General features: G+C 65.5%; 60 protein-coding genes and 1 pseudogene (2 of these 61 cut by a window edge). 15 read left to right on the forward strand and 46 right to left on the reverse strand.

Annotation, left to right across the window (positions count from 1 at the left end; genetic code table 11):
* Both ACMV5O_RS03565 and metK read right to left on the reverse strand, forming a co-directional pair.
* Window positions 1–710: the 5' portion of a calcium/sodium antiporter gene (locus tag ACMV5O_RS03565; RefSeq protein ID WP_416162188.1), read on the reverse strand. Its footprint begins 367 nt before the window's first position; 710 of the gene's 1,077 nt are visible here — the first part of the coding sequence; it begins with the start codon at window positions 708–710; its stop codon lies beyond the left edge, outside the window.
* A 12-nt stretch (window positions 711–722) separates the two neighbouring features.
* Window positions 723–1,886: a methionine adenosyltransferase gene (metK, locus tag ACMV5O_RS03570; protein ID WP_416162189.1), complete on the reverse strand. Its 1,164-nt coding sequence runs from the start codon at window positions 1,884–1,886 to the stop codon at window positions 723–725.
* 235 nt (window positions 1,887–2,121) lie between these two features.
* Between metK and ACMV5O_RS03575 the strand changes: the two genes are divergently transcribed.
* The 6 genes from ACMV5O_RS03575 (at window position 2,122) to ACMV5O_RS03600 (ending at window position 7,196) form a co-directional block, all read left to right on the forward strand.
* The gene (locus ACMV5O_RS03575; RefSeq protein ID WP_416162190.1) at window positions 2,122–3,009 is read left to right on the forward strand and encodes a lysophospholipid acyltransferase family protein; all 888 of its coding nucleotides are present in this window, start codon (window positions 2,122–2,124) and stop codon (window positions 3,007–3,009) included.
* Window positions 3,006–3,878, forward strand: a complete 873-nt coding sequence (locus ACMV5O_RS03580; protein ID WP_416162191.1) for a lysophospholipid acyltransferase family protein — start codon at window positions 3,006–3,008, stop codon at window positions 3,876–3,878. Before ACMV5O_RS03575 ends, ACMV5O_RS03580 begins: the two co-directional genes overlap by 4 nt.
* A gap of 112 nt (window positions 3,879–3,990) precedes the next feature.
* Complete coding sequence (gene dapF / locus ACMV5O_RS03585) at window positions 3,991–4,824, forward strand: diaminopimelate epimerase (RefSeq protein WP_416162192.1); 834 nt, start codon at window positions 3,991–3,993, stop codon at window positions 4,822–4,824.
* Window positions 4,825–4,835: 11 nt separating this feature from the next.
* A complete protein-coding gene (locus ACMV5O_RS03590; protein ID WP_416162193.1) occupies window positions 4,836–5,480 on the forward strand; it encodes a DUF484 family protein in 645 nt (214 codons plus the stop codon).
* A gap of 28 nt (window positions 5,481–5,508) precedes the next feature.
* Window positions 5,509–6,477: a tyrosine recombinase XerC gene (locus tag ACMV5O_RS03595; protein ID WP_416162194.1), complete on the forward strand. Its 969-nt coding sequence runs from the start codon at window positions 5,509–5,511 to the stop codon at window positions 6,475–6,477.
* Window positions 6,478–6,632: 155 nt separating this feature from the next.
* Entirely contained in the window at window positions 6,633–7,196 is a 564-nt protein-coding gene (locus ACMV5O_RS03600) for a hypothetical protein (protein ID WP_416162195.1), read from the forward strand.
* Between the two features lie 3 nt (window positions 7,197–7,199).
* On the opposite strand, the gene ACMV5O_RS03605 is transcribed toward ACMV5O_RS03600, so the two are convergent.
* The 3 genes from ACMV5O_RS03605 to ruvA are packed head-to-tail and all read right to left on the reverse strand — an operon-like array spanning window position 7,200 to window position 9,244.
* Window positions 7,200–7,556 (reverse strand): hypothetical protein, encoded by a 357-nt coding sequence (locus ACMV5O_RS03605; RefSeq protein WP_416162196.1) that lies wholly within the window; start codon window positions 7,554–7,556, stop codon window positions 7,200–7,202.
* A 12-nt stretch (window positions 7,557–7,568) separates the two neighbouring features.
* On the reverse strand, window positions 7,569–8,624 hold the full coding sequence (gene ruvB / locus ACMV5O_RS03610; protein ID WP_416162197.1) for a Holliday junction branch migration DNA helicase RuvB: 1,056 nt from the start codon (window positions 8,622–8,624) through the stop codon (window positions 7,569–7,571).
* 20 nt (window positions 8,625–8,644) lie between these two features.
* Window positions 8,645–9,244, reverse strand: a complete 600-nt coding sequence (gene ruvA / locus ACMV5O_RS03615) for a Holliday junction branch migration protein RuvA (protein ID WP_416162198.1) — start codon at window positions 9,242–9,244, stop codon at window positions 8,645–8,647.
* A 209-nt stretch (window positions 9,245–9,453) separates the two neighbouring features.
* Between ruvA and ACMV5O_RS03620 the strand changes: the two genes are divergently transcribed.
* From ACMV5O_RS03620 to ACMV5O_RS03640, 5 genes are all read left to right on the forward strand, one after another.
* Window positions 9,454–10,626: an ABC transporter substrate-binding protein gene (locus ACMV5O_RS03620; protein WP_416162199.1), complete on the forward strand. Its 1,173-nt coding sequence runs from the start codon at window positions 9,454–9,456 to the stop codon at window positions 10,624–10,626.
* 20 nt (window positions 10,627–10,646) lie between these two features.
* Window positions 10,647–11,567: a branched-chain amino acid ABC transporter permease gene (locus ACMV5O_RS03625; protein ID WP_416162334.1), complete on the forward strand. Its 921-nt coding sequence runs from the start codon at window positions 10,647–10,649 to the stop codon at window positions 11,565–11,567.
* A gap of 8 nt (window positions 11,568–11,575) precedes the next feature.
* Window positions 11,576–12,529 (forward strand): branched-chain amino acid ABC transporter permease, encoded by a 954-nt coding sequence (locus ACMV5O_RS03630; protein ID WP_416162200.1) that lies wholly within the window; start codon window positions 11,576–11,578, stop codon window positions 12,527–12,529.
* Entirely contained in the window at window positions 12,526–13,275 is a 750-nt protein-coding gene (locus tag ACMV5O_RS03635; protein WP_416162201.1) for an ABC transporter ATP-binding protein, read from the forward strand. Before ACMV5O_RS03630 ends, ACMV5O_RS03635 begins: the two co-directional genes overlap by 4 nt.
* Window positions 13,276–13,345: 70 nt before the next feature.
* Window positions 13,346–14,059, forward strand: a complete 714-nt coding sequence (locus tag ACMV5O_RS03640) for an ABC transporter ATP-binding protein (RefSeq protein ID WP_416162202.1) — start codon at window positions 13,346–13,348, stop codon at window positions 14,057–14,059.
* On the opposite strand, the gene ACMV5O_RS03645 is transcribed toward ACMV5O_RS03640, so the two are convergent.
* The 14 genes from ACMV5O_RS03645 to ACMV5O_RS03710 all read right to left on the reverse strand — a co-directional run bounded on the left by ACMV5O_RS03645 (window position 14,044) and on the right by ACMV5O_RS03710 (window position 24,740).
* Window positions 14,044–15,297 carry a type II toxin-antitoxin system HipA family toxin gene (locus tag ACMV5O_RS03645; protein ID WP_416162203.1) on the reverse strand — a complete coding sequence of 418 codons (1,254 nt, stop codon included), beginning with the start codon at window positions 15,295–15,297 and terminating at the stop codon, window positions 14,044–14,046. The two genes, ACMV5O_RS03640 and ACMV5O_RS03645, sit on opposite strands and share 16 nt — an antisense overlap.
* On the reverse strand, window positions 15,294–15,668 hold the full coding sequence (locus tag ACMV5O_RS03650; protein ID WP_416162204.1) for an XRE family transcriptional regulator: 375 nt from the start codon (window positions 15,666–15,668) through the stop codon (window positions 15,294–15,296). Before ACMV5O_RS03650 ends, ACMV5O_RS03645 begins: the two co-directional genes overlap by 4 nt.
* A 104-nt stretch (window positions 15,669–15,772) precedes the next feature.
* A complete protein-coding gene (locus tag ACMV5O_RS03655; RefSeq protein WP_416162335.1) occupies window positions 15,773–16,708 on the reverse strand; it encodes a prenyltransferase in 936 nt (311 codons plus the stop codon).
* 11 nt (window positions 16,709–16,719) lie between these two features.
* Window positions 16,720–18,174 carry a ribonuclease G gene (gene rng, locus ACMV5O_RS03660; protein WP_416162205.1) on the reverse strand — a complete coding sequence of 485 codons (1,455 nt, stop codon included), beginning with the start codon at window positions 18,172–18,174 and terminating at the stop codon, window positions 16,720–16,722.
* On the reverse strand, window positions 18,171–18,788 hold the full coding sequence (locus ACMV5O_RS03665; RefSeq protein ID WP_416162206.1) for a Maf family protein: 618 nt from the start codon (window positions 18,786–18,788) through the stop codon (window positions 18,171–18,173). Before ACMV5O_RS03665 ends, rng begins: the two co-directional genes overlap by 4 nt.
* 16 nt (window positions 18,789–18,804) lie before the next feature.
* On the reverse strand, window positions 18,805–19,275 hold the full coding sequence (rlmH, locus tag ACMV5O_RS03670; protein WP_416162207.1) for a 23S rRNA (pseudouridine(1915)-N(3))-methyltransferase RlmH: 471 nt from the start codon (window positions 19,273–19,275) through the stop codon (window positions 18,805–18,807).
* Between the two features lie 18 nt (window positions 19,276–19,293).
* A complete protein-coding gene (gene rsfS / locus ACMV5O_RS03675; RefSeq protein WP_416162208.1) occupies window positions 19,294–19,647 on the reverse strand; it encodes a ribosome silencing factor in 354 nt (117 codons plus the stop codon).
* Between the two features lie 4 nt (window positions 19,648–19,651).
* Window positions 19,652–20,362: a nicotinate-nucleotide adenylyltransferase gene (nadD, locus tag ACMV5O_RS03680; protein WP_416162209.1), complete on the reverse strand. Its 711-nt coding sequence runs from the start codon at window positions 20,360–20,362 to the stop codon at window positions 19,652–19,654.
* The gene (locus tag ACMV5O_RS03685) at window positions 20,352–21,152 is read right to left on the reverse strand and encodes a BPSS1780 family membrane protein (protein WP_416162210.1); all 801 of its coding nucleotides are present in this window, start codon (window positions 21,150–21,152) and stop codon (window positions 20,352–20,354) included. Before ACMV5O_RS03685 ends, nadD begins: the two co-directional genes overlap by 11 nt.
* A gap of 27 nt (window positions 21,153–21,179) precedes the next feature.
* Window positions 21,180–22,022, reverse strand: coding sequence for a BPSS1780 family membrane protein (locus ACMV5O_RS03690; protein ID WP_324539885.1), 843 nt, complete (start codon window positions 22,020–22,022; stop codon window positions 21,180–21,182).
* 33 nt (window positions 22,023–22,055) lie between these two features.
* Entirely contained in the window at window positions 22,056–23,012 is a 957-nt protein-coding gene (locus tag ACMV5O_RS03695) for a homoserine kinase (protein WP_416162211.1), read from the reverse strand.
* A gap of 34 nt (window positions 23,013–23,046) precedes the next feature.
* A complete protein-coding gene (locus ACMV5O_RS03700) occupies window positions 23,047–23,592 on the reverse strand; it encodes a DNA-deoxyinosine glycosylase (protein ID WP_416162212.1) in 546 nt (181 codons plus the stop codon).
* Window positions 23,593–23,600: 8 nt separating this feature from the next.
* Window positions 23,601–23,924, reverse strand: coding sequence for a DUF2782 domain-containing protein (locus ACMV5O_RS03705; RefSeq protein WP_416162213.1), 324 nt, complete (start codon window positions 23,922–23,924; stop codon window positions 23,601–23,603).
* Window positions 23,925–24,014: 90 nt separating this feature from the next.
* The gene (locus ACMV5O_RS03710; protein WP_416162214.1) at window positions 24,015–24,740 is read right to left on the reverse strand and encodes a TIGR00730 family Rossman fold protein; all 726 of its coding nucleotides are present in this window, start codon (window positions 24,738–24,740) and stop codon (window positions 24,015–24,017) included.
* Between the two features lie 166 nt (window positions 24,741–24,906).
* Between ACMV5O_RS03710 and polA the strand changes: the two genes are divergently transcribed.
* Complete coding sequence (gene polA / locus ACMV5O_RS03715; protein WP_416162215.1) at window positions 24,907–27,672, forward strand: DNA polymerase I; 2,766 nt, start codon at window positions 24,907–24,909, stop codon at window positions 27,670–27,672.
* On the forward strand, window positions 27,672–29,474 hold the full coding sequence (gene msbA / locus ACMV5O_RS03720) for a lipid A export permease/ATP-binding protein MsbA (RefSeq protein WP_416162216.1): 1,803 nt from the start codon (window positions 27,672–27,674) through the stop codon (window positions 29,472–29,474). The genes polA and msbA overlap by 1 nt, the downstream gene beginning before the upstream one ends.
* Window positions 29,475–29,485: 11 nt before the next feature.
* Here msbA and ACMV5O_RS03725 read toward each other — a convergent pair whose 3' ends face one another.
* Genes ACMV5O_RS03725 through ACMV5O_RS03735 form a run of 3 tightly spaced genes read right to left on the reverse strand, consistent with a single transcriptional unit; the run spans window position 29,486 to window position 30,944 of the window.
* Complete coding sequence (locus ACMV5O_RS03725; RefSeq protein WP_416162217.1) at window positions 29,486–29,803, reverse strand: nucleotidyltransferase family protein; 318 nt, start codon at window positions 29,801–29,803, stop codon at window positions 29,486–29,488.
* The gene (locus tag ACMV5O_RS03730) at window positions 29,800–30,363 is read right to left on the reverse strand and encodes a Uma2 family endonuclease (protein ID WP_416162218.1); all 564 of its coding nucleotides are present in this window, start codon (window positions 30,361–30,363) and stop codon (window positions 29,800–29,802) included. The genes ACMV5O_RS03725 and ACMV5O_RS03730 overlap by 4 nt, the downstream gene beginning before the upstream one ends.
* The gene (locus ACMV5O_RS03735; RefSeq protein WP_416162219.1) at window positions 30,360–30,944 is read right to left on the reverse strand and encodes a Uma2 family endonuclease; all 585 of its coding nucleotides are present in this window, start codon (window positions 30,942–30,944) and stop codon (window positions 30,360–30,362) included. Before ACMV5O_RS03735 ends, ACMV5O_RS03730 begins: the two co-directional genes overlap by 4 nt.
* Window positions 30,945–31,104: 160 nt before the next feature.
* Between ACMV5O_RS03735 and ACMV5O_RS03740 the strand changes: the two genes are divergently transcribed.
* Complete coding sequence (locus ACMV5O_RS03740) at window positions 31,105–31,674, forward strand: Uma2 family endonuclease (RefSeq protein WP_416162220.1); 570 nt, start codon at window positions 31,105–31,107, stop codon at window positions 31,672–31,674.
* 109 nt (window positions 31,675–31,783) lie between these two features.
* Here ACMV5O_RS03740 and ACMV5O_RS03745 read toward each other — a convergent pair whose 3' ends face one another.
* From ACMV5O_RS03745 to ACMV5O_RS03835, 19 genes and pseudogenes are all read right to left on the reverse strand, one after another.
* The gene (locus ACMV5O_RS03745) at window positions 31,784–32,074 is read right to left on the reverse strand and encodes a CcdB family protein (RefSeq protein ID WP_039920666.1); all 291 of its coding nucleotides are present in this window, start codon (window positions 32,072–32,074) and stop codon (window positions 31,784–31,786) included.
* Window positions 32,062–32,316: a type II toxin-antitoxin system CcdA family antitoxin gene (locus ACMV5O_RS03750; RefSeq protein WP_416162221.1), complete on the reverse strand. Its 255-nt coding sequence runs from the start codon at window positions 32,314–32,316 to the stop codon at window positions 32,062–32,064. Before ACMV5O_RS03750 ends, ACMV5O_RS03745 begins: the two co-directional genes overlap by 13 nt.
* Window positions 32,317–32,394: 78 nt before the next feature.
* Window positions 32,395–32,664: a Txe/YoeB family addiction module toxin gene (locus ACMV5O_RS03755; RefSeq protein WP_416162222.1), complete on the reverse strand. Its 270-nt coding sequence runs from the start codon at window positions 32,662–32,664 to the stop codon at window positions 32,395–32,397.
* A complete protein-coding gene (locus ACMV5O_RS03760) occupies window positions 32,657–32,938 on the reverse strand; it encodes a type II toxin-antitoxin system Phd/YefM family antitoxin (protein ID WP_416162223.1) in 282 nt (93 codons plus the stop codon). Before ACMV5O_RS03760 ends, ACMV5O_RS03755 begins: the two co-directional genes overlap by 8 nt.
* 104 nt (window positions 32,939–33,042) lie before the next feature.
* A complete protein-coding gene (locus tag ACMV5O_RS03765; RefSeq protein WP_416162224.1) occupies window positions 33,043–34,428 on the reverse strand; it encodes an undecaprenyl-phosphate glucose phosphotransferase in 1,386 nt (461 codons plus the stop codon).
* Between the two features lie 49 nt (window positions 34,429–34,477).
* On the reverse strand, window positions 34,478–34,810 hold the full coding sequence (locus tag ACMV5O_RS03770; protein ID WP_416162225.1) for an H-NS family nucleoid-associated regulatory protein: 333 nt from the start codon (window positions 34,808–34,810) through the stop codon (window positions 34,478–34,480).
* Window positions 34,811–34,840: 30 nt separating this feature from the next.
* The gene (locus ACMV5O_RS03775; protein ID WP_416162226.1) at window positions 34,841–35,248 is read right to left on the reverse strand and encodes a type II toxin-antitoxin system VapC family toxin; all 408 of its coding nucleotides are present in this window, start codon (window positions 35,246–35,248) and stop codon (window positions 34,841–34,843) included.
* A gap of 18 nt (window positions 35,249–35,266) precedes the next feature.
* Window positions 35,267–35,518, reverse strand: a complete 252-nt coding sequence (locus tag ACMV5O_RS03780; protein WP_416162227.1) for an antitoxin — start codon at window positions 35,516–35,518, stop codon at window positions 35,267–35,269.
* A gap of 57 nt (window positions 35,519–35,575) precedes the next feature.
* Window positions 35,576–36,106, reverse strand: coding sequence for a dTDP-4-dehydrorhamnose 3,5-epimerase (gene rfbC / locus ACMV5O_RS03785; protein ID WP_416162228.1), 531 nt, complete (start codon window positions 36,104–36,106; stop codon window positions 35,576–35,578).
* Window positions 36,103–36,426, reverse strand: a pseudogene (locus tag ACMV5O_RS03790) (hypothetical protein); the annotation flags it as partial. The gene rfbC and the pseudogene ACMV5O_RS03790, both read right to left, overlap by 4 nt.
* Window positions 36,407–37,615: a glycosyltransferase WbuB gene (locus ACMV5O_RS03795; protein WP_416162229.1), complete on the reverse strand. Its 1,209-nt coding sequence runs from the start codon at window positions 37,613–37,615 to the stop codon at window positions 36,407–36,409. The gene ACMV5O_RS03795 and the pseudogene ACMV5O_RS03790, both read right to left, overlap by 20 nt.
* Window positions 37,616–38,587, reverse strand: coding sequence for a GDP-L-fucose synthase (gene fcl / locus ACMV5O_RS03800; protein WP_416162230.1), 972 nt, complete (start codon window positions 38,585–38,587; stop codon window positions 37,616–37,618).
* A gap of 40 nt (window positions 38,588–38,627) precedes the next feature.
* On the reverse strand, window positions 38,628–39,752 hold the full coding sequence (gene gmd, locus ACMV5O_RS03805) for a GDP-mannose 4,6-dehydratase (RefSeq protein WP_416162231.1): 1,125 nt from the start codon (window positions 39,750–39,752) through the stop codon (window positions 38,628–38,630).
* A gap of 152 nt (window positions 39,753–39,904) precedes the next feature.
* Window positions 39,905–41,128 carry a glycosyltransferase family 4 protein gene (locus tag ACMV5O_RS03810; protein ID WP_416162232.1) on the reverse strand — a complete coding sequence of 408 codons (1,224 nt, stop codon included), beginning with the start codon at window positions 41,126–41,128 and terminating at the stop codon, window positions 39,905–39,907.
* A 205-nt stretch (window positions 41,129–41,333) separates the two neighbouring features.
* Entirely contained in the window at window positions 41,334–42,710 is a 1,377-nt protein-coding gene (locus tag ACMV5O_RS03815; protein WP_416162233.1) for a hypothetical protein, read from the reverse strand.
* Between the two features lie 20 nt (window positions 42,711–42,730).
* Complete coding sequence (locus tag ACMV5O_RS03820) at window positions 42,731–43,663, reverse strand: hypothetical protein (protein ID WP_416162234.1); 933 nt, start codon at window positions 43,661–43,663, stop codon at window positions 42,731–42,733.
* 49 nt (window positions 43,664–43,712) lie between these two features.
* A complete protein-coding gene (locus tag ACMV5O_RS03825; protein WP_416162235.1) occupies window positions 43,713–45,038 on the reverse strand; it encodes a flippase in 1,326 nt (441 codons plus the stop codon).
* An 18-nt stretch (window positions 45,039–45,056) separates the two neighbouring features.
* Window positions 45,057–46,226 carry a nucleotide sugar dehydrogenase gene (locus tag ACMV5O_RS03830; RefSeq protein WP_416162236.1) on the reverse strand — a complete coding sequence of 390 codons (1,170 nt, stop codon included), beginning with the start codon at window positions 46,224–46,226 and terminating at the stop codon, window positions 45,057–45,059.
* Window positions 46,227–46,525: 299 nt separating this feature from the next.
* Window positions 46,526–47,611 (reverse strand): LPS O-antigen chain length determinant protein WzzB, encoded by a 1,086-nt coding sequence (locus ACMV5O_RS03835; protein WP_416162237.1) that lies wholly within the window; start codon window positions 47,609–47,611, stop codon window positions 46,526–46,528.
* Between the two features lie 300 nt (window positions 47,612–47,911).
* On the opposite strand from ACMV5O_RS03835, the gene ACMV5O_RS03840 reads away from it, so the two are divergent.
* Window positions 47,912–48,727, forward strand: coding sequence for a glycosyltransferase family 25 protein (locus tag ACMV5O_RS03840; RefSeq protein ID WP_416162238.1), 816 nt, complete (start codon window positions 47,912–47,914; stop codon window positions 48,725–48,727).
* A 7-nt stretch (window positions 48,728–48,734) separates the two neighbouring features.
* Here the strand turns inward: ACMV5O_RS03840 and ACMV5O_RS03845 are convergent, their stop codons facing one another.
* The 5 genes in view from ACMV5O_RS03845 to ACMV5O_RS03865 are tightly spaced (each overlapping or abutting the next) and all read right to left on the reverse strand, a layout consistent with a single transcriptional unit that may run on beyond the window.
* Window positions 48,735–49,982: an O-antigen ligase family protein gene (locus tag ACMV5O_RS03845; RefSeq protein WP_416162239.1), complete on the reverse strand. Its 1,248-nt coding sequence runs from the start codon at window positions 49,980–49,982 to the stop codon at window positions 48,735–48,737.
* The gene (locus ACMV5O_RS03850) at window positions 49,979–50,785 is read right to left on the reverse strand and encodes a glycosyltransferase family 2 protein (RefSeq protein WP_416162240.1); all 807 of its coding nucleotides are present in this window, start codon (window positions 50,783–50,785) and stop codon (window positions 49,979–49,981) included. The genes ACMV5O_RS03845 and ACMV5O_RS03850 overlap by 4 nt, the downstream gene beginning before the upstream one ends.
* Entirely contained in the window at window positions 50,785–51,879 is a 1,095-nt protein-coding gene (locus ACMV5O_RS03855) for a glycosyltransferase (RefSeq protein ID WP_416162241.1), read from the reverse strand. Before ACMV5O_RS03855 ends, ACMV5O_RS03850 begins: the two co-directional genes overlap by 1 nt.
* Entirely contained in the window at window positions 51,876–52,865 is a 990-nt protein-coding gene (locus tag ACMV5O_RS03860; RefSeq protein WP_416162242.1) for an ELM1/GtrOC1 family putative glycosyltransferase, read from the reverse strand. The genes ACMV5O_RS03855 and ACMV5O_RS03860 overlap by 4 nt, the downstream gene beginning before the upstream one ends.
* On the reverse strand, window positions 52,862–53,641 hold the 3' portion of the coding sequence (locus tag ACMV5O_RS03865; protein WP_416162243.1) for a polysaccharide deacetylase family protein. Its footprint extends 42 nt past the window's final position; the window shows 780 of its 822 coding nt (coding positions 43–822); its start codon lies off the right edge, out of view; it ends in the stop codon at window positions 52,862–52,864. Before ACMV5O_RS03865 ends, ACMV5O_RS03860 begins: the two co-directional genes overlap by 4 nt.

The raw sequence follows: 53,641 nt of genomic DNA on the forward strand, positions 1-53,641 counted from the left end.
TCGCGCTGGCCGCGCACGGCGGCGACGATCGAGGTGGCAATCTCGGGCATCGAGGTGCCTACCGCCACTACGGTGAGGCCGATCACCAGGTCGCTGACGCCGAAGGCACGCGCAAAGGCCACCGCCGCCTCCACCAGCCAGTCCGCGCCCACCACGAGCATCGCCAGGCCCACCACCACCAGCGCGATCTGCACGCTCCAGTGGCGGTCCCAGTTCGAGGTCGGGATCTCGGTCTCGAACTCGTCCTGCACCGCCTTCGAGGCGCGCCGCGACTGCACGACCAGGAAGACGGTATAGGCGATCACCAGGCCGAACATCACGATCGACTCGAGCAGCCCGATGCGGCCGTCGAGCGCCACCACCACCAGCAAGACCGAGGCCCCGATCATGATCGGGATCTCCTGGCGGATGATCTGCTCATCGACCAGCAGCGGCGTGATCAGGGCGGAGATGCCCAGGATCAGCAGGATGTTGGCGATGTTGCTGCCGACCACGTTGCCGATCGCCAGGTCCGGGCTGCCCGACAGCGCCGAGCCCACCGACACCGCCATCTCCGGCGCGCTGGTGCCGAAGGCGACCACGGTGAGGCCGACCACCAGCGGCGACACGCCGAAGGACACCGCCAGGCGCGAGGCGCCGCGCACCATCACGTCGGCACCGATGACGAGTACGGTGAGACCGGCGACGAACATCAGGACTTGCTGGAGCATGGGATTCCCCGCTTACAGCCCGGCGTCGGCGCGCAGCGCGGCGGCCTTGTCGGTCTGCTCCCAGCTGAAGTCGGGCTCGTCACGGCCGAAGTGGCCGTAGGCGGCGGTCCGGGAGTAGATCGGGCGCAGCAGGTCGAGCGTCTGGATGATGGCCTTCGGGCGCAGGTCGAAGTGCTTGCCGATCAGCGCCACGATCTGGTCGTCGGTCACCTTGCCGGTGCCGAAGGTGTTGACCATCAGCGACACCGGGCGCGCCACGCCGATCGCGTAGGCCACCTGCACCTCGCACTTGTCGGCTAGGCCGGCGGCGACGATGTTCTTCGCCACGTAGCGCCCGGCATAGGCGGCCGAGCGGTCGACCTTGGACGGGTCCTTGCCCGAGAACGCGCCGCCACCGTGGTGAGCCGCGCCGCCGTAGGTGTCGACGATGATCTTGCGCCCGGTGAGGCCGCAGTCGCCGTGCGGGCCGCCGACCACGAAGCGGCCGGTGGGGTTGACCAGGTAGCGCACGTCGCCCTGCATCAGTTCGGGCGGCAGCACCGGCTTGATGATCAGCTCGATGACGGCCTCGCGGATCTGCGCGTGGGTCACGTCCGGGTCGTGCTGGGTGGACACCACCACGGTGTCGATCGCCACCGGCTTGCCGTCCACGTACTTCACCGTGAGCTGGCTCTTGGCGTCCGGGCGCAGCCAGGGCAGGCGGCCGTCCTTGCGCACTTCGGCCTGGCGCTGCATGACGCGGTGCGCGTAGTGGATCGGCAGCGGCATCAGGCTGTCGGTCTCGTTGGTGGCGTAGCCGAACATCAGGCCCTGGTCGCCGGCGCCCTGGTCGAGCGGGTCGTCGTTGGCGTTGTCCACGCCCTGGGCGATGTCGGGCGACTGGCGGTTGATCGCCGCCAGCACCGCGCAGCTCTTGTAGTCGAAGCCGATGTCGGAGTTGTCGTAGCCGATGCGGCGGATGACGTCCTGCGCGATCTCGCGGTAGTTGGGGTGGGCGGTGGTGGTGATCTCGCCCGAGATCACGACGAGGCCGGTGGACACCAGCGTCTCGCAGGCGACGCGCGCCTTGGGGTCCTCGGCCAGGATGGCGTCGAGCACGCCGTCGGAGACCTGGTCGGCGACCTTGTCCGGATGGCCTTCGGATACCGACTCGGACGTAAACAGAAATTCAGCCATGTTGCCTTGCTCCAGAAACAGAAAATCCCCGATCAGCCAACGACTTGCGTCTGCGGCCGGCTCCGGGGATTTCGTCGAGCAGCCGACGCTTTAGCAGTATTTTGCGCCCGTTGCTGCTGGCCGCGCCGCCCTGCAAGTTGTCGAGTTAACTCGGCGGCAAGGCCCGGATTATAGACCGGGATCGCTGGCTGTGTAAGCATTCGGCCCTGTGCTGAGAACCGGTGGCTGACTCGACGTGCTGCTTTCGCTTGTGTTTCGCCTGCTTTCGCGCCTGCCGCTGCCCTGGCTTCACCGCCTCGGCGGCTGGATGGGCTGGCTGACCTACAAGGCGTCGCCGTCCTACGCCCGCCGCCTGCGCGACAACCTCGCCAATGCGCTCGGGCGCGAGGACGAGGCGGTGCTGCGGGCGGCGGTCGTCGAGGCCGGCCGCCAGGCGCTCGAGCTGCCCTTCATCTGGCTGCGCCCGGCGCACGAGGTGGTGGCGGCCGCGGTGCGCACCGAAGGCTGGGAGCTGGTCGAGCAGGCGCGCGCCGAGGGGGCCGGCATCCTCTTCATCACGCCGCACCTGGGCTGCTTCGAGATCACCGCGCAGTGCATCGCGGCCAGGATTCCGATCACCGTGCTCTATCGCCCGCCGCGCAAGGCCGAGCTGCAGCCGCTGATGGAGGCGGGCCGCGCCCGCGGCCAGATGCGCACCGCGCCGGCCGACCTGTCGGGCGTGCGCAAGCTGGTCAAGACCCTGCGCAGCCACGAGGCGGTGGGCATGCTGCCCGATCAGGTGCCGGGCGCGGGCGAGGGCGTGTGGGCGCCCTTCTTCGGCAAGCCGGCATGGACGATGACGCTCGCCGCGCGCCTGGCGGCGGTGAAGGGCGTGCGCGTGATCTACACCTGGGCCGAGCGCCTGCCGCGTGGCGAGGGCTACGTGTTCCGCCTGCAGGCGCCCACCGAGGCGCTGACCGGAGAGCTGGAAACGGACGTCGCGATCATCAACCGCGAGGTCGAGCGCATGATCCTGCAGTGCCCGCAGCAATACCTGTGGGGCTACAACCGCTACAAGGGTCCGCGCCGCGAGCGCGACGCAGGCGCGGCGGCCGCGACGGCGGAGCGGGACGGTCCGGCATGAGCCGTCTCGTGATCGCGTTGATCTGGCTGCTGCACTGGCTGCCGCTGACGCTGCAGGCGCGCATCGGCAGCGGCTTCGGCCTGCTGCTGTACGGGGTCGTGGCGCCGCGGCGCAAGGTGGCGCTGACTAACCTGCGGTTGTGCTTTCCCGAGCTGTCCGAGGGCGAGCGGCGCGCGCTGGCGCGCCGCAACTTCGCCTACATCGGGCGCAGCATGCTCGAGCGCGGGCTGGCGTGGTGGGCGAGCCCGGCGCGCCTGCGTCGCCTGGTGCGCATCGACGGCCTCGAACGCCTCAACGCTCTGCGTGCCGAGGGGCGGCCGGTGATCCTGCTCACGCCGCACTTTCTCGGCATCGACGTCGCCGGCACCCGGCTGTCGATGGAGGGCGAGTTCATCACCGTGTACTCGCCGCAGAAGGACAAGGTCTTCGACTACTGGCTCAAGCATGGCCGCAGCCGCTTCAACGACCAGGTCGTGCTGTCGCGCCACGAGGGCGTGCGCGCGACGGTGAAGGCGATGAAGTCCGGCCGCCCCTTCTACTACCTGCCCGACCTCGACTACGGCCGCAAGGAGTCGATCTTCGTGCCCTTCTTCGGCGTGCCGGCAGCCACCATCACCGGCCTGCCGCGCCTGGCACGCCTGGCCGGCGCCGCGGTGATGCCCTGCGTCAGCCGCATCCTGCCAGGCGGCGCGGGCTACGTGCTGGAGCTGGGCGCGCCGTGGGCGGACTACCCGAGCGCCGACGTCGAGGCCGACACTGTGCGCATGAACACCTGGCTCGAGGGCGTGGTGCGCAGCATGCCCGAGCAGTACTACTGGGTGCACCGCCGCTTCAAGACGCGACCGGAAGGCGAAGCGCGCATCTACTGAACCACGGCGATCGGCGCGCCGACGGTGGACGCTGCGCGCCGCGGTGGAGGACAATCGCGGCTTGCGGATCTTTTCCGTCATCTGTCATTTTTGCCTTCCGGAACGCCCCCTGATGAAACTGCGCTTCACAAAGATGCACGGCCTTGGCAACGACTTCGTCGTCATCGACGCCACGCGGACGCCGGTCGAGCTGACGCCGGCGCGGGTGAGGGCGATCGCCGACCGCCACTTCGGCGTCGGCTGCGACCAGCTCCTGGTGGTCGAGCCCGCCGCCCAGGCCGACGTCGATTTCCGCTACCGCATCTTCAACGCCGATGGCGGCGAGGTCGAGCAGTGCGGCAATGGCGCGCGCTGCTTCGTCCGTTTCGTCCATGACAAGGGCCTCACCGACAAGCGCGAGATCCGCGTCGAGACGCGCTCGGGCGTCATCGCGCCGCGTCTGGGCGAGGACGGTCTGGTCAGCGTCGACATGGGCGTGCCCGAGCTCGAGCCGGCCCGCATTCCCTTCCTGTCCGACTCCGACGCCGTGGTGCAGCCACTGGCGGTGGGCGAGCGGACCGTCGCCATCACCGCGGTGTCGATGGGCAACCCGCACGCGGTGCAGGTGGTGGCCGACGTCGATGCCGCGCCGGTGGCCGAGCAGGGCGCCTTGATCGAACGCCACGAGCGCTTTCCGGCGCGCGTCAACGCGGGTTTCATGCAGGTGCTCGACCCGCATCGGGTGCGCCTGCGCGTGTTCGAGCGTGGCGCCGGCGAAACCCTGGCCTGTGGCACTGGCGCCTGCGCGGCCGTGGTCGCTGGCATCCTGCGCGGCCTGCTGGTGTCGCCGGTGCGGGTTGAGACCCGTGGCGGCGAGCTCGAGATCGACTGGGTCGGCCCGGGCACCCCGGTACGGATGACCGGCCCCGCCGTGACCGTGTTCGAAGGCGAGATGGAACTGGCCTGAAGGAATATCGAATGAATGCCCAAGATGTCGCGCACTATCTGCGCAGCCACCCCGATTTCCTCAACGAACACCATGAGCTGTTCGCCGAGCTCACCGTGCCCCACCCCCGCCATGGCGGGCAGGCGATCTCGCTCGCCGAGCGCCAGCTTCATGCGCTGCGCGACAAGATCCGTCTGCTCGAGCTCAAGCTCGCCGAACTGATCCGTTTCGGCGAGGAGAATGACGACATCAGCAGCAAGGTCCATCGGCTGTCGGTCACCCTGTTGCAGGCGGGCAGCGCGGCCTCGGTGCGCCAGGCCGTGGTCAGCAGCCTGCAGGACGACTTTGCCGTGCCGCACGTCGGCCTCGAGCTGTGGGCGGCGGGGGCGCAGGGCGATGCCTGCGGCGTCAGCGAAGCGGCGCGCCGTCATATCGACAGCCTGCGCCATCCTTACTGCGGGGCGCCCGAGAGCATCGAGGTGGCGAGCTGGTTCGGCGAGGCCGCGCCGCATGTCCGCTCGCTGGCCCTGATGCCGCTGCGCAGCCAGGGCGTGTGCTTCGGCCTGCTCGCGCTCGGCAGCGCCGAGCCCGAGCGCTTCTATCCCGAGATGGGCACGCTCTACCTCAACCGCATTGGCGAGCTGGTGGCGGCCGCACTCGCCGCGCACGCGGCCTGAACGCACCCGCGCAAGGGGCGCCGCGAGCATGAAGCGCAGCCGGACATCCAGCCCCGGGGCCGGCAGCCGCCGCGAATCGAGCGCGCCGAAGGCGCTCGCCAGCCCCTCGGTGGCGCCCCTGCCGGCCGACGGCGAGGCCTGGCTCGACTGGCTCGCCAGCCAGCGGCGCGCGGCCGAGCTGACGCTGAAGGCCTACCGGGTGGGGCTGCATGCCCTGTTGCGGCTGGCCGACGGGCGGGCGCCGGAGACGCTCGACACGCAGGACATCCGCCGCTTTGTCGCCCGCCTGCATGGCGAGGGGCTGAGCGGGCGCTCGATCGCCCGCCACCTGTCGGCGTGGCGCGGCTTTTTCCGCTGGCTCGCGCGTCACCGCGGCCTGCGCGCCAATCCCGCGCTCGGCGTGCGGCCACCGAAGTCGCCCGCCACCTTGCCCCGGGTGCTGTCGCCCGACCAGGCCAAGGCCTTGCTCGACCCGGCGCCGGAAAGCCTGCTCGAAATACGCGATATCGCCATATTCGAGCTTTTTTACTCGTCCGGCCTGCGGGTTTCCGAGCTGGCGGCGCTCGATGTCGCGCGCGGCGTGGACCTGGACGAAGGCCTGGTCACCGTCACCGGCAAGCGCAAGCGCAGTCGCAGCGTGCCGGTCGGCGGGCCGGCCATCGAGGCGCTGAGGCGATGGCTGGCCGTGCGTGGCCAGCTCGCGCCGGCGGGCGAGGCCGCGCTCTTCGTCACCCGCAGCGGCGGCCGCCTGAGCACCGGCGGCATCGCCAGCCGGCTGGGCCATCGCGCGCAGGTGCTGGGGCTGGGCGTGCATGTGCATCCGCACATGCTGCGCCACAGCTTCGCCAGCCACCTGCTGCAGTCCAGTGGCGACCTGCGCGCGGTGCAGGAATTGCTCGGCCATGCCAGCATCCGCAGCACCCAGATCTACACCCATCTCGACTTCCAGCACCTGGCCAGGGTCTACGACGCCGCCCACCCGCGCGCGCGCAAGTAGGCTGCCGGATCTTCCCCAGCTTGGGTATTTCCGCACAGAGCGCCGCCAAGGCCTCGGTTATGCTGCGCGCCAGGAAGCATTTAATAAATATTTAATTTATGTCGGTATTGCAGGCATTCGCCTTGTGCGAATGCGCTGCGTACCGCAGAAACGCCATGTCCTCTTCACTCCAGCTCAATGGCGAGCCGCCCGCGGCGGACGTATCTCACGACGAGATCTCGCACCCTTCTTCCCAGCGCATTCTCAGGTCGGTGGCCCTGCTGCTCGCGCGCCACGAGATTCGCAACCTGCGGCGCTGGTTCGAGGAGTTCGATCGCGACATCCTGCTGCCGATCCTGCTCGGCGAGATTGCGTTGCACAATATCGGCGCCTTCGACACCGGTGGCGGACGTGGCGGCGACGGCGCGGACAAGGGCGGGCGGCCGCGCCCGACGGCGGTCGAACCGGTTCCGACCGCGGTGGACCTGGACTGTGCGATGAAACCCTGTAATGCCTACTCGATCGCCGCCGCGACCGGACTGCCGCGCGAGACCGTGCGGCGCAAGGTCGTCCGCCTCGTCGAACTGGGCTGGATCAGCCGCCAGGACAATGGCCACCTCTTCATCAGTCGCGAGGCGCTGGCACATTTCGGCCGGCTGTTGAGTTCGCGAGAGCTGTCGGAGCTGCTTGAAACGGCCGATCGCGCGCGTGCCCTGCTCGACACGCCCCCCGCAGCCTGAGCCTCAGGGCGTGCGTGTGCTGCCCGGCGCCCGGTAGTCCGGGTTGGGGCCAGGGGTGGCCTGGTACATGGCGGCGCTGATCAGCGCCAGTGCCAGCAGCACGAGCAGGAAGTAACGGCGTTGCGCCCGCGCGGCCGCCAGCTTGCGGCGACCGCTGTAATACATCTCGTGCATGTAGTGAGCGCCAAGCACAGCCAGCACCAGCAGGCCGGCGCCGAGCAGGCGCGATGCGTTGGCGTCGAACTGGCGCCCGATCGCCGGATCCCAGCGCTCGGGCAGGAAGAACACCGGTGCCTGCATGATCAGGTAGAGCCCGCCCACCAGGCACAGGGTCAGCATGACCACCTGCAGCGAACGCACGGCAGGCTCCGCTCAGGCGTCGAACAGCTCGCCGCCGGTGCGCGGTGGCGCCAGCCCGAAGTGCTGCCAGATCGAATGCGTCGCCATGCGCCCGCGCGGCGTGCGCTGCAGGTAGCCCTGCTGGATCAGGTAGGGCTCGATGACGTCCTCGATGGTGTCGGTCGATTCGCCGATCGCTGCCGCGATGTTGTCCAGGCCGACCGGGCCGCCGCCGAACTTCTCCAGCATCGCAGACAGCAGCTTGCGGTCCATCAGGTCGAGGCCGAGCGTGTCCACATCCAGCATCTTCAGCGCCGCGTCCGCCACCGCCGCCGTGATGTGGCCGCCGGCCTTGACCTCGGCGTAGTCGCGCACCCGGCGCAGCAGGCGGTTGGCGATGCGCGGCGTGCCGCGCGCGCGGCGGGCGATCTCGAGCGCGCCGGCGTCGTCGATCTCGACGTTGAGCAGGCGGGACGAGCGGCTGACGATGAAGGCGAGCTCCTCCGGCGTGTAGAACTCCAGCCGCGAGACGATACCGAAGCGGTCGCGCAGCGGATTGGTCAGCATGCCGGCGCGGGTGGTGGCGCCGACCAGGGTAAACGGCGGTAGGTCGAGCTTGACCGAGCGCGCCGCCGGCCCTTCGCCGATCATGATGTCGATCTGGAAGTCTTCCAGCGCGGGGTAGAGGATCTCCTCCACCACCGGCGACAGGCGGTGGATCTCGTCGATGAAGAGCACGTCGTGCGGCTCGAGATTGGTCAGCAGCGCGGCCAGATCGCCGGCGCGTTCGAGCACCGGGCCGGAGGTCTGGCGCAGGTTCACCCCCATCTCGGCGGCGACGATGTGGGCCAGCGTGGTCTTGCCCAACCCGGGCGGGCCGAACAGCAGCACGTGGTCGAGGGCCTCGCTGCGCTTGCGCGCGGCCTGGATGAAGATCTCGAGCTGCTCGCGGATCTTGGCCTGGCCAACGTACTCGGCCAGGCGCTTGGGCCGCAGCGCGCGCTCGATGGCGTCTTCCTGGCGGTCGGCCGGGCGGGGGGAGATCAGGCGCTCGGCGGTGCCGGCCTGCAGCTTGTCGGTTTCGATCATGGTGGCAGCTTAGCGTGTGTTCAGCCCTTCGACAGCAGCTTCAGCGCCTGGCGGATGCCGTCTGAGACGCCGACGTCCTCGCCCAGCCCCTTCATCGCGGACAGCGCCTCGCGCTCGTTGTAGCCGAGCGCGAGCAGGGCGTTGAGGATGTCGCTCTTCGCATCCGGTGGCGCCCCAGGGACGGCGGCGAGCCGGGCCCCGGTGACGCTTGGCAAGGCCTTGCCGAGCTTGTCGCGCAGCTCGAGCAGCAGGCGCTCGGCGGTCTTCTTGCCGATGCCGGGGATCTTCACCAGACGGCCGCTTTCCTGCAGCGCGACGGCCTGCGCGAGGTCGCTCACCGACAGCCCGGACAGCACGGCGAGCGCCATGCGCGCGCCGATGCCCGACACCTTGAGCAATTGGCGGAAGGTGGCGCGCTCTTCCTCGGTGGCGAAGCCGAACAGGAAGTGGCCGTCCTCGCGCACCACGTGGTGGGTGTGCAGGCTCACCACGCCGCCGGTCGCGGGCAGGTTGTAGAAGGTGCTCATCGGCACGTCGATCTCGTAGCCGATGCCGTGCACGTCGACGAGGATCTGCGGCGGGTTCTTTTCCAGCAGGGTGCCGGTGATGCGTCCGATCATGATTGCGCCTGGCCAAGCGGGGAAGATGAGGCCGGAGTCTACCAGCGCGGCGCGGGCCTGCCCGTCCTCGCGGGTGAAAATTCATACAGTCCTGACGCCGGCAGCGGCGTTCCCTGGCACGGCGCTGCGGTGCCGCGCCTGCCTCAGGCTAGAATCGTGGGCTTTCGCGCTGGCGCGCGCCGCCTGTGTCCACAATGAGGAGCCCCCCGATGCTGCCGATGAAGAAGCTGTCCGTTGCGCTCGCCCTGTGCGGTGCCGCCACCGTCAACGCCACCGCCCACGCGGCCGACATCAAGGTCGGCATCGCGCTCGACATCTCCGGCCCCTTCGCAGCGCTCGGCGCCGAGGCGCGCGACGGCTTCGAGCTGGCGATCGAGAAGCTCGGCGGGCAGCTCGGCGGCAAGCCGACGGAGTTCCTGCGCACCGACTTCGGCGGTAATCCGGAGCAGGCCAACCAGCTCGTTGCGCGCTACCTGCAGCGCGACAAGATCGACTTCTTCACCGGCCCGATCGGCTCCAACGCCGCCCTCGCCGTCGGCCCGGCGCTGTTCGCCGCCAAGGTGCCCTACCTGTCGGCCAACCCCGGCCCCAGCGCCTACGCCGGCGACAAGTGCAACGCCTACTTCTTCGCCCAGTACCAGAACGACACCTACGACGAGGCCGCGGGCAAGGTCGCCAACGAGAAGGGCTACCGGAACGTGGTGCTGATCGCGCCCAACTATCCGGCGGGCAAGGACCACCTCAACGGCTTCAAGCGCCAGTTCGCCGGCACGGTGAGGGACGAGATCTACACCCGCCTGGGTCAGATCGACTACGCCGCCGAGATCGCGCAGATTCGCGCCGCCAAGCCGGACGCGGTGTTCTTCTTCCTGCCCGGGGCGATGGGGATCAACTTCGTCAAGCAGTACGTCGGCGGCGGCCTCAAGGACATCCCGCTGATCGCGCCTGGCTTCTCCGCCGACGAGGACGTGATCCAGGCGGTGGGCGAGCCGATGATCGGCGTGCTCAACACCGCGCACTGGGCGCACGACCTCGAGCTGCCGGCCAACGCCGAGTTCGTCGCCGCCTTCCGGCACAAGTACGACGGCCGCTACCCCTCGGTGTATGCGGCGATGGCCTATGACACCCTGATGGCGATGGACGCCGCGGTGCGCGACGTCGGCGGCAACATCGAGGACCGCGAGGCCCTGCTCAAGGCGCTGAAGAACCCGAGCTTCCCGTCGGTGCGCGGCGACTTCCAGTACGGTGCCAACAACTTCCCGGTGCAGAACTACTACCTGCGCGAAGTGGGCAAGGACGCCGACGGCCGCATCACCAACAAGCTGGTGGGTGTGACCCTCGAGCAGCACCAGGACGCCTATGTCGGCGAGTGCAAGATGTAAGCGGCCGGGTCGCCGCCGCGATGGATGCCATCTTCGTCTTCGAGCAGCTGCTCAACGGCCTGGGCTACGGGCTCATGCTGTTCCTGATCGCCGCCGGGCTCACGCTCGTGTTCGGCATCATGGACACCATGAACCTCGCCCACGGCTCGCTCTACATGGCCGGCGCCTACGTCGCCGCGCGCGTGCATGAGGCGAGCGGCTCCTTCGCCGGCGCGGTGGCGCTGGCGGTGCTGGTGACGGTGGCGATCGCCGCGCTGCTCGAGTGGCTGGTGGTGCGCCGGCTGTACCGGCGCGACCACCTGGTGCAGGTGCTGGCCACCTTCGGCATCATCCTGATCGCCGACGACGTGGTGAAGATGATCTGGGGGCCGGCGCCGATCATGGCCTCGACCCCGGCGGCGCTCGCCGGCCCGGTGCAACTGCTCGACGGCCTGCCCTATCCGTCCTACCGCCTGCTGCTGATCGGCGCCGGGCTGGCGGTGGCGCTCGGGCTCTACCTGCTGGTGAACAACACCCGCGTCGGCATGCTGGTGCGCGCCGGCGCCTCGAACCGGCAGATGGCCGAATACATGGGCGTGCGCGTGGGCGCGGTGTTCGCCTTCGTGTTCGCCCTCGGTGCGGCGCTGGCCGCGCTCGCCGGGGCGCTGATGGCGCCGATCAGCGCGGTGCAGGTGGGCATGGGCGAGACCATCCTGATCCCCGCCCTGGTGGTGATCGTGATCGGCGGTATCGGCTCGGTGCGCGGCGCCTTCGTCGCCGCGCTGCTGGTCGGGCTGGTCGATACCGCCGGCCGCGCCTTCCTGCCACCGGCGCTGCGTGCGGTGCTGCCGCCCGCGGTGGCGGCCGACCTCGGCCCGGCGCTGGCCAGCATCGCCATGTACGTGCTGATGGCGGCGGTGCTGAGCCTGAAGCCCGCCGGGCTGTTCCCGGCGCGCGGGTGAGGGCGGCGATGGAGGAACGCGTCCCCGCGCTGTGGCGCCGCCTGCCCTGGCTGGTGCTGGCCCTGCTGGCGGTGTTTCCGCTCGTCGCGCCGGCCTTCGGGCTGGAGTACTACGTCGGCTTCGTGCGCCGCGTGCTGATCGTGGCGATCGCCGCGACCAGCCTCAACTTCATCCTCGGCTACGGCGGCATGGCGGCGCTCGGCCATGCCGGCTTCGTCGGTGTCGGCGCCTATACGGTGGTGGCGCTGGTCGAGGCCGGCTTCTCGTCGGCCTGGCTGGCGTGGGGCGCGGCCGCCGTCGTCGGCGGGGTGGTTGCGAGCGCCATCGGGCTGGTGTCGCTACGCACGCGCGGGGTGTACTTCATCATGATCACGCTCGCCTTCGCGCAGATGCTCTACTACCTGGCGGTGTCGCTGCGCACCTGGGGCGGCGACGACGGCTACGGCCTCTACAGCCCGCTGACGCTGGGCAGCTGGCTCGACGGTGCGCACCCGCAGGTCTTCTACTGGGTGGTGCTGGCGATCGCCGCGGCAGTGTTCGCCCTCTTCAGCCGCGTCGCGCACTCGCGCTACGGCCACGCGCTGCGCGGCATCCGCGACAACGAGACGCGCATGGTGGCGCTCGGCTACCCGGTATTCCGCCTCAAGCTCGCAGGCTTCGTCGCCGCCGGCGCGGTGGCGGGCCTGGCCGGCGGCCTGCTCGCCAGCCACAACGCCTTCGTCAGCCCGGGCATGATGCACTGGACGCAGTCGGCGCTGCTGCTCGTGATGGTGATCCTGGGCGGCGCCGGCCGGCGCTGGGGCGCCCCCCTGGGCGTGGCGCTGTGGCTGACGCTGGAGGAGGTGCTGAAGCTGTACACCGATTACTGGCACTGGCCGCTCGGCCTGCTCCTGCTGCTGATCGTGTTCCATGCGCCGCAGGGCCTGGCGGCGCTGTTCGAGCGCCGCGGGGGGCGGGCATGAGCCTCTTTCACGCGCAGGGCCTGGTCAAGCGCTTCGGCGGCCTGCTCGCTACCGACCACGTCGAGCTGGCCGTGGAGGCGGGTGAGATCCACGCCCTCATCGGCCCCAACGGCGCGGGCAAGTCCACCCTGGTCAATCTGATCTCCGGCCTGCTGCCGGCCGACGCCGGGCGCATCGTGCTCGACGGCGTCGATCTCACTGCGCTCGCGCCGCACCAGCGCGTGCGCCATGGCCTGGCGCGCTGCTTCCAGATCACCAGCGTGTTCCGCAACGACAGCGTGCGCGACAACCTGCTGCTCGCGGTGCAGGCACAGGCCGGCTCGAGCTTTCGTGCGCTGCGCCGGCGCGAGGCGGAGCATGCGCTGACCGCCCAGGCCGAGGCCCTGGCCGCGCGCACCGGGCTTGCCGCGGTGCTGGAGCGCAACGCCGGCACCCTGCCGCACGGTCTGCAGAAGCGCCTGGACGTGGCGCTCGCGCTCGCTGCGCGGCCCAAGCTGCTGCTGCTCGACGAGCCGATGGCCGGCATGGGGCCGGAAGACTCGCAGCAGATGGTGGCGATGATCGCCGGCCTGCGCCGTGACACTGCCATCCTGCTCATCGAGCACGACATGGACGCGGTGTTCCAGCTCGCCGACCGCATCTCGGTGCTGGTCTATGGCCGGGTGCTGACCTCGGGCGATGCCGCGCATGTGAAGGGCCACCCCGAAGTGCAGTCGGTCTATCTGGGCACGGAGGTGGCGGGGTGATGATGGCCTACCGCACAAGGCCGTGCAGCTTGCGGGCGCGGGCCCCGTCCGACGCCGCTGGAGCGCCGCGATGAGCGCGCCGCTGCTGAGCTGTCGCGGCCTGGAGGCCGGCTACGGGGTGAGCCAGGTGCTGTTCGGTCTGGACTTCGACATCCAGCCCGGCGAGGTGCTGGCCTTGCTCGGGCGCAACGGCATGGGCAAGAGCACCACCATCAAGACCCTGGTCGGCGGCCTGCGCCTGCAGCGCGGCGAGATCCGCTTCGACGGCCGCCCCATCCACGCCGCCAGCGCCGACGCCATCGCGCGGCTGGGCGTGGCGATCGTGCCCGAGGGCCGGCAGTGCTTTCCCAACCTCACCGTGCGCGAGCACCTCGTCGCCTTCGCCGATACCCGCAACGGCGTCGCCGAGCCGTGGACGCTGGCGCGCCTGTACGCGCTCTTCCCCCGCCTGGCCGAGCGCGCCGGCCACATGGGCAACCAGCTCTCCGGCGGCGAGCAACAGATGCTGGCGATCGCCCGCGCGCTGTCGACCAACCCGCGCCTGCTGATCCTGGACGAAGCCACCGAGGGCCTGGCGCCGGTGATCCGCGACGAGATCTGGCGCTGCCTGGCGCTGCTCAAGGCGCAGGGCCAGACCACGCTGGTGGTGGACAAGTACGTCGACAAGCTGCTCGCGCTCGCCGACCGCAACCTCATCCTCGAGCGCGGGCGCATCGCCTGGCAGGGCAGCTCGGCCGAACTGGACGCCCGGCGCGATCTGTGGACGCGCTATCTCGGGGTTTGAGCGCGCGCCGCCCGCGACTGCAGCGCCTGGCGCTGCTCGCGCAGGAAGGGACGGTCGATGTGCCGCCCCAGTTCGTCGAGGTCGGCTTCGCCAACCCCTTGGGCGGCAAAGTGCGCGCGCCAGCCTTCGACCACTTCGGCCACGCGACGCGCCTCGTCCCGCGCGGCCTGCGGGCTCAGCCAGTACTGCGCGCAGGCGCTGAGCGCATTGTCGATCGATGACTCGGCGCCGCGTTCGCCCACTTCCATCGCCTGGTAGCCGAGCGACTGCGCGCACGGCAGGACGTCGAAGGCGGGCGCCAGCGCATAGTGCTGCTCCGGCCCGACCAGCAGGACATGGTTCTTCTCGTGGTCGTCCGTGTTGTCGATCAGGATGTTGAACACGAGGCGCCGGAAGAGCTCGTGCATCTGCTGCCGATTGGCTTCGGTCTTTCCCCGCCGGCGCAGCAGCAGAGCGAGATTAGGGTAGGACAGCTCGACGCCGGCGGCGCGCAGGGCCACCTTGGCCGAGAGTGCATGCAGCCGCCGGTCGGGGGCGCGGTCGAAGCGGCGGATGGCGACCGCCACGTCGCGGCCGAGCACGATCGCGCGCGTCTCGGCGACCTGGATTCCCGCACTTGCGGCCAGGGTCATCGTCGCGTGCTCGATCAGCGGCTCCGCCGGACGATCGTCTTCGGCAAACTTGATCACCCATTGCGCGCCCTCCAGCTCGAACAAGCCCTTCGGCCGCGCGCCACCCATGGTCACACCAGGGGCGAGGAGCCGCTTCTGGCGCTCGTCGACCGCTTCACGCGCCAGCACCCGGCGCACCACCTCGTGCACCGCCTGCAGATCGCCAAGTCGCGGCAGCGGGCCGATCTCGTGCGGCTGGTAGGCATCCGCGCGGGTCGACACGCCCAATGCGCCGAACCGGTCGTCACCGGCGTAATACAGGTAGTCGAGCACGGACAGGCGCGGCGGCCGGTCGAGCAGGCGGATCACGCGCTCGCCCCAGCGTTCGGGCCGCGCGTCGTCGACGGCGCCGGCGGCGCTGTCCTTGTCGTGGGGGAAGTGCTCGATGTCGGTGAGGGGCAGGTCCTCGCTGAGCGCAAAGCCGTCCTTGAGCCAGGCATCGGCATAGCGTAACGAGACCCCACGGCGGTTCATGACCAGGTTGAGCGTGCCGACCACGCGCGGGGCCTCGGGCTGGCCGAGGTGCCACAGATACAGCGTGTCGGGCAGTGCCGGATGCAGGCTCACTGGTCGTCCTCGGCGTTCGGCGTGGGTGGCGGTGTGGCGCGCGACGCACGCGTTCGCCTGGCGCGCAAGCGGCTCGCCTGGCGCACGTCGGACTCGAGGGCGCGCAGGTCCTTGGCCGGGTCGGCCAGCTCGGCAAGCCCTGCCGACAGGCCAATCAGCCACAGCGCGGTGGCGTACACGCCCATGCTCACCGTCGGGTCGCCCTTTTCGAGGCGGATCAAGGTCGGCACCGAGACCCCCAGGCGGCTGGCCCATTGCCTCTGCGACTCCTTGCGCCGCAGGCGCGCCAAGGCGCAATGCTCGCCGAGTGTCTGCAGTGCGAGGCTCACCTCAGGAGGCAGGGCATCGAGTGCGAGCGAGGACTTCGACATCACATATAGCTCTCTTCAGAACAACTCGAGAACAAGTATATGTAAGTTATCGGGTCGGTGCACTGAGCTCGGAGGCAGGCTGGGGGCGTGGCTCGGTGGCTGTCTCAGGCGAAGGCCAGCACGCCGGCGAGCACGCTGCCATGCGCCAGCGCGGCGACGATGGTGCGCTTGATGGCCGTGGCCAGCTCCGAGGGGTCGGAGGCGTGCTCGAGCAGGTCGCGGCCGGCGGGGAAGGACAGGGCCACGGTGAGCGCGGCGGCGGCGCTCTTCTGCGGCAGCAGTTCGTTGGCCACCATGGCGACCAGCCAGGCGTAGGCAGCGATGGCGATCAGCAGGTAGCCCCACTTGGCCACCTGCGGGCCGAGGCGCACCACCAGGGTGCGCTTGCCGCTGGCGGCGTCGCCGTCGTGGTCGGGGAACTGGTTGATGAACAACAGGTTGGCGACCAGTAGCGCGTAGGAGAGTCCGGCGGCGACCGGCAGCAGGTCGAAGGCGCCGCGCTGCACGAAGTCGGCGCCGACGACGACCAGCAGCCAGCAGGCGACGATGACGAGTTCGCCGAAGCCGCGGCACACCAGCTTGAGCGGTGGCGCGGAATAGGCCCAGCCCAGCGCCAGCCCGGCCAGCCCGATCACCAGCAGGCCGGGTCCGGCCTGCCAGGCGAGCCACACGCCGCCCAGCACCACTGCCGCGAGCAGGCCGTAGCCGAGCAGTGCCGTCTGGCGCAGCGTATGCACGCCGTTCTGGATGAAGCGGCTGCCGCCGGTGAAGGGGAACAGCCGGCCGCGGTTGGCGTCATCGGCGCCGCTCAGGGCGTCGTGATAATCATTGACGACGTTGCCGCCGGCGTGGGCAAGGAGCGCGAACAGCACGGTGAGCGCGGCGCGCAGCGGGTCGATGGCGACGCCGCCGGCATGGGCGCTGGCGATGCCGATCAGGCAGCCGACCAGGGTCACGGCCAGGAAGGCCGGCCGGGTGGCGGCAAGCCAGCGCACGAGCGGATTGGCGAAGCCGCCCGGGCGCGGCTCGGCCGGCTGCATGGGTGGTGGGCTCACAGCAGCACGATGTCGTACTGTTCCTGCGTGTAGCTGGCCTCGGCGTGCAGCGAGACCTTCTTGTCGATGAAGTCGGACAGCATCGCCAGCGACTGGCTTTCCTCGTCGAGGAAGAGATCGATCACGTCGGGCGAGGCGAGCACGCGGAATTCCTTGGCGTTGAACTGGCGCGCCTCGCGCAGCAGCTCGCGCAGGATCTCGTAGGCCACGGTGCGCGCGGTCTTCACCTCGCCGCGGCCGCTGCAGGTGGGGCAGGGCTCGCACAGCAGGTGGGCGAGGGATTCGCGGGTGCGCTTTCTCGTCATCTCCACCAGGCCGAGCGCGGTGAAGCCGTTGATCGTCATCTTGGTGTGGTCGCGTGCCAGCGCCTTGCGGAACTCCTCCAGCACCATTTCGCGGTGCTCGACGTTTTCCATGTCGATGAAGTCGATGATGACGATGCCACCGAGGTTGCGCAGCCGCAGCTGGCGGGCGATGGCCTGGGTCGCTTCGAGGTTGGTCTTGAAGATGGTGTCGTCGAAGTTGCGCGCACCGACGAAGCCGCCGGTGTTGACGTCGACGGTGGTCATCGCTTCGGTCTGGTCGATGATCAGGTAGCCGCCGGACTTGAGCTCGACGCGGCGGGCGAGCGCCTTCTGGATCTCTTCCTCGACGTTGTAGAGCTCGAACAGCGGGCGCTCGCCGCTGTAGTGCTCGAGCAGCGGCAGCACCTTGGGTGTGTACTCGGCGGCGAAGGCCGTGAGCTTCTGGAAGTTCTCCCGCGAGTCGACGCGGATGCGGGCCGTCTCGTCATTGGCGAGGTCGCGTAGCGCCCGCTGGCCCAGGCCGAGGTCCTCGTGCAGCAGGCGCGGCGGGAAGACGCCGGCGGTGCTGGCCGAGATCTCGCGCCACAGCTTGCGCAGGTAGGCGATGTCGGCGGCGAGTTCTTCGTCGGAGGCCGATTCGGCCATGGTGCGGACGATGAAGCCGCCGGGCTCCTCGTCCGGCACCAGGGCGGTGAGGCGGCCGCGCAAGGCCTCGCGCTCGGCCTCGTCCTCGATCCGCTGCGAGATGCCGATGTGCTTTTCCTGGGGCAGGTACACCAGCAGCCGGCCGGCCAGGCTGACCTGGGTCGACAGGCGTGCGCCCTTGGTGCCGATCGGATCCTTCAGGACCTGCACCATCAGGCTCTGGCCTTCGGCCAGGATGCGCTCGATCGGGCGCGCGCCCTCGCCGTTCTGGCGGTCGCTCCAGATGTCGGCCACATGCAGGAAGGCGGTGCGCTCGAGGCCGATGTCGATGAAGGCCGACTGCATGCCGGGCAGCACGCGCACCACCTTGCCGAGGTAGAGGTTGCCGACGATGCCGCGGCTGGCGGTGCGCTCGATGTGAAGCTCCTGCACCACACCCTGCTCGATGACGGCGACGCGGGTTTCCTGCGGCGTGAAGTTGATCAGGAACTCGATGCTCACGCCTTGTCTCCGGTGGTGAACAGTTCGAGCAGCTGCGCGGTCTCGAACAGCGGCAGGCCCATGATGCCGGAGTAGCTGCCGTGGATCTCCTCGACGAACACCGCGGCGCGGCCCTGGATGCCATAGGCGCCGGCCTTGTCCAGCGGCTCGCCGCTGGCCACGTAGTGGCGGATGCTGTGCTCGTTGAGCGTGGTGAAGCGCACCTGGCTGATCGACACCCGGCTGCGGATGCGCTCGCCGTTGCTCACCGCCACCGCGGTCAGCACGCGATGGGTGCGCCCGGACAGGCGGCTGAGGATAGCGTGGGCGTCGGCTGCATCGCGGGGCTTGCCGATGATCTCGCCATCGAGCTCGAGCGTGGTGTCGGCGGCCAGCACCGGGTGGCGCAGCAGCTTGCGCCACAGCACGCGACGCATGCCGGCCTCGGCCTTGGCCAGTGCGAGGCGCTCGACGTAGCGTTCGACGCCCTCGCCGGGCAGCGGCGTCTCGTCCACGTCGGCATCCTCGCCGCGCTCACCGTCGCGGAAGGTGAGGACGTCGAAGTTCACTCCGATCTGGCGCAGCAGGTCGCGCCGGCGGGGGCTCTTGGAAGCAAGGTAGATGCGCGGGTACATGGGCGTCAGGCGGTGTCTATTCGCGATGATAGGGGTGGTTGCGCAGCACGGTCCATGCGCGGTACAGCGCCTCGGCCAGCAGCGGACGCACCAGGGCGTGGGGCAGGGTGAGGCTGGACAGGCGCACGGCCTCGTGCGCGCTGGCCTTGAGGGCGGGCGCGAGGCCGTCGGGGCCGCCCACGATCAGGGCCACGTCCTGGCCTTCGCCCTGCCAGGCTTGCAGGCGCTGCGCCAACGCCACGGTGCTGAGGTCGGCGCCGCGTTCGTCGAGGATCACCCGCCGGCAGCGCGCTGGCAGCGCGGCTTCGATGCGTGCGGCCTCGGCCGTCATCATGGCCTCGACGGTCTTGCCGCTGGTGCGCGGCTCGGCCTTCACCTCGACGAGCTGCAGCGGCAACTCGCGCGGCATGCGGCGGGCGAACTCGTCGAAGCCGGCCTGCACCCAGCCCGGCATGCGGTGGCCGACGGCAACGAGGACGAGCTTCACGGCAGCACGTGCGTCAGGTCAGCGGCTGGTCGCGGCCCGGCGGCTGGCGGCCGTGGTGTTCCACAGCTCCTCGAGCTTGTAATAGCTGCGCACCGCGGGCTGCATCACATGCACGACGATGCTGCCGAGGTCGACCAGCACCCATTCGCCGGTGTCCTGGCCTTCGACGCTGAGCACCTCGCCGCCGGCTTCCTTGACCTTGTCCTGCACGTTCTGCGCCAGGGCGCGGGTCTGGCGGCTGGATTCGGCGCTGGCGATGACGATGCGGTCGAACAGCGGCGTATGCGTCGAGGTGTCGATGACCTCGATGTCGCGCGCCTTGATGTCCTCGAGCGCGGCAACGACGATTTTCTGCAGGGTGGGGATGTCCATGGGCTCAGCCGTAGAGATGGTGCGCGGCAATATAGTCGAGAACGGAATCGGGCAGCAAATAGCGCACGCTGTGGCCGTTCCGGACCAGGTCGCGGATGAGTGAGGCGGAAATCGCCAGGGGCGTCATGTCGAAGGGCAGGACGCAGCCGGCGGGGGTGGTGGCCAGGTCGGCCGGGTCATTGCGGTGGCGGCCGTGGCAGGCGGCAGCGAGTTCGGGTGACAGCGTGGCCGGCCAGCGCCGGCCGTGCGGCGCATAGCCGGGGCGGTTGGCGACGGCGATGTGGGCGAGTTCGAACAGCTCCTGCCAGCGATGCCAGCCCGGCAGGCCCTCGAAGGCATCGGCGCCGAGGATCAGCACCAGCGGCCGCGCCGGGCCGAGTTCGGCGCGCAGGCGCTCGAGCGTGAGCACGGTGTAGCTCTTGTCGCTGCTGCGCACCTCGCCGTCGTCGACTTCCAGCGCCGCATTGCCGGCAATCGCCAGGCGGGCCATCGCCAGGCGATGTTCGGCGCTGCTGCGCGGCGCGCCGCGGTGGGGCGGCTGGCCGGCGGGGATCAGGCGCACGGCGGCGAGACCGAGGGCCTCGCGCGCTTCTTCGGCGAGCCGCAGGTGGCCGAGGTGGATGGGGTCGAAGGTGCCGCCGAGCAGGCCGAGCGGGCCGAGCGGGCCTTTGGCGCGCGCACCCGCGGTGGTCGCGAGGCGCGACTCAGGCGGCATCGTCGGCGTCCAGCGGTGGGCGGGCGATGGCCGGCGGCGCGTCGGGTAGGCCGAAGACGTCGCGCGTGGTGGTGTAGAAGGTGGCGAAGATGACAGGCACGACGATGAGCGGGATCGGCAGCGAGGCCAGGGTGCCGAGCGTGGGCGACAGCAGGCCGAGCACGCCGATGACGAGTCCGGGCAGGATGGCGCCGAAGATCGCCACGCCGATGGCGTAGGCGAGGAAGGGGCGCCAGTTCTGCAGGCAGGCGTAGAAGCTGAAGAACAGCGCCTTGGGCGCGGACACCTTCCACCACGCGGCGAGCACCGGGGCGAACCAGTAGGCCATCACCACCGGCGTCGACAGCACGATGGCAATCAGCAGGGTGAAGCCGATCGCAGAGTCGCCGGCAGGCTGCTCGTCGATGCCCTCGCCGCGCATCAGCGCGAACAGGCTGCCGTCGTCGACCAGCGAGACCAGCAGCAGCACCACCAGGGTGGCGACCAGATAGATGCCGCCGATCGCGATCAAGGCCTGCAGGTTGGTCTTGAAGCCGGAGAACAGCACCTCGGGCCCGACCTTGCGGCCGCCGTCGATGGCGCGGCAGGCGTTGAGCACGCCCACCGACAGCGCCGGCATCAGCAGCGAGGCGGCGAGCTGGCCGAGCAGCGGCACCAGGCTCAGCACGACGATGGCGAGCAGGTAGCCGAAGGTGGCGAAGGTGATCAGCGCCGGGTTGCGGCGCCACAGCGTGAGGCCCTCGCGCAGCCAGAACCAGCCGCGCTGCATGGGGAGTCGGTTTGCTTGCATTGAAATGTCTTGGGTAGCGTCGTCTGACTAGTTGCGGGGCGGTTCGTTCGGCGAGGGCGGCGCAGGCGGCTCGTCCGGCGCGGGCGCCTCGGTGGGCGTGGATCCGTCGCTGTCTTTGGGTGGGGGTAGGGCGAGCAGGGCGGAGAAGGTCTCCTTCCAGGCCGCATACAGGGCGCCGGCGATCACCGGGATCAGCACCAGGATACCCAGCCCGAAGGGGATCATCGCCACCCAGCCCAGCACGTAGAGCAGCGCGGCGAGCACGATGAAGGCAAGCAGGTTGTGGAAGCAGGCGCGCACCGACAGCTTCATGGCGTCGAGCGGGGCGACCTCGTGCAGCATCACCAGCGCCGGGGCGAACCACATCGCCATCATCAGCAGCGCCCACAGCACGGTGAAGGCCACCACGCCGAGCATCATGCCGCCCGCCGCCATGCCCATGCCGGCCAGCGCGCCCACGGCCAGGCCGGTGAGTGCGGCGCTGCCGCCAATCGCCGCCGCAACCAGGGCAGCCAGCAGCAGGCCCAAGAGGTGGAACAGACCGACCAGCAGCAGATTGCCGGCATGGCGGCGGATGCCGTCGAAGAGCGCGTCGATGCGTAGCGGCTCGCCGCGATCGAGCGCCTGGGCGCCCGACAGCATGCCCGCCACCAGCACCGGCAGCGCCACCGGCGCCGCGGCCCAGCCGAGGAAGGGCAGCATGCCGAGGGCGGCGATGATGACGAAGAAGATCAGGGCCTGGATGACCCACTGCCCGGGCGCCTTGATGAACAGCCGCCAGCCTTCGGCCAGCCAGTTGAGGGCGTGGCTGGGGGCAACATCGCCGGGGGCGGGCGGCGGCGGATGGGGTGGGCGGGGGGCGGGGTTCATCGTCGGGCGTGCGCTCGGTTCAGCAAGGAGGCGTCAGAGCGGCAGCGGCGGCACGCCGGCGCTGCGCAGGCGCAGGATGTCGCGGTACTCGTCGGGGTCCTTCACCAGCACCATCTCGCCGGCGCGCGGCAGGTGGAAGTCGGCCGCGCGCGACAGCCAGAAGCGCAGCGCGGCGGCACGCAGCAGGGCGGGCCAGGCGGCGCGCTCGGCGTCGGTGAACGGGCGCTCGCCATGGTAGGCGGCGAGCAGGGCGTCGCAGCGGGCGCCATCGAGCGTGCCGTCGGGGTTCGAGCACCAGTCGTTGACGGTGACCGCGACATCGAACAGCAGGGCGTCGTGGCCGGCGAAGTAGAAGTCGATGACGCCACCGACATGGACGCTGCCGTCGGCGTCGACGTCCCACAGCACGTTGTCGCGGAACAGATCGGCATGGATGGCGCCGGCGGGCAGGCTGGCGAGGTCCACCGTGGCCTGGAACACGATCTCGGCGTCGAGCAGGGCGCGCTCGTCGGCGGGCAGGAAGCCGCGCACCGCCTGCGCGGTGGCGGCGCGCCACTGCGGGCCGCGCGGGTTGTCCTGGCGGCGGCCGTAGGACTGGCCGGCCAGGTGCAGGCCGGCGAGCATGGCGCCGACCTTGGCGCAGTGTGGCACGCCGGGGTCCATCTCGGAAGCGCCGGACAGGCGCACCACCAGCGCCGCCGGGCGCTCCTCCAGGGTGCCGAGGTATTCGTTGTCCAGATTGGCGATCGGTCCCGGCACCGGCAGGCCGTGGCGGGCGAGGTGGGCCATCAGGTGCAGGTAGTAGGGCAACTCGGCGCGCGACATGTCCTCGAACAGGGTCAGCACGTAGCGGCCGAGCGTGGTGGTGACGAAGAAGTTGCTGTTCTGCACGCCGGCGGAGATGCCCTTGAGTTCCACCAGGCGGCCGACGGCGTAGTCCTTGAGCCAGTCGGCGAGCACGGATTCGGGAACGGGGGTGAAGACGGACATGCGGGCTCCGGTTGTTGATGCTTGGTTCGAGTGATCACGTCGCGCGGGATGCGTGGAGGCTGTTGTCCATGAGGGGCGCCAGCGCGTCCTTCACGGCCCGCCAAGCGTCCAGCTTGGCCTCGAAGCGAAGTGATGCGTAAGTAGGACTGGTCGAGGGGAGACGGGTGAAAGTAAGTTCCGGCAGTGCGATTCGCCCGCGGACATGACGCTGAAAGGTCTTCTGGGCTTCAATGCCGTTGAAGAACACATGGCGGACTTGCGGGCAGGCGGCGAACAGGCCGGCGAAATCGTTGGCCTCGATGCTGTCGTGGGTGATCGCGCTGTCCAGGCTGCCCGCGCGCACGCAGGCGGCGATGACGTCCCACAGTGCCACGCCAGCATCGGTCAGGCGTTCGAGGCGCTCGGCGTAGGGCAGTTCCGCGCCCGCATCGAACAGCGCACCCATGATCGGCCAGAAGGCGTTGCGTGGGTGGGCGTAGTACTGCCCGGCGGCGAGCGACGCCTCGCCCGGCATGCTGCCCAGGATCAGCACCCGCGCGTCGGCACGGTAGACCGCAGGAAAGCTCTGTCGCGCCGCCAAGCTCGGGCTCACCAGGACTTGATCACCCACATCGGCACGGCAAGGTTGGGGGCCGCGTCGTCGCGCACCATCTGACCGTTGCCTTCCTTGTCGATCAGGTAGTAGGGCACGCCGTGCGGCGGAGTGACCTTGACCATGTAGAGCTTGCCGCGGATGCGGTATTCGGTGACGGTGTCCTCGCCGCGCTGGACGATGGTGACCTCGGGCTCATCCACCTCGCTCATGCCTTCGGGCATGGGGGGCGGCTCGGGAAGGGGTTCGAGCCCGGCGGGCTGCTGGGCGAAGGCGGGCACGGCAGCGGCCAGCAGCAGGGCGATCAGGGTGCGGCGCATGATGTTCTCCTGAAGAGGCCCCAATTCTAGCCGCTTTCACGGGCTTGCCGGCGATGCGGCCGCCTGCCGCCACGGGCGGATGCGTGCCGCCTACAGGTTCAGCATCATCTCGCGCTCGGCGGGCAGGGGCTGGAAGCCGCGGCGCTCGTAGTGCTTGAAGATGGCCTCGACCACGTCCTCGGGCCGATCGATGACCTGCACCAGGTCGAGGTCCTCGCGATTGATCATGCCCTCGGCCACCAGGCGGTCGCGCAGCCAGTCGAGCAGGCCCTGCCAGAACGGCCCGTGCACCAGGATGATCGGGATCCTGCGGCTCTTCTTGGTCTGCACCAGCGTCATCGCCTCGAGCAGCTCGTCGAGCGTGCCGAAGCCGCCCGGCATCACCACGTAGGCCGCGGCGAACTTCACGAACATGAACTTGCGCGCGAAGAAGTGCTGGAAGGTCTGCGAGATGTCCTGGTAGGGGTTGGCGCCCTGTTCCATCGGCAGCTGGATGTTGAGCCCCACCGACGGGCTCTTGCCGAAGAAGGCGCCCTTGTTGGCCGCTTCCATGATGCCCGGGCCGCCGCCCGAGATCACCGCGAAGCCCGAATCCGACAGCAGGCGGGCGATCTTCTCGGCGAGCATGTAGTACATGTGGTCGGGTGGCGTGCGCGCGCTGCCGAAGATCGACACCGCCGGCCGGATCGCGGCCAGGCGTTCTGTCGCCTCGACGAACTCTGCCATAATCCCGAAGATTCGCCAGGACTCGCGCGCGTTGTAACGTGGCGCGCTGCCGTCGGGCACGCTGCGGGGGAGTTTGTCTTTCGCGGTCATGTTGTTCTCGTCTGTGTTCTTGGCCGGCGCCGGGAAGTCGCGGGAAGTTGGGAAAATTGGGGACAGACCCCAATTTCCGCGGAGATCGGGGTTTGTCCCCAATTCTCCTGCGCCCATCCGTTCGATTGCGTCGCCGTCCGCCTGGTTTCCCGCAAGGATTGTCCCGATGCCCACCCTGCTGCTCGTCGATGGCTCCAGCTATCTCTACCGCGCCTTTCATGCGCTGCCCGATCTGCGTAACTCGCAGGGCGAGCCGACCGGGGCGATACGGGGAGTGCTGTCGATGCTAAGGCGGCTCGAAAGCGACTACAAGGCAGAATTTCGCGCCTGTGTGTTCGATGCCAAGGGCAAAACCTTCCGCGACGACTGGTATCCCGAATACAAGTCGCATCGGCCGCCGATGCCCGACGACCTGCGCGCGCAGATCGCGCCGCTGCACGAGGCGGTGCAGGCCGAAGGCTGGCCCTTGCTGTCGATCGAAGGCGTGGAGGCCGACGACGTCATCGGGACGCTCACCCGCCAGGCGCTCGAGCGCGGCTGGGAGGTGGTGATCTCGACCGGCGACAAGGACCTCACCCAGCTCGTGCGCCCGGGCGTGAGGTGGGTCAACACGATGAGCGAGGAGGTGCTCGACGAAGCCGGCGTGGAAGCCAAGTTCGGCGTACCGCCGGCGCGCATCGTCGACTATCTGGCGCTGGTGGGCGATACGGTGGACAACGTGCCGGGCGTGGAAAAATGCGGCCCCAAGACCGCGGTGAAATGGCTCACGGAATACGGCACGCTCGACAACCTGGTCGCCAACGCCGACAAGGTCGGCGGCAAGGTGGGCGAGAACCTGCGCAAGCACCTGGACTTCCTGCCGCTGGGCAGGAGGCTGGTGACGGTGGCGACCAACGTCGAGCTGCCGGTGGCGCTCGACGAGCTGCCGGCGCGCGAGGACGACAAGGCGGCGCTGCGCGCGCTGTACGAGCGCTTCGAGTTCAAGTCGTGGCTGAAGGACCTGGATGGCGGCGCGGAGAGCGTGGCGGCCTCGAAGGCGGCCACCGAGGCGCGCCGCTTCGACGGCGAAGGAAATCGGGGTCTGTCCCCTATTTCGCCTATTTCGGATGATCCGCCCGGGGCGCATCGTGGCGGCTACCGGACGATCCTCGACTGGCCGACTTTCGACGCCTGGCTGGCGAAGATTACCGCGGCCGAACTCACCGCCTTCGACACCGAAACCACCAGCCTCGACCCGATGGCGGCCCAGCTGGTCGGCATGTCGTTCGCCGTGGAGGCGGGAGAGGCCGCCTACCTGCCACTCGCCCACCGCGGCGCGGCGCTGCCTGCGCAACTGCCCTTGGCCGAGGTGCTGGACAAGCTCAAGCCCTGGCTCGAGTCCGCGCAGCACGCCAAGCTCGGCCAGAACCTCAAGTACGACGCCCATGTGCTGGCCAACCATGGCATCCGGCTCGCCGGCATCGCCCACGACACCTTGCTGCAGTCCTACGTGCTGGAGTCGGACAAGCCGCACGACATGGATTCGCTCGCCAAGCGCCACCTCGGGCTGACCACCATCCCCTACACCGAGGTCTGCGGCAAGGGCGCCAAGCAGATCGGCTTCGACGAGGTCGCGCTCGACCGCGCCACCGACTACGCCGCCGAGGATGCCGACGTCACCCTGCGCCTGCACCAGCACCTGTGGCCGCAACTGCAGGCCGAGCCGCAACTGGCCGCGCTCTACCGCGACATCGAGCTGCCGGTGCTCTCCGTGCTGCAGCAGATGGAGCGCACTGGCGTGCTGATCGACCCCTTCCTGCTCAGCCAGCACTCCGAGGAGCTCGGCCGCCGCCTGCACGCGCTCGAGCGCGAGGCGCAGGATCTCGCCGGCCAGCCCTTCAACCTCGGCTCGCCCAAGCAGCTTGGCGAGATCCTGTTCGGCAAGCTCGGCCTGCCGGTGGTCAAGAAGACCGCCACCGGCCAGCCCTCCACTGACGAGGAAGTGCTCGAGAAGCTCGCCGAGGACTACCCCTTGCCCAAGCTGCTGCTCGAGCACCGTAGCCTGGCCAAGTTGAAGAGCACCTATGCCGACAAGCTGCCGCGCATGGTCAATCCGAAGACCGGCCGCGTGCACACCAGCTTCTCGCAGGCCACCGCCGTCACCGGCCGGCTGTCGAGCTCTGAGCCCAACCTGCAGAACATCCCGATCCGCACGCCCGAAGGCCGCCGCATCCGCGCCGCCTTCATCGCGCCGCGCGACCACCTGATCGTGTCGGCCGACTACTCGCAGATCGAGCTGCGCATCATGGCCCACCTGTCGGACGATGCGCGCCTGCTCGAAGCCTTCGCCCACGGCGAGGACGTGCACCGCGCTACCGCCGGCGAGGTCTTCGGCATGGCGCCGGCCGAGGTCACCAGCGAGCAGCGCCGCTACGCCAAGGTCATCAACTTCGGCCTCATCTACGGCATGAGCGCCCACGGCCTGGCCAAGAACCTCGGCATCGAGCGCGCCGCCGCGCAGAGCTGGATCGACCGCTACTTCGCCCGCTATCCGGGCGTCGCCGACTACATGGAGCGCACCCGCGCCGAGGCACGCGACAAGGGCTATGTGGAGACCGTGTTCGGCCGCCGCCTCTACCTGCCCGACATCCGCGCTAGCCAGGCCGGCCGCCGCCAGGCCGCCGAGCGCGCGGCGATCAACGCGCCGATGCAGGGCACGGCCGCCGACCTGATCAAGAAGGCGATGATCGCCACCCGCGACTGGCTCGCCGCATCCGGGCTGACGTCGAAGCTGGTGCTGCAGGTGCATGACGAACTGGTGCTGGAGGTGCCCACGGCCGAGCTCGATGCCATCCGTGCCGAGCTTCCCCGGCTGATGGGCGGCGTGGCCGCGTTGAAGGTGCCGCTGCTGGTCGAAGTCGGCGCCGGTGACAACTGGGACGAGGCGCACTGATGGCCGAGCCGGCGCTCGCGGAGAAGCCGCTCGTCAGCAGCATGAAGGTGTACCGCCGCCTGCTCGGCTACACCCGCCCCTATCTCGGCTTCTTTGCGCTCAGCATCCTCGGCTTTGCCATCGCCGGCGCCTGCAAGGCGGCGCTGGCGAGCGTGCTCAAGTACTTCATCGACGGCCTCGCCACCCCCGACGCGCCGATCGGCACCGGCCTGGCCTGGCTCGACCGGCTGGATCTCGTCCTCGCCATCCCGCTGATGATCGTCATCATCGCCCTGCTCGAGGGCGCCGGCACCTTCCTCGGCAACTACGGCATCTCGCGCGTCTCGCTCGGCCTCATCCACGACCTGCGCACCCAGCTCTTCGGCAGCTTCCTGGTGCTGCCCAACCGCTTCTACGACGCCAACAACTCGGGCCACCTGGTCTCCAAGCTCACCTACAACGTGTCGCAGGTGACCGACGCCGCCACCGACGCGGTCAAGATCCTGTTCCGCGAGGGCCTCACCGTCATCGCGCTGCTCAGCTACCTGCTGTGGATGAACTGGCGCCTGACCTTGACCCTGCTCGTCGTGCTGCCGGTGATCGCCTGGCTGGTGTCCAACGCCAGCCGCAAGTTCCGCCGCCTGTCGAAGAACATCCAGACCTCGATGGGCGAGGTCACCCATGTCGCTTCCGAGACCATCCAGGGCTACCGTGTGGTGCGCAGCTTCGGTGGCGAGGCCTACGAATCCGGGCGTTTTCTGCAGGCCAGCCGTGACAACACCAAGCGCCAGCTCAAGATGGTGCGCACGCAGGAGACCTTCCAGGCGCTGATGCACCTGATCGTGTATTCGTCGATGGGCCTGCTCTTATTTACGGTGCTGAAGGTGCGCGGCGACGCCTCGGCCGGCGACGTGGTCGCCTACATCACCGCCGCCGGCCTGCTGCCGCGCGCGATCCAGCTCCTGGGTGGGGTCAGCGCCCGCATCCAGCGTGGCGTGGCGGCGGCCGACAGCATCTTCGAGCAGCTCGACGAAGCGCCCGAGCCCGACACCGGCAGCATCGAGCGCGAGCGCGTCGCCGGGCGCGTCGAGGCCCAGGGGCTCGGCTTCACCTATCCCGGCGCGGAAGGCCGCGCGCTGCAGGGCATCGACTTCCAGGCCGAGCCGGGGCAGATGATCGCGCTCGTCGGCAAGTCCGGCAGCGGCAAGTCGACGCTCGCCAACCTCATCCCGCGCTTCTACCAGCACGACGAAGGCCGCCTGCTGGTCGACGGCGTGGCGGTCGAGGACTACACGCTCGCCAACCTGCGCCACCACATCGCGCTGGTCACCCAGCAGGTCACGCTGTTCAACGGCACGGTGGCCGAGAACATCGCCTACGGCGAGCTCGCCGGCGCCAGCCGCGAGCAGATCGTCGCCGCCGCCGAAGCCGCGAATGCGCGCGAATTCATCGACCGTCTGCCGCAGGGCTTCGACACCGAGATCGGCGAGAACGGCGTGCTGCTCTCCGGCGGCCAGCGCCAGCGCCTGGCGATCGCCCGCGCGCTACTGAAGAACGCGCCCATCCTGATCCTCGACGAGGCCACCTCCGCGCTGGATACCGAGTCGGAACGGCTGATCCAGGCGGCGATCGAGCGCCTGATGGCAGGGCGCACGACCATCGTCATCGCCCACCGGCTATCGACGATCGAGAAGGCGGATCAGATCCTGGTGATGGAGGCGGGACGGATCGTGGAGCGCGGGACGCATGCGGAGCTGGTGGCGCGGGGTGGGGTGTATGCGCGGCTGCAGGCGATGGGGGAGGAGGCGCCGGACGCTGGCTGAATCAGGGGCGATCAAGCGGGCGTAGGCCCCTTGATTGTGAGATCCCGACCAACGCGTTCGATATGCTCGCGCAGCGCAGGATTGTCGAGCCGATGCCACAGGCACAGGTCGACCTTCCACGGCAGCAGCAACTCATCGATGTCCACGCCCAGCCGTAGCAGGTCGGGGAGCGTCATGGCGGGGGCGAACAGGCAAAGATCAATATCCGATCCGGGTCGATAGTTGCCCATCGCCCGCGAGCCGTACAACACGACGCGCTCCACGGCCGGGTTGCGGTGGAGAGCGGCCAGCAGGCGCTGGTGCCAGCGGATGTCAGGCGTCCCGCTCACAAGGCCTCCGCATCGATATAAACCTCATCGAGCGTGATCTCCGCCTCCAGGCAGTCCAGCCGCAAACTGCCTTCCGTGTAGGTCTCGTGCCGCACCGTCGCGCCGAAGCGATACACCTCCACGCAGCGCTTGTCCGGATCGACCAACAGGTATTCGCGCAGCGACGGAATCGTCTGATAGGCGAAGAGCTTCTCGCGGCGGTCGATGCGCTCGGTGCCGGGCGACAGCACTTCCACCACCATGCACGGGCGGCGGCGATAGTAGGGCTCGCGGTCTTCCGGGTCGCAGGCGAGCAGCAGGTCGGGGTAGTAGAAATAGGTCTGGTCGGCGTGGTCCACCCGCAGCTTCATGTCGGCCATGAAGAGCTGGCAGCCCTTGCGGCGGGCGTGCGGACCGATCGCCAGCCCGAGGCCGGTGCCGAGCAGTCCGTGTTTCGCGCTCGCACCCTCCATGGCGACCACTTCGCCATCCAGGTATTCGTGCTTGATGTCGATGCGCGTTTCGTCGTCGAGGTAGTCATCGACGCTGATCCGGGCAGGGCGTGCCCGTGCGTTGCTCATGCAGTCCTCCGGTCGGCTTGGGGCGCCACATCCTCGAACACCTCATCCAGCCCGATCTCCAGCTCCAGTGCTGTCAGCACCAGCCCGCGTGCGCTGTCGCCGGTGGCGAGCAGCCAGTCGTTGGAGGGCAGGCGGCGGAAGATCTCCACGCTGCGGCGCTCGGCGTCGACCAGCACGTATTCCTGCAGGCTGTCGAGCAGGCGATAGGCGGCGAACTTGGCGCCGCGGTCGTAGGCGGCGGTGCTGTCGCTGAGCACCTCGATGATCACCCGCGGGTGATGCAGCACGCGCTCGGCGGCGAGGTCCTCGGGGTGGCAGCTCACCATCACGTCGGGGTAGAACACCGCGTCGGCCTGCGCCACCTCGAGCTGCATGTCGGAGATGTAGGCGCGGCAGGGCGTGCCGCGCAGCTTCTGGCGCAGCGCGGCAAAGCAATTTCCTGCCACGACGACATGATCCTGGCGTGCGCCCGCCTGGGCGAACACCTCGCCGGCGACGAAGTCATGCTTGACGGGCTGTTCGGCTTCCCAGGCGAAAAAGTCCTGGCGTTCGAAGCGCGGGGCGGGTTGAGGTAGCGCCATGCTGGATATGCTCCCGATCCTTGTCGTGCCTGAAGTCTAGCAGGAGGAGGGCAAAGAGCCCGACGGCGAAGCGCCCGATGGTTTGCTCGCTTGCCCTTGCCGCCGCAGCTTGAGCCCGTGGTATCGACCGGCTATCCTCAGCCGACACACGGAGTGCGCCATGGCCCTGCCTGCGACCAAGCCCGAATTCGACGCCGAAGCCTACATGGCGTGGGAAGAGGAGCAGCCCGAACGCCACGAGTACCTCGCCGGCGAGGTGTTCGCCACGTCCGGCGGGACGGATGCGCATTGCACGATCCTGCTCAACGCGGCGACCGGTCTGAGAGCCGCCCTATCCGGCAAGCCCTGCCGCGCCTTCATCTCCGGCATGAAGCTGCGCATCGACCGCGCCGACGCCGTCTTCTACCCCGATGTCTTCGTCACCTGCGATGCCCGCGACCGCCAGCCTGAGGCCAGCCTCGCCAAGCAGCATCCGGCCCTGATCATCGAGGTCCTCTCCGACTCCACCGCCGCCTTCGACCGCGGCCGCAAGTTCGAGCTCTACCAGCAGATCGACACCCTGCAGGAATACCTGCTCATCGAGCAGGACCGCAAGCACGCCGACCTTTTCCGCAAGAACAGCGAGGGGCTGTGGGTGCTGCATCCGGCGGGCGAGGGTGATGTCATTCGGCTGGAAAGCGTGGGGGTCGAGCTGGCGCTGGATGGCTTGTACGAGGACGTCGAACTGTGAGCAGGTTCAACGCCCGAACCCAGCCCCTCTCAGGATTCGCCGCATTCAGTCGATCGCCCACCTGCGGGGCGAAATCGGGGTCAGACCCCGATTTCGTGCCCATCCGCCACTAAACACCTGACATCAGGATATCGACCGCTCGATTGATGCTGTCACCCTGATCGGCCACGCTCCCGACGCAACGCACATTGGCTCGTCGCACCGCCGCGATGAGTCGGGTGGCAAGAATCAACCGCTTGCCGTCATACAGAATTTCGGGGTTCAAACCCTTGACGGCGGGATAGTCGGGCAGCAACGGAATGACGACCACCGCTGGGTCGGGCGGCAAAAGGTCGCTTTCGACCACAACCATCGCCACACCCTTGTATTCCGCCACGCTGTAGCGGTTCAGGTGTTCCACGAAGCGGCACCTGGCGTACACATGGTCTCGGCCAGCGGGTGACCATTGCGCTCGTGCCACGCAGCTTGTGCAGCAAAGTTGTCTGCATTGTCAGTCAGCCACTGCTTGCGACGGGCTTCGGCCACCGCCCTCTTGAGCGCCGCTTCGGCCACGGCCGATACGTTGATCTCCAGTGCCCTGGCGGAGTCAAGCACCTCGGCGTCCAGCGTCAGGGACGTCTTGCGTTTGATGGCAGATCCCATAGTTAGGCTCCTACGCGAAGTACCGCACCAATATACCGCAAGATCCCGAGTCTACGAGATGTGGCGGAGAATTCGGGGTCAGTAGTGGTACCGCCCCTGCAAGAACTCCACCCGCCCGGCTTTCACCAGATACACGCAGCGATGCTCCTGAGTGATGCGGCGCGACCATACGTCGGGTCCCAGATATTTCAGCGGCTCCGGTTTGCCGATGCCGTCGAAAGGATCGCGAAGGATGGCTCGTACGAGTTCTAGCAGGCGTTTCGCTGTGCGCCGGTCGGTCTCGACCCAGTACTGAAGGTCCTCGAGAAACTCAGGGTGGCATACAGCGACCCGTTCGGCCTCACGCATCGAAGCCTGCCCTGCGCTGCAAGTCTGCGAGGGGGGTGTCCGGCAAGCTCTCAGAGCGCGCTCGCGCCAAGGCCGAGAGCAGCCGCTCGGCGTTCTTGGGCGACCGCAGCAGGTGTGCGGTTTCGACCAGGCTTTCCAGCTCATCAGCGGCGATCATGGCCACATCCCCGCCGGATCGGCGCCGCACCAGGATCACCTCGCGGTTGTCGACCGCGCGGTCCATCAGCGACTTGAGTTGCTCGCGGGCCTGGCTGTAAGTGGTTTCGATGGTCATGGCGGCCTCGATGAGTTGTACAGAATAATTGTACATAACATCCGGCCTTAATGCCGCGCCGGCTCATGCTCCGGCACCCGGCGCTTCAGCCCCGCGCGCACCCCTCAATACGCGTTGGGACTCACGAACCCCTTGAACGCCGTCAGGAAGATGATCTTCAGGTCCAGCCACAGCGACCAGTTGTCGATGTACCAGAGGTCGTGCTCCACACGGGCCTTCATCTTTTCGAGTGTATCGGTTTCGCCGCGCAAACCGTTCACCTGTGCCCAGCCGGTGATGCCCGGTTTGACCTGGTGGCGCTGCATGTAGGATTCGACCAGGTCCTTGTAATACTCGTTGTGCGCGAGCGCATGGGGGCGGGGGCCGACGATGGACATGCGGCCCTGTAGCACGTTGAAGAATTGCGGTAACTCGTCGAGGCTGGTGCGGCGCAAGAAGGCACCAATGGGGGTGATGCGCGCGTCGCCCTTCTTCGCCTGTGTCACCTGCCCGGTCGACTCTTGATGGACAACCATCGAGCGAAACTTATAGACCTTGAAGCGCTGCCCGTTGATGCCCGTGCGATACTGCTTGAAGAGTACCGGTCCTGGCGAAGTCAGCTTGATCGCCAGCGCAATCACCATGCACACCGGCAGGATCATCAGGAAGATCAGGCTGCCGACCATGAGGTCTTCGGCACGCTTCACGATTCGTGCCGCACCGTCCATCGGCGTGACGCTGAGATCGATCGAGTAAAACCCCGCCACGCGGCTCACCTGATGGTTCAGCAGCGGCAGGTCGTTCAGTTGGGGGATGAAGCGGATCGACACCACATGGTGGCGCAGCGTATACACGGCGGATTGGATCTTTGCCCCCTCGTTCAGCGGCAGCATCAACCACACTTCGTGGGCGCCGGAGCTGTCTACCTGCTCGGGCAGCGTGCTCAACCAGTCGGACGATTCGCTACAGGAGACCTCACCCGCCACGGAATAGCCCTGTTCGCGCAGCGCCAGCGCCGATGGCAGCTTGACGCCCGGGGCGTCGCTGGGTGTCACCAACACCACTTGCTTAAGATTCCGCCCCGAACGCCGGGCGCGGCGCAGTGCCAGGTACATGAGCAGGCGCAACCCGATACCCAGGCCTGCGCTGATCGCCATCGTGTATGCGAACCAGAGACGCGAGTAGCTCGCGGAAGTCTTCAGCATAAAACCCAGCATCGCCAGCACGGCTGCAGCGAGCAACCATCCACCTACGACCCGCATCACCGGGCGCAGGAACGACTGCCCACGCCAAGATCCATATGCGCCGACCAGGAACGAGGCGACCACAACCAGAGCAGCCCAGCTAATGGCGGCCACCAAGTAAGGGTAGGTCAAATCGTAAGTGTCGAAGCGCAGGAAGAACGCAAGGTACGCTGCCAACATGGCAATACCCGCATCGACCAGTGCGGCGGCGAAGGCTACCGGGTAGCGTTCGGCGAAAGTGGGGGAGTAGCTTAGGGATTGGGGCATCGGTGCGCGGCTTGGTCGCCCGGGCCTTGCGGCAGGGGACCAAGGGAAATCAATTGTCGGGGATCAGGAATTCATCGCGGCTACGCCCGGCCTCTACAGCCTCCTTCATCCACTTGGGCATCACCCCGCGGCCGGTCCAGGTCTTGCCCGATGCCGAGTCGCGATACTTTGGCTTGACCGCAGCGCGCTTGTCGCCGCGGCTGACCGACTCGGCCTTCAGCGGCGCGACGCTCGTTAAACCGAGGTCGGTCGCCGTCAGGTCGTAGTCCCGGATCTTTTGCCGGATCTCGGCGATCACGTCCGCGATCTCCGCCTGGCGTACCTCTTCGGCCTGCTTCTGCAGCGCTTCGATCTGCGCCATCAATTCGACATAGGTCGGCATGTCATTTCCTTCTGAAAGTTATTCGGCTCACTACGGCGTTTCGATCGCCCATTCTTCCACTGCAAGCCCCGGGGCACCTCGAAGCTCACGGGCGTTGTTGGTGATGATGACGCTATCCTCTGCCATCGCGTGCGCCGCAATCATCAGATCCATGCAGCCGATGGGTTTGCCTGCACGTTCCAGCCGGGATCGGATATCTGCGTAATGGTGTGTCGCGTCAAGCGGCCAGGGCCGTACGTCAAAACCGGCCAGCCAAGCCTCCACTGCAGCCTTGAATCGGGAGGCGCCCAGCTTGGCCGCACCAAGACGCAAATCGGCCGCCACAATCGCCGAGAGCCACAGGTCGCCGCGGTTCAGGCTCGTGAAGCGCTCGATCATGTTCGCCGGGTGGTGACGCAGGATGTAGCTGCAGATGTTGGTATTCAGGGTGTGCAACATGTGTGGCGTTTGCCTTGGTCAGGTCCAGTCACGCTCCTGGGGCGGCGGATCCCTCCGTTCCGCCAGAAATTCAGCGGGCAAGGCCTCGTTGTTTGCGTAGAACTGCTGCAGCCAGAGGCCCATGTCCTGCTCGGGCGGTGTTTCGGGATGCAGCCATGGGTCGTTGCCAATTTGCTCGACCCTGACGGTTTTAGCCTGCTGGCGCCGCTTTGCCGGCAGCCGCCGTGCCTGGCTACGGCCGCTCATGAATACGCGTGCGGTAATGCTCATGGTGTTTCTCCGGCATGGTCATACTGCGCTGTAGTATCACCCCTCGGAGTTGGCCTGTCACGCCAGCTCCCGCAACCTCGGATTCTTCAAATCCTTCCCCGACAACTGAGGTTCTGCGATCGGCCACGGAATCCCCACGTCCGGGTCGTTCCAGATCAGCCCGCCCTCATCCTCGGGAAAGTAGAAGTCCGTGCACTTGTACTGGAAATCCGCCACCTCGCTCAGCACGCAGAACCCATGCGCGTAGCCAGGCGGAATCCACACTTGCCGGTGGTTCTCGTCATTGAGCTCCACCCCGACGAACCTGCCGTGGGTGGCCGAAGCCGGATCGATGTCCACCGCCACGTCATAAACCGTCCCCCGGCTCACGCTCACCAGCTTGCCCTGCGGGCGGGTCTTTTGGAAATGCAGCCCGCGCAGCACCCCGCGCTGCGAGCGCGAGTGGTTGTCCTGCACGAAGGGCAGGGTGATGCCCGCCTCGCGGTAGCGATCGACCTGGAAGGTTTCCAGGAAGAAGCCGCGATGGTCGCCGAACACCTTCGGTTCGATGATCAACACCCCGGGCAGGGCCGTCTCGATGACCTTCATTCCACCGCCTCCTGCGTCACCAGACGCTGCAGATACTGCCCATAGCCCGTCTTGCTCAGGGCATCCGCCTGTTGCGACAACTGCTTGCGGCTCAGCCAGCCCTGGTGGTAGGCGACCTCCTCCAGGCAGGCCACCTTCAGCCCCTGGCGCGCCTCGATGGTCTGCACGAAGTGGCTCGCCTCCATCAGCGAGTCGTGCGTGCCAGTGTCCAGCCAGGTTGCGCAGTCGGGTTTCTCAACGACGCGGGCCACCAAACGGCCACCACCGAGCGAAACGTCTCCGCAGGCAAGTACATGGCAGTCAGATCTCTGCCAGAAAGCGGCTGAGGATGCGGGCCTTCTCCAGAAACTCGCACGCGTAGTCGATCGCGACCTTATTCGGTAGCGGCATCGAGAGTGCACGATCGATGCCCTCGATCAGCGCTTCCACCGACTCAGGTTCGATCCGCACCGCAATGCCAAGGTACTCCTCGCACAGCAACCCTAGACTCGTGCCCGAATCGGCTGTGATTACTGCGTTACCCCCTACGGCCAGGATATTGGTCAGCTTTGACGGCAGAACCGCGTCGGCCGCTCCGCGTTTCTGGATTACCAAATGGCAGTCCGCCGAGGCCAGCAGTGCTGGAAGATCTTCGTAGGGCTGCAAAGGCGCAAACAGCAGATTCGTCAAACGCTTGCGCTGAGCCATTTCCACCAGACGTGCTTTTCCAGCCCCTTCACCGACAATTAGAAACTGCAACTCCTGCCGATCCTGCAAGCGCTCGGCCGCCGCGATGACCGTTTCAAGCCCTTGCTTCTCACCGATATTGCCCGAGTACAGCAACACGCGCTTATCCGGTGCGACGCCCAAGCGCGACAGCAATCCCGCATCCCGTGCCACACCCTGGAAGCGTTCGGTTTCGGACCAGTTCGGGAAAAAACGCAGACGCTCCTCGTCCACGCCCTTCAATCGCGCTCGCTGCAGCATCCCGCTGGAGATGGTCGACACCCTATCAAAGGCTCGCAGGATGGCCCGCTCGGCAGCGAATGCGAAACGCTTCAGCCTCCCCCCTTTCGCAATCCCCAGCCCAAATAGCGCATCCACCTCGTAATCCTGGATGTGAAGCACGGACTTGGCCCCGCACAACTTCGCCAGCAGCAGCGCCTGTGGTGAGCAGAAAAGAGTGGGCACCACCAGGATCACCAGATCCGGCCGCCAGCGAAGCTGCGCGAATACGGGGAGTGACGAAGACACCGAGAAGCTGGCGAGATGGAGCATGCGCTTGAGTGCGCTCGGCTTCTCAGGCACGTAGAGCGGGCAGCGGGTTACCCGCACCCCGTCCTCCATACGTGTGTCGTACCTCCGGCCAGAAAACGCCGACCACACCTTCCAGTCCGGATAGTAGGGCGGTGCGCTGACCACCCTCACTTCATGATCCTGCTTGGCAAACCAGCGGGTCATTTCACCGCTGTACTTCCCGATGCCGGTCAGTTCCGGGCTGTAGTTGATGCCATATACCAGAATTTTCATTCATCGCGCCCGGGCTTGCTCGACGTTGTCCAGATACCAGTCATACGTCTGACCCAAGCCCTTCGCTAGGCCGATGCTTGCCTGCCATCCAAGTCGCGCCAGCCGGCTGACATCCATCAGTTTGCGCGGCGTGCCGTCCGGTTTCGTGGTGTCGAAGACGAGGCTGCCCTCATAGCCGATGACCTTGACCAGTGTCTCTGCGAGTTCGCGAATCGTCACATCAGCACCGGTGCCAACATTGATGTGCGAGCGCATCGGCTCGGTTTCGCCGGCGTAGCGTTCCTGCGGGATGTTCTGCAGATGCACGACGGCTTCGGCGAGGTCGTCCACATGCAGGAACTCGCGCATCGGTGTGCCGCTGCCCCAGATCACCACCTCGGGCGACTTGGCCAGCTTGGCCTCGTCGATGCGCCGCATCAGCGCTGGGATGACGTGGCTGTTCTCGGGATGGAAGTTGTCGCCCGGGCCGTAGAGGTTGGTCGGCATGGCGCTGCGATAGTCGCGGCCGTACTGGCGGTTGTAGCTCTCGCACAGCTTGATGCCGGCGATCTTGGCGATGGCGTAGGGCTCGTTGGTGGGCTCGAGCAGACCGGTGAGCAGGGCTTCTTCCTTCATCGGCTGCTCGGCGAACTTGGGGTAGATGCACGACGAGCCGAGGAACATCAGCTTGTGCACGCCGTGGGTGTGGGCGGCGTGGATGAGGTTGGCCTCAATCATCAGGTTCTGGTGGATGAACTCGGCCGGGTAGGTGTTGTTGGCGTGGATGCCGCCGACCTTGGCCGCGGCCAGGTAGACCTGATCGATGCGATGGGCGGCGAAGAAGGCATTGACCGTGTGCTGGTCGGTGAGGTCGAGTTCATTGCGACCGGCAGTGAGAATGTTGATGCAGCCCAGCGCCTTCAGCCGGCGCACGATGGCTGAGCCGACCATGCCACGATGGCCGGCGACGAAGATGGTGTCGGTGAGGTTCATTCTGCTGTGGGAGCGGCGGTAGCCGCGATCTCCAGGTTCATCATTTTTCAACGGCCACCGGCACGTCGTGCCCGTGCGCCTTCAGGAAGGCGTGCCGCTGCGCCACCTTGAGGTCTTCGGCGACCATCTCGGCGCACATCTCCTGCACGGTGATCTCCGGCGTCCAGCCGAGCTTGTCCTTGGCCTTGGTCGGGTCGCCGAGCAGGGTTTCGACCTCGGCGGGGCGGAAGTAGCGCGGATCGACACGAACGATGACGTCGCCCGCCTTCAGGGCCGGCGCCTTGTTACCGGCGATGTGTTCGACCACCGCATGTTCGTCCACGCCCTTGCCCTCGAAGCGCAGCGTGATGCCCAACTCGGCCGCCGACCAACGGATGAACTCGCGCACCGAATACTGCACGCCGGTGGCGATCACGAAATCTTCAGGCTGATCCTGCTGCAGCATCATCCACTGCATGCGCACATAGTCCTTGGCGTGGCCCCAGTCGCGCAGCGCGTCCATGTTGCCCATGTACAGGCAGTCTTCCAGCCCCTGTGCGATATTGGCCAGACCGCGGGTGATCTTGCGCGTGACGAAGGTTTCGCCGCGGCGTGGGCTCTCGTGGTTGAACAGGATGCCATTGCAGGCGTACATGCCGTAGGCCTCGCGGTAGTTCACCGTGATCCAGTAGGCGTAGAGCTTGGCCACCGCGTAGGGGCTGCGCGGGTAGAAGGGCGTGGTCTCCTTCTGCGGGATCTCCTGCACCAGGCCGTAGAGCTCGGAGGTAGAGGCCTGGTAGAAGCGCGTTTTCTTGTCCAGGCCGAGCAGGCGGATGGCCTCGAGCAGGCGCAGCGTGCCCATGGCGTCGACGTCGGCGGTGTATTCGGGTGACTCGAAGCTCACCGCCACGTGCGACTGCGCGCCCAGGTTATAGACCTCGTCGGGCTGCACCTGCTGCAGGATGCGGGTGAGGTTGGACGAGTCGGTGAGGTCGCCGTAGTGGAGGACCATGCGCGGGTCGGGCGTGTGCGGGTCCTGGTAGATGTGGTCGATGCGCTGGGTGTTGAAGCTCGAGGCGCGGCGCTTGATGCCGTGGACTTCGTAGCCTTGGGCGAGCAGGAATTCGGCGAGGTAGGAGCCGTCCTGGCCGGTGATGCCGGTGATGAGGGCTGTCTTGTTGTTCATTGGTCTTTGTCCTATTCGGGGTGCATGCCCGCCGACCGAAACGAAGTGCCGGGGCGCGTCGGTGGGCTGCAAGATCAACTGTAGGTTTGTAAGTGATTGGTCGAAGGTGCGCGGTTGGTCTGCAGTGGCTCGCCAACTATTCGTTGTTGGGCTTAGCCAGCGCCGCTACGAGAAACCTCGATGGCCCTCTGGTAAATCTCCATCAAGGTCGCGTAGTTGGTCTCTTCGGTGTACTTGCCTTCGAATTCGGCGCGTGCGCCTTGGCCAAGGTGCTCCAGCAACCCTTGCGCCTCCCAGGCGGTGCGCACCTCCTGCAGCAGGGACTGCGGATTGGCCGGCTGGAAAACGATGCCGCTCTTACCGTGCTCTACGATGGAGGGAAGTGGACCAATATTGGAAACCCCCGCTGGCGTGCCAAAGGCGAACGCCTCGCGAACAACCATAGGGAAGCCTTCGAAGCACTCAGATGGAAGAATCTGCAAGCGTGCGTTGGCAATCTCGGCCTGGGCGTATTCTGCAGAAAGCTGGCCAAGAAAGCGCACGGGCAATCCTTCGGCCATTCGCTCCAACTCGGGGTGCAGTTCCCCAGAACCCACCAATCGCAACTCAGGTGCCCCCGTTCCCCATGCCTGCCAGGCCCGCAGTAGGTTGACGACGCCTTTTTCCGCTGTCAGGCGGCCGACAAAAACCACATAAGGCAGGCGCTTTACCCAAGGCACGACGGCAGGATTGCCAGGATAGAAGTTGGGTTTGACATGGACCTTCTCGGCAGGCAAACCCGCCGACACCATGACCTGACGCTGGAACTCTGTAAGGCAGATAAAGGCGTCCACTTGCTTCGTCCAGGTCCCGATCATGCGGTGAAGCTCGACCGAGATTGCTAGCGGAGTTGTAGCGATCCGGCTTCCCCGGTAGCAGCCATGTACGAGGCTCGGCAGGGCAGAGTGACGGTCCAAACACTCCGTACACACACGACCATTCCGCATTGGTATCGCAGCAGGGCAAAAAAGGCGGTAGTTGTGGAGTGTCAACACCTTTGCTGCGCGCTTGCCGATTGAATGGAAGATTGCAGGCGAAATTAACGGGAAGGTGTTATGGACGTGGACTACATCGGGCCGCAGCTCATCCACTTTCGCGCTTAGAGCGCGCGCCATTATTGGATTCCATGGTGTGCTAAAGGCACCATTCAGTCTTCCCTTAATTCCACGGTGTTTGATCTCATCATTGGATCGACAAAAAAAATAAACATCATTACCGTTCCTTGCGAGCAAACACGCTTCAGCAGCGAAAACATGGTTTTCGCCGGATGGAACACCAGAGGAGTAATGATTGTGAGTGAGGAGTATCTTCAAAACAGTATGTCTCGAACACGGCATAGAGCCAGAGATGCTCCACTCCGCTCGGTAGCTTAGTCAGTGACTTGTCAGCGGCTGTGTGACGGCGGAGTGTATCTGCTGCCTGTCCCTTTTGAGGCCCAATCCTGGATTATGCTTAGGTCGCTGCAGATAACGCGTCCTTAAAAAAATCGACATGCTGCTTAAGAGGTGAGATTGGAATCGGATGGCTAATTTAACCGTGAAGCTATTGAATATTTTTGTCGAATGCTTTAAGTGAACCTGTGCCTCGGTGCGCTTTCAATGGCTGCGTCCGCCGCCTTTTAAAAGGCCCAAAGATGATCAATGCTACAAGTGGTGTTAGAATCGCGCCGCCGGAAAGCATTGCGGTGTGAGTTGGAACTGTGGTTAAGAAAAATGAGTTAAGAAACATTGCGCCAGATAAAACAGGGAAGTAATGGCTGTTTTGGAATCTGAGTAGGGTTGCATTGTTAAAAAATACTGCTCCATAGGCAACCAATAAATATAAAATCAAACCTATGAGTCCAAAGGACGAGATGCCCGATCCCATAAAGCCCGTCTGTATCGAGGTCTTGTCTGACCCAATAATTTCGATTGCGGTAAATAAGGGGATGTCGATACAGTCAGAAAGAAGCAAAGTGCATAGTTTTCCGCTGCCAGCCAATCCAATGGGCTCGGAAACAAGGATAAAGTAATTTATCCATGCCGCTAAACCGTCAGCGCTAGCAAAAAAAACACGATAAACAAGTGTTTTGATTAACGTGGCCGTGTTTGATGTTCCGTCGTTGATTGAGTCAGAATATTGAAAATAATAGAGGGCGAGTAATACGAAGCCGCCAATGCACAAGGCAAGGAAAATCTTCCATAAATCTCGTGAAAAACGCGCTAGCTGCGCGCTAAAGCTCGGCACCCCTCTTCTTGAGCATTGGTATATATACGCGTAAAGGAGAAGGTAATACGCGTAAAAGAGTTTGTTGAGTTGAATGGAGGTTAATAGGGGAAGGAGTGCGGATAAGAGAAAAAAGAAAGTCTTTTTTGCAGTGCTTTTAACTGTGAGTGCGGCTAGGAGTGCCCCGCCTCCAATTAGCGGAATGACTGCAAAACGAACCGCGTTGGCAAAAGAGCTCCAGGTTGTTCCTTGGAATACATCGCGTCTGATATCCGTGTACGAGTAATTTGAACTGCCGACGAAGTACGAGAAATGCTCCGATATTATATTTATTGAATGTGGAAGCGACAGACTTATCGCAATCAAAGCGATAGCTGGAATCGTAATTCTCAACCCCTGTCCCCGTGGTTTGTCCGGATGGTCGCCGAAGCGATTCTTGCATCGAAGAACGGAGGGGGGAGTTGTTGCGATAAGTGAAGCTAAGATTAAGTAACATAAAGATGTTACTATCACATAATAATCATGTGCCGCGTTTGGTATATCGGCAATCTTGCTTATCTCGAAGAATTGTGGAAGTACCGCAGTGTGTGGGCCGTACTGAATTGAAAAGAAAATCAAAAAGCCAAGGAAGTACGTTGGCCTCATGGAGCCAATTCTTGCTACTGCAATCCAAAGGAATGCAAAGGAAAAAATAGAGAATAACTGCAGTAGCATATTGATGCTGTCAGTTTGCGTTATTTTGCTACGCGATTTTGGTAAAGGTTGCGTAGGATCTTTTTTAACCTGCCCGACGCTCTATCGAAAAATGATGGCTTGTTCTCGCGGTAAAAGGCCTGGATGCTTCTGAGGGCGACGTCATTTTCGCTGATCGCATCCGTTAAGATTGGAACTGTCTGGCGCGTATGCGCTCCCGAGAATGGGTCGTAATCACTGCAGTTAATGCCGCTTCCGTCATTTCCTATATTCTTGGTCAACGACTGGCTTGGGTTTAAGCAAAGCCCATTGTTTTTGAAGATCGTTGCATACCAGAAGATGGCCCAGGTATTAGTTCGGCCGCGCTGGTTATTTAGGACTTGTGACCAGAAATTATGCGCGCCATCGAGGTTAAAGGAGAAAATTTCCTCTTTCTTCCATAATTCTATCATCGAAGATGGGGCCTTCTCAAAATGACTCCAACGATCTGCCCAAGTTGCCCAGCCCCAGCAATTCATGCATCTCCAGAGAAAGGTTTCGTCGATGTCTTTCGTTGAAATTGGGTAATTCCAGCCGCTTATATGCCAAACTTTTTTCTGGTTTTCGTAGAGTTCAAGTGCCTCGTTCATAAATCTGAGAAATGCGGGGCTGGTAATAATATCGTCCTCTAGTACGATTATCTTCTCTCGTTCTTTGAGGATGCGGGTGACACCTTCGATAATTGATTTTGCAAGTCCCCAATTATCATTTCTCTCGATTATAGAGACAGATCTGAAGCCTTCAATGCTCTTGATGTATTTTCGCACCTCTTGAACGCTTCGCTCAGCGCTTGCGTTCTTTGGAGCGTCGGAGAAGATGGTCAGGTCGCTTTCCTCGGCAAGCTCGTTCCTTAAGAGCGCTTCAATGGTTTGCTTCGTGTGAGCAAGCCGATTATATACAAATAGTGCGATCGGTGCGGGTCGTGTGGTTGCCATTCACTTATCTTGTGTGTTTAGTGCGTGGGACTTATTGTAAAGTAAATTTCTATTTTTTTATTAATGTAAGTGGATTAAGCGCCTTAATCTTCATGAGGAAAATATGGCGGGTTTGACTGCTTGTGCAATCCACTAAAAATGATGAGGTGGCTTGCGATGCTACTGTGGCTAACGCGGCGCCATGCGCTCCATACTTTGGAATCAATGCAAGATTCAGAATGATGTTCATGAGGGCGCCAAAAGCTGTTCGCTTGAAATTTAATAGCGGGAGGTTCTCGGCGATGAACCATCTAGAACTGGCTACGCCGAGAGACACGAAAACGGAAGCCCAGATGTGGATTGCAAGGATTTGGCCCGATTCGATGTATTCGGGCCCGTATAGAACAATGATCAGTGGGGTGGAAAGAAAGGTCATTGGTAGCGCAATTAGAACTGAAGTCCAGGCGAGGAACGTGAAGAGTTTTTGAAAGCGTTGGTAGTAGAGCTCTTCACTGCGTGATTTCGCGTTGATGATTGTCGGAAAGACGGAGGTGACGATTATCATTGGGATGAAATACCATACTTCGCTGATTCGAGCGGCTGCGCTATAGATGCCGACCTCGTGGTCTCCGATCATTTGCCCGAGCATGATTTGGTCCGTTTTCATGTAGACCATGATCGCGATACCTGAAAGTAGTAGTGGCCAGCTATCACGGATTAATGATTGTGCTGTCGGCCAGCTGGCCCGTAGCGAAGCGATCTTTGGGCCTCGAAGATTGAAAATGGCTAGAAGGATCGCCGAAGACAGAACAGTTTCAGCCAAAATCGCCCAGGCAAAGGCGAGAAGCGAAGCATCGCCCAATATCAATTTGACTTTTACGATGGCAAATACGATGAATGTGGCGTTTTGAGCCCAGACCGTATATTTCGATTGAACTTGCGACTCAAACCAATATGCTGCGGTGTCTGCGAACTTGAAAAGTAAGGCAGAGCCGAGAATCGAGACAATCGACTTCAAAAGCGGGTCGTCTGCACGGATCCAGAAAGCGGTTGCGATCATTAGGCTGTACGCGATCAAGCCTCCTGCAAGCTGGAGCGCCGCAGCGGTGCCGAGAATCAAGTTCTTGTCTGAGGGGTTTTTTATAATGTCCCGCACGACGACGCTAGGTAAGCCCAGCGTGGCAATCGCAGCGAAAAGTGCTGTAAAAGCTGTTGCGAAGCTGAGTATGCCGAACTGTTCGGGACCGAGGGCGCGGGCAATCCAAATGCCAAGAAGCAGGCCGATCCCCATGCGAAAAATTTTGTCGAGGAAAAGCCAACCAATGTTGTCGAGTATTTTGACGAGATTAGGTCGACCCGCGATGTGGCGCTGAAGAAAGTTAGGGATGAGGTTCACGTGGATATCCTCAGAGTTTCAGCTATCGCTTCCGAAGATATCGCGTGTATAGAGCTTGTCTTGAACGTCGGCAAGCGATTCTGAGTGACGGTTCGCTACGATAATGTCTGCTTCGCGCTTGAAGATGTTGATGTCGCTAACGACTCGCGAGTTGAAGAAAATAGACTTGTGCAGGGTGGGCTCATAGACAATAACCTCGATTCCCTTTGCTCTTATACGCTTCATCACGCCCTGAATCGCTGAGGCACGGAAATTGTCCGAGCCCGCCTTCATAACCAAGCGGTAGATGCCGACCACCTTCGGATTGCGCTTCAGGATGGATTCCGCGATGAAGTCCTTGCGAGTCGTGTTGGCATCGACGATGGCTCGGATCAGCGTGCTCGGCACGTCGGCGTAGTTCGCGAGTAGCTGCTTGGTGTCCTTGGGCAGGCAATAACCCCCATAGCCGAAGCTGGGGTTGTTGTAGTGACCACCGATGCGGGGGTCCAGGCAGACGCCTTCGATGATCTGCCGAGTGTCCAAGCCATGGGTTTCGGCATATGTGTCGAGTTCGTTGAAGTAGGCGACACGCATCGCTAGGTAGGTGTTGGCGAAGAGCTTGATGGCTTCGGCTTCAGTGCTGTCGGTGAAGAGGACGGGGATGTCCTGCTTGATGGCGCCTTGTTGCAGCAGGGCGGCGAAGGCTTCAGCGCGGTCCGAGCGCGCGCCGACGATGATCCGCGAGGGGTGCAGGTTGTCGTGCAGCGCCATGCCTTCGCGCAAGAACTCGGGCGAAAAAAGGATGTTGCCGGTGCTGTACTTCTTGCGGACGCTGCGGGTGTAGCCGACCGGCACGGTGGACTTGATCACCATCACGGCGTTGGGGTTGATGGCGAGGACGTCTTCGATGACCGCCTCGACGCTGCGGGTGTTGAAGTAGTTGGTCTCGGGGTCGTAGTCGGTCGGCGTCGCGATGACGACGAAGTCGGCGCCGGTGTAGGCGTCGTGTTTGTCAAGCGTGGCGCGGAGGTTGAGCGTCTTGTGGCGCAGGTAATCCTCGATCTCAGCGTCAGCGATGGGTGAGCGGCGGTCGTTAATGCGCGCCACCTTCTCCGGGACGATATCGAGCGCCACCACCTGGTTGTGCTGGGCGAGCAGGACGGCGTTGGAGAGGCCGACGTAGCCTGTACCGGCGATGGCAATTTTCATTTGATTACCCAAAAGACTTGTATTCCGAAAGGGCGTGAAGAGTTCGTTCCATAGGCCAGGACTGGCACTGAGCGCACGGCCGCCAGCGGCGGCGCGGATGTGAAGGGCGGCGAGATCCTCCACCCCGCCAGCGGTGCGCAGACATCAGACACCCTGCGCCATTGCGGAACGCAACGATAGCCGTGTGTCGTAGCCGGGATATGTTTGCGCAGCCCTTCTAGCAGGATGGGGGCGATATTGGCTTCCGGCGAGGGCGCAGTGGCGACTTCGTACATAGGCTAGTCCTTGGGTGCAGCGAATCAGGCGCGAGCGCCGTTCAGCTTCGCCTTTGTAACGAATTCCGCCACGAAGGCGAGCATCACCCCTCCCATCACGCCAAGCACCGCTGCCAGCGCCAGTACGAGTCGCTTCTTTGGCTTGAACGGCTTCTCCGGCGCGACGATCTCGCCGTCGATGTTGAACATCCGGAACGTCTTGGGGTCGGGGTTGATCTCTTGCAGAAGTCTGAGCTTGGCTTCGGTCTCACGCAGCCCGAAAAGGAACGGGTCGTCGCTTTCTCGCTCCTTGAGGACCTCGAGTTCCGCACTCAGCGACCTGGTTCCGCGTGCATAGAGCTGACTGCCATCCATGAAAGGGGAGAGCGCGTCGCCTGAAGGGGGGCGGGCCGAAGTGATCTGAGGGTCGCGAATGCCTACGCTCTGAGCAACCTGAAGGGCTTCCGAGAGTTGCACGACTCGGTCAGCTCTATTCTCCGCGGCGACGCGGCGTTGCTCTTCGAGTGAGCGTTGGGTGTTGCGTGTGGTCAGGTCGATCTCATTGCGCAGGTCGGCAATGAGCTTGTTCGCGGCGTCCTCCGCTACGAGGTCGAGAAAGGCCTGGGCGCCTTGCGCGGCAAGCTCGCTCGATCGAGCCTCGATACGCAGGCTGTAGAGGTCACGCCCCTTTGGATCTGGCTTCTTCACTGTGACGGTCTTCTCGGTCATGAATTCATACAGATCCTGTGTACTTGCGTTTTCGCGTACGTCCTCGGGCTGGGCGGGGAGTAACACCTCGTGGAAGAAGCGCTGCTTCGCCTCCGTCGAGAGTAGTCGCCGTGTGAAGTATCCGAACACTTGCTCGGGCGGGAGGGGGGCGAGACCGGTGCTTTCCGTCCTGCCGAGGTTGAGCGCAGCCAGGTCGCTGGGGAACGGTTTGTCGACATGCACCTCCACCTCGTAGCGCGCCGGGGCGAGCAGGATGTAGGCGATCCCGGCCAGCACGCAGGCGGTGAAGGTGAGCAAGATCCACATCTTGCGCCGTACCAGGATCTGCCACAGCTCGATCAGGCTGATCTCGTCATCGTCATAGGTCTGCTGGGCGGGCTGGCTGTTCTGGCTGTTCTGCATGGCTGGCTGGGGGCTTGAGGATCGCGCATTATCGCACTGCAGCGAAGATTTCATAACCGCTTGGAGGGTAAGCGCTTCTTGCGGGTGTTGGATCGAACGTTTGAACTCGCGGGCAAGGCATAGCCTCACGCTGAACCAGCCTGCTGATCTTCGCGCCGGCCGTTGCGATGTGATCGCTGGAGACGGCCACATCGATCCCCTGCGCTGGCTGGCGGCAGAGCGATAAGGTCGTCCATCCGGACTCAGGGCGACAGGATATGATCGTCGTTACCGAAATTTGGCTGCGCGGAGGTTTGGCGGGTGAACTATGCGGTGTTGGTGATCAACCTTCCCGACGCGGCGGAGCGGCGGGAGCGGATTCTGGCGCATCTCGAAGAGGTTGGGCTGACTCCAATCGAGATGATTGCCGCGGTCCGGGGCGCGAGCCTTTCTGCTGAGGACAGGGGTCGGCTCGCCGACGATCGGCGGTCACGCGAGCGCTACGGACGCACGTTGACGGCCGGCGAGCTCGGGTGCTCGTTGAGCCATGTCAGGGCATACGAAGCCTTGCTTGCGAGTGAGCGTTCGTTCGCGCTCGTGCTCGAGGATGATGCCGTGCTCTTGCCCGATGTCCGGGATCTGCTCGCGAGCGCCCATATGGCGGAGTGGATGAACGCCCCTAGCCCGCGCCTCGTCCTGATGACCCCGATCAGGTCCCTGCTCGTGCGCGGCAGGACGCCCTTCGGCGCGCACTATCGTCTGGCGCGGGTGAGGCGTGCCTGGGAGGGCTACGGCTACGTGATCAACCGCGCCGCAGCGGAGGTCATGCGCCGGGTGAACTCGCCGTGCTGGCTTTCGGCGGACGACTGGGTGGCCTATCGCAAGCTTGGCGGTGTCGATGTGCGAGGCCTCGATCCCTTCTGCATTGGCTACCTCGAGACCGCGCCCTCCCAGCTGGAGACGGATCGTCGCACGGTGGAAACCGATCGGAATCGTTCGCGCAATGTGCGGATGCGATTCGACAAGTGGTGCAGGCAGCTTGGCGACGCGCTTTACTACCGCCCCGTTTGGGGCCTGAAGCGGCAGAAGATGCCGGCAGGTTGGTCCAGGGCGCCCTATCGGCTCGAATCGGAGTGATCCTGGGTCAGACGGCTTTGTTGGCGAGCGCACGCAGGGGTGCCGCCAGGCTATGTGCTCGCAGCGCAGTAACGAGGATCACGAAAGCCATCGTGAGCCGGTTGTGGTTGAGCACGGTTTCGCTCAGCCCCTCGACCGCGATCAGGATAAGGATTACGGCGATCGCGCCACGAAACGGCGGGCTAGTGCCATGGATCGCGCCGAACAGCAGGCCGAGCAGGGTGGCCAGGCCGACGAGGCCGAACGCGGCGGCCTCGTTCAGGTAGAGGTTGTGCAGGTGATCGTATCGGGTGAGCACCGACGGCTTGTAGTGGTGTTCCTTGAGGAAGTCCAGGCTGAGCGCCTTACGTTTTTCGGTGTCCAGCCCGAGCCCGAACACGGGGCGCTCGGACACGATGAAGAGTGCGGTATGCCACATCTGGATGCGGTGCCCGATGGAGGTTTCCAGATTGCCCTGGCTGATGCGCTGGTACTCCGACAGGGTCTCTTGAGCCCGCTTCTGAACCGACGGTAGCTGCCAGGCGATCGTGCTCACCAGGGCGATAGACCCGATCGTTGCGGCAATGATGGTGCGGCGAGAAAGACCTCGGTTTTTCAGGACACCGTAGCCGATATAGGCCATGCATGCGGCGAGCGCAGGGTAGAGCCCGCGCGTGCCGGAGTAAAGCACGCCGATGACGCCCATCGCCGCGGCTGCGATCAGCACGACTCGCCACAACATGTGCTTGTAAATCGTTGCCGCGTAAAGGCACCCCATGCCCATGAAGCCAAGCAGGCTGCCATAGGCGATCGGGTGGTGACCGACCCCCGCGCGCTGGGCGCCATCGACGATCACTTCCTGCAGGCCCGCGACGCCGCCAATTGCGCAGCCTGCGACGAGCCCCGCCCACAGCGCCTCGATCTTGAATCCATAGCGGGCGAGATAGATGAAGATGGGGATTGCGCCCAGGAAGCGTGCCGGCGGGTCGGTCTGGGCGCTCAGGCCGCCGTCCACGATTCGTCGCGCGATCTGATAGAGGCAATAGATGGCGATGCCAAGCATCCACGGCGCGCCGCGCTTGAGGGTCGTTCGCAGGTGCCCCGCGCTCAGTGGCAGCGTGAGGATGCTGAGTACGAGGAGAGCGCTCGTGGCGTACGAGTTTTTCGGCCCGGTGACGAGGAAGGCGAAGAACCAGAAGATCAGCGCCGAATTGACGTAGCGCAGCCCACGCTCCATCGCGCTCATTCCGGTTGGCAGCACAGGCGTGAAGGTCATTTCTCGATGATGGACGAAGATGTGACGCGTTCCGGCGTACCGCTTGGGCCGTGAAGGCGGATCTGGCGGCGGACGCTCCAGCGTTGGCGGTAATACAGGAACCGCAAGGGGTGGGCTAGCAGCTTCTTCCAGAAGAAGCGTGGGTAGAGTGCGATCAGCTTCGCCTCGGACAGCCTTTTTCGGAAACGGCCCAGCATCCGGATCTCCTGCTTGGCGCGGTGCTTGCGGTATTTGAGCACCGGCCGGGGCAGGTGCACGCCACGCCAGCCGGCATGCCACAGTCGCACGAACAGTTCCCAGTCCTCGCGGGTATCGAAGCCACGGTCGAAGCCGCCGACCTGCTTGAAGACCTCGCTTCGGATCAGCGAGCAGGCGGGGATGTAGTTCTCCCGGCTCAGATAGTCGGGGTCGAAGGGGCGCGAGGCGAAGATCGAGTTTTTTTCGCCGAAGTATTGCAGCTGGCCGTAGGCGAATGCCATGTTCGGGCCAGCCTTGTCGAGCGCTTGATAAAGCCCTTCCAGCGCATCCGGAAGCAGCAGATCGTCTGCATCCAGGAACAGCACATACTCGCCGCTTGCGAACTGAGTGGCATTGTTGCGGGCGGCAGAGACGCCTTGGTTGCCCTGGCGGAGGACGATGACTGGGTAGCGCATCGCAAGCTCGACACTGTCGTCGTTCGAGCCGTCGTCGATGAAAATGATCTCGACGGGGGAGTAGGTCTGCGCGAGAGCCGATTCGATCGTTTCAGCGAGGTAGTGGCCGTAATTATAGTTGGCGATGACGACCGAGATCAGCGGCTTCATTATCGTGGGTGCGGTGCGGCGTCGGTGAGCAGCTCCTGGAGTCGTGCCCGAATGACATCGTTGGAAAAGTGCGCATCATACCGGGCTCGTGCTGCGCGCCCCAGCTTTGACAGTTCGCGGCGAGCTTCGTGCACCCGCCCCACCGCCGCACAAACACTCCCCGCATCCCCCGGCCGCGCCCAGAACAGCCCATGATCCTCGCTTGCCCTCAGCTCCGCTGGGAACGCCGGCGTCGCCGCCGTGATCACCGGCCGCCCGATCGCCAGCCCCTGATACACCTTGTTCGGAATCACCCGCAGCGCCTTGTCGCTGGTGCCGAAGATGCCGAGGATCGCGTCGGCGCTGGCGAGCCGGCCGGGGAGCTCGGCGAGCGGGCCCCAGCCCTCGAAGCTGACCTGGCTCGGGCCCTCACCGCGCGTAAGCGACGCAAGCAGCCGCTCGCACTCGGCTTTCATCGGCCCTTCGCCGATCAGGCGCCAGTGGGTGGGCGGGCCCTCGTATTGCAGGATGGCCTGGGTCAACACATCGACGCCCTGCAGGCCGATGAAGGTGCCGAAGAAGACGAGCTCCAGCGGTGCGTCGGGCGCCTTGTCGGGCCAGGGCTGCGGGGTGAACAGGGCTTCTTCCGCGCCCACCGGGATCACCCGGATGCGCTCGCGCGGCACGCCGTGGGTGGCGTGGAAGTAGTCGGCGTGGCCTTCGGTGTCGGCGATCAGCCAGTCGGGCAGATTGAACAGGCGCGCCTCCCAGGCGAGGAGCTTGCGCGCCTGGGCGCTGTCGGCGGCGAACTTGCGCTTCTCGTTGACCTGCTTGTCGTAGGCGCTGATCAGCGGGTCGAACACCAGCGGCAGCCGGTGGCGGCGGGCGTAGCGGGCGGCGACGGCGAGGTCGCGCTGGCGGAAGCAGGGCACCCAGACGAGGTCGGGGCGCGGGCCGCGGCGCAGGGCGTATTCGAGGTCGGCGGTGGCGGACAGCGCGGGTAGGAAGCGGCGCACCGTGCAGCCAAGCTCGCGCAGCACCGACTCGATGACGCGGTTGCGCGGGTAGTCGGGGCCGTAGTTGCCGTAGCGGCCCCAGATCAGCACGTCTTTCATGGTGTCGGGTGTTCTAGCAGCGGCAGCAGGGCGGCGGCGATCTCGGCCTGGACATCGGGTAGGCTGGGGTTCGCAGGCGGCAGCGCGGCGCTGGGGAGGCCGGCGATCGGGCAGCGGGCGAGCAGGCCGCGCTCGGCGTAGGCCTCGAGCGCGGCGCCGTCGTTGGCGTTGGGCGCGGCGGTGGCGGGCGAAACCGACAGCACCGGGCGGCCGGAGTAGATGCTCTCGGCGACCATCGTGAGGCTGTCCTCGGTGACCACTACCGCGCTCGCGGTGGCGAGGAAATCGCGCACCACCTTGCGCGGCGCCTGCTCCCACCAGACGGCGTCGGCGAGCAGCGCCGGCGGCAGGGCGCCGCGCAGGATGGCCTCCGCCGCGGCGCCGGTGCGGCGCGAGGTGGTCAGCAGGAGCTGGGCGCCTTCGCGCCGGGCGAGCCCGGCGAGGCCGTCGGCGAGGGCGTGCCAGTCGGCGTCGCGGAAGACGTAGCCGGCGCCGTCACCGCCGATCAGCACCGCGATCCGCGGCGTGCCGGTGGACGGGGCGGGCAGCGGGCGGGCGAGCTCGCCCGGCACCGGCGGCAAGGGCAGCACCAGGTTGCAGGCGACGCCGGCCAGGCGCACGACGGTGAACACGCAGTCGAAGGAGTCGGGGTCGTAGCCCTTTAGCGTGCCGCTATAGACGTTGGCCGCCCGGTGCTGGCGGGCGAGCAGGGCGTTGGCGAGCAGGGTGTTGGCGCCGGAGGAGACGATCAGGTCCGGGCGGCCGGGCGGCGGCGCGATGTCGTAGATGCGGGCGAGCCAGGCGCGCGTGGCGCGGATGCGCGGCAGGCATAGGCGGCCGAGCCGCTTCCAGAAGGGGCTGCGCACCTTGAGCGGGATCGTGTCGACCTCAAGATCGAGGCGCGTTGCCAGCGCGTCGACCACGCCGCGGCTCTGGCTCAGGTGGCCGGGTGCGCCGTCGCTCAGGATCCACACCTTGCGCTTCACTTGCGCCAGCCCCGCTTGCCGCCGCGCATGCGCATCACGAAGCCGAGCATGGTGTCCTTGCCGCTGATTTTTATCCGCTTGAGCTCGAGCGGGTCGGGGCGCGGGCTGCGCGGGTCGATGCCGTCGACCGTGGTCACCGCGGTCTCGTAGCCGCATTCGCGCGCGAGCGCCACGTCCGCCGCGCCGTAGATGCCGAAAGGGTAGGCAAAGCTCTTTACCGTTACGCCGAAGCCTTCCTCCAGCGCTCTGCGCGACTCGATCAGCTCGCGGCGCTTCTCGGCCAGCGGGGTGGTCTTCATGTTGATGTGGGTCAGCGTGTGGGAGCCGATCTCGATGCGGCCGCTGGCGATGAGGCGGCGGACTTCGTCGTCGCTGAGCTTGGGCTCGCGGGCGAGCTCGCCCGAGTCGTGGTGGGCCTTCTTGGCGGTGGACCAGTCGCGGTCGTGACGGTCGACCACCATGTAGATCGTCGCCTTGGCGTCGTACTTCTCCAGCAGCGGCAGCGCGGCGTGCAGGTTGTCGGCGTAGCCGTCGTCGAAGGTGATCGCCACGCTCTTTTGCGGCAGGTCGTCCCAGAGCGCCCACAGCTCGCTGAGGGTGAAGAACTGCCAGCCGTGCCGCTTCAGCCAGGCGAGCTGGGCGTCGAAGCGTTCCGGCGGCACGCGCAGGCCGTTGAAGCGCGCGCCTTTCCGGTGCGGACTGACCATGTGGTACATCAGCACGCGTGGGTGGCGGTAATCCACCGGACGCCGCCACCAGGCGTAGCGGTGAGAAAA

It is taken from the genome of Thauera sp. WH-1, assembly GCF_047806685.1.
GTDB lineage: Bacteria > Pseudomonadota > Gammaproteobacteria > Burkholderiales > Rhodocyclaceae > Thauera.

Excerpts from the sequence above, each read along its gene's own strand:
- metK (WP_416162189.1), bottom strand. The coding sequence starts at position 1,886 with ATGGCTGAATTTCTGTTTACGTCCGAGTCGGTATCCGAAGGCCATCCG.
- ACMV5O_RS03580 (WP_416162191.1), top strand. The coding sequence starts at position 3,006 with ATGAGCCGTCTCGTGATCGCGTTGATCTGGCTGCTGCACTGGCTGCCG.
- dapF (WP_416162192.1), top strand. The coding sequence starts at position 3,991 with ATGAAACTGCGCTTCACAAAGATGCACGGCCTTGGCAACGACTTCGTC.
- ACMV5O_RS03590 (WP_416162193.1), top strand. The coding sequence starts at position 4,836 with ATGAATGCCCAAGATGTCGCGCACTATCTGCGCAGCCACCCCGATTTC.
- ACMV5O_RS03595 (WP_416162194.1), top strand. The coding sequence starts at position 5,509 with ATGAAGCGCAGCCGGACATCCAGCCCCGGGGCCGGCAGCCGCCGCGAA.
- ACMV5O_RS03600 (WP_416162195.1), top strand. The coding sequence starts at position 6,633 with ATGTCCTCTTCACTCCAGCTCAATGGCGAGCCGCCCGCGGCGGACGTA.
- ruvB (WP_416162197.1), bottom strand. The coding sequence starts at position 8,624 with ATGATCGAAACCGACAAGCTGCAGGCCGGCACCGCCGAGCGCCTGATC.
- ruvA (WP_416162198.1), bottom strand. The coding sequence starts at position 9,244 with ATGATCGGACGCATCACCGGCACCCTGCTGGAAAAGAACCCGCCGCAG.
- ACMV5O_RS03620 (WP_416162199.1), top strand. The coding sequence starts at position 9,454 with ATGCTGCCGATGAAGAAGCTGTCCGTTGCGCTCGCCCTGTGCGGTGCC.
- ACMV5O_RS03625 (WP_416162334.1), top strand. The coding sequence starts at position 10,647 with ATGGATGCCATCTTCGTCTTCGAGCAGCTGCTCAACGGCCTGGGCTAC.
- ACMV5O_RS03630 (WP_416162200.1), top strand. The coding sequence starts at position 11,576 with ATGGAGGAACGCGTCCCCGCGCTGTGGCGCCGCCTGCCCTGGCTGGTG.
- ACMV5O_RS03635 (WP_416162201.1), top strand. The coding sequence starts at position 12,526 with ATGAGCCTCTTTCACGCGCAGGGCCTGGTCAAGCGCTTCGGCGGCCTG.
- ACMV5O_RS03640 (WP_416162202.1), top strand. The coding sequence starts at position 13,346 with ATGAGCGCGCCGCTGCTGAGCTGTCGCGGCCTGGAGGCCGGCTACGGG.
- ACMV5O_RS03650 (WP_416162204.1), bottom strand. The coding sequence starts at position 15,668 with ATGTCGAAGTCCTCGCTCGCACTCGATGCCCTGCCTCCTGAGGTGAGC.
- ACMV5O_RS03655 (WP_416162335.1), bottom strand. The coding sequence starts at position 16,708 with ATGCAGCCGGCCGAGCCGCGCCCGGGCGGCTTCGCCAATCCGCTCGTG.
- ACMV5O_RS03665 (WP_416162206.1), bottom strand. The coding sequence starts at position 18,788 with ATGTACCCGCGCATCTACCTTGCTTCCAAGAGCCCCCGCCGGCGCGAC.
- rsfS (WP_416162208.1), bottom strand. The coding sequence starts at position 19,647 with ATGGACATCCCCACCCTGCAGAAAATCGTCGTTGCCGCGCTCGAGGAC.
- nadD (WP_416162209.1), bottom strand. The coding sequence starts at position 20,362 with ATGCCGCCTGAGTCGCGCCTCGCGACCACCGCGGGTGCGCGCGCCAAA.
- ACMV5O_RS03685 (WP_416162210.1), bottom strand. The coding sequence starts at position 21,152 with ATGCAAGCAAACCGACTCCCCATGCAGCGCGGCTGGTTCTGGCTGCGC.
- ACMV5O_RS03690 (WP_324539885.1), bottom strand. The coding sequence starts at position 22,022 with ATGAACCCCGCCCCCCGCCCACCCCATCCGCCGCCGCCCGCCCCCGGC.
- ACMV5O_RS03695 (WP_416162211.1), bottom strand. The coding sequence starts at position 23,012 with ATGTCCGTCTTCACCCCCGTTCCCGAATCCGTGCTCGCCGACTGGCTC.
- ACMV5O_RS03705 (WP_416162213.1), bottom strand. The coding sequence starts at position 23,924 with ATGCGCCGCACCCTGATCGCCCTGCTGCTGGCCGCTGCCGTGCCCGCC.
- ACMV5O_RS03710 (WP_416162214.1), bottom strand. The coding sequence starts at position 24,740 with ATGACCGCGAAAGACAAACTCCCCCGCAGCGTGCCCGACGGCAGCGCG.
- polA (WP_416162215.1), top strand. The coding sequence starts at position 24,907 with ATGCCCACCCTGCTGCTCGTCGATGGCTCCAGCTATCTCTACCGCGCC.
- msbA (WP_416162216.1), top strand. The coding sequence starts at position 27,672 with ATGGCCGAGCCGGCGCTCGCGGAGAAGCCGCTCGTCAGCAGCATGAAG.
- ACMV5O_RS03730 (WP_416162218.1), bottom strand. The coding sequence starts at position 30,363 with ATGAGCAACGCACGGGCACGCCCTGCCCGGATCAGCGTCGATGACTAC.
- ACMV5O_RS03735 (WP_416162219.1), bottom strand. The coding sequence starts at position 30,944 with ATGGCGCTACCTCAACCCGCCCCGCGCTTCGAACGCCAGGACTTTTTC.
- ACMV5O_RS03740 (WP_416162220.1), top strand. The coding sequence starts at position 31,105 with ATGGCCCTGCCTGCGACCAAGCCCGAATTCGACGCCGAAGCCTACATG.
- ACMV5O_RS03750 (WP_416162221.1), bottom strand. The coding sequence starts at position 32,316 with ATGGGATCTGCCATCAAACGCAAGACGTCCCTGACGCTGGACGCCGAG.
- ACMV5O_RS03755 (WP_416162222.1), bottom strand. The coding sequence starts at position 32,664 with ATGCGTGAGGCCGAACGGGTCGCTGTATGCCACCCTGAGTTTCTCGAG.
- ACMV5O_RS03760 (WP_416162223.1), bottom strand. The coding sequence starts at position 32,938 with ATGACCATCGAAACCACTTACAGCCAGGCCCGCGAGCAACTCAAGTCG.
- ACMV5O_RS03765 (WP_416162224.1), bottom strand. The coding sequence starts at position 34,428 with ATGCCCCAATCCCTAAGCTACTCCCCCACTTTCGCCGAACGCTACCCG.
- ACMV5O_RS03770 (WP_416162225.1), bottom strand. The coding sequence starts at position 34,810 with ATGCCGACCTATGTCGAATTGATGGCGCAGATCGAAGCGCTGCAGAAG.
- ACMV5O_RS03775 (WP_416162226.1), bottom strand. The coding sequence starts at position 35,248 with ATGTTGCACACCCTGAATACCAACATCTGCAGCTACATCCTGCGTCAC.
- ACMV5O_RS03780 (WP_416162227.1), bottom strand. The coding sequence starts at position 35,518 with ATGAGCATTACCGCACGCGTATTCATGAGCGGCCGTAGCCAGGCACGG.
- rfbC (WP_416162228.1), bottom strand. The coding sequence starts at position 36,106 with ATGAAGGTCATCGAGACGGCCCTGCCCGGGGTGTTGATCATCGAACCG.
- ACMV5O_RS03795 (WP_416162229.1), bottom strand. The coding sequence starts at position 37,615 with ATGAAAATTCTGGTATATGGCATCAACTACAGCCCGGAACTGACCGGC.
- fcl (WP_416162230.1), bottom strand. The coding sequence starts at position 38,587 with ATGAACCTCACCGACACCATCTTCGTCGCCGGCCATCGTGGCATGGTC.
- gmd (WP_416162231.1), bottom strand. The coding sequence starts at position 39,752 with ATGAACAACAAGACAGCCCTCATCACCGGCATCACCGGCCAGGACGGC.
- ACMV5O_RS03810 (WP_416162232.1), bottom strand. The coding sequence starts at position 41,128 with ATGCCGTGTTCGAGACATACTGTTTTGAAGATACTCCTCACTCACAAT.
- ACMV5O_RS03815 (WP_416162233.1), bottom strand. The coding sequence starts at position 42,710 with ATGCTACTGCAGTTATTCTCTATTTTTTCCTTTGCATTCCTTTGGATT.
- ACMV5O_RS03820 (WP_416162234.1), bottom strand. The coding sequence starts at position 43,663 with ATGGCAACCACACGACCCGCACCGATCGCACTATTTGTATATAATCGG.
- ACMV5O_RS03830 (WP_416162236.1), bottom strand. The coding sequence starts at position 46,226 with ATGAAAATTGCCATCGCCGGTACAGGCTACGTCGGCCTCTCCAACGCC.
- ACMV5O_RS03835 (WP_416162237.1), bottom strand. The coding sequence starts at position 47,611 with ATGCAGAACAGCCAGAACAGCCAGCCCGCCCAGCAGACCTATGACGAT.
- ACMV5O_RS03845 (WP_416162239.1), bottom strand. The coding sequence starts at position 49,982 with ATGACCTTCACGCCTGTGCTGCCAACCGGAATGAGCGCGATGGAGCGT.
- ACMV5O_RS03850 (WP_416162240.1), bottom strand. The coding sequence starts at position 50,785 with ATGAAGCCGCTGATCTCGGTCGTCATCGCCAACTATAATTACGGCCAC.
- ACMV5O_RS03855 (WP_416162241.1), bottom strand. The coding sequence starts at position 51,879 with ATGAAAGACGTGCTGATCTGGGGCCGCTACGGCAACTACGGCCCCGAC.